Here is a 56444-nt window from a genome sequence, read left to right as displayed (position 1 = left end):
TCAGCACCAGCGGCCCCGCCGCGGCCCTGACGTCGCTGTTCGGCACGGCCTCCGCCGTGAACGAGAAGGCGATCGGCGCCCTGTTCGGCGATTTCGGAGCGATCCCCAGCCTGGTCAACCTGATCCCGACGATCATCGGCGGCATCGCCGGTTCCGAGTGGGCGAACGCCGGCCCGTTCACCCTGCCCACGGGGAACAAGGTCACCTTCGCGCCCGCCTCGGCGTCGACACTCGCCGCCTCGCCGACGGCGCTGCCGGACTTCGGGGCGATCGGCGGGATCTGGACCGACACGCTCACCCGGATCGCCACCAACCTCGCCGGCCCGGACGGCCTGCAGCGGATCTTCAGCACCCTGCTCACCGGAGTGCCGAGTGGGGAGTGGTCGCAGTCCTACGAGGTCATCCACGGCATCCTCGCCGCGCCGCTGCTGGAGCTCGGCGGCGCCGTGCTCCAGACCGGTGACCTGATCAACCCGTTCCTCGGCCCGCTCGGCAAGGGCCTCGACGGTGCCGCGGAGCCGCTGCTGTACCTGACGCTCGGGCTCTACAACGCGACGCGGATGGTGCCGTCGGCCGCGCTCGCCGGCGTCGAGAACGTGGTGAAGGCGCTCGCGACCGGCGATCCGGTCGCGGCGATCAACGCCGCGGTGGCGGGCCTCGGTGCCACGCTGACCGAGGGCAACAACGCGCTGTTCTCGGACAACCCGTTCACCATCGGTCTGCTGCCGGGCCTGCTCGGTGTCGGGACCGGCTTCGTCGACGGCCTGCTCGGCAAGACCGCCGAGACCGTGACCGCCACGACGCTCGCGGATGCGCCGGCGAAGACCGCCGCCCCGGCCGCCCACGACGCCGACGACGCCTCGGGAACGTCGGGCGGAACGGCGGAGTCCTCGTCGCCGACGGTGCCCGCTGAGGCCTCGGAGTCTCCCGCCACCGGTGCGCCGGAGTCGAGTGCTCCGGCCGAGGAGCCGACCGTCGGGACCCCGGTCGCCGAAGCGCCCGACGCCGGGACCCCTGTCGTCGAGACGCCGGAGTCGTCCGAGGCGGAGGCGCCCGCGGCGGAGACCCCGGCTGCCGAGTCCCCGGCTGCTGAGGTCCCGGTCGAGGAGGGTTCCACGGATTCCTCGTCGAGCGGCTCGACGTCGGAGTCCGCGGATTCGTCGGATTCCTCCGTGGATGCGGCCGCCGCGGCCTGACCGCACCCGTTCCACCCGAGCGCACCCGGCACGCCGGGTGCGCTCGGTCGTTGCGGGTGCGAGGAGCCCCGTCGGGCGCACTCCCCTGGTATTTTCCAATAGTGAAGGGTGGATTGGGTGTCACTGGTCGAGTGCTGGTCACGCTGCTCGGATGTGCGGTCATCGCGCTGGCCAATGGGCTGCTCACGAATGCGCTGTACGGCGCGCCCAAGGGTGTCTACCTGTTCGTCGGCAAGACCTATGCAGCCGACGGCGTCAGCGGCCAGACATTGCGGGCGCTCCGGGGGCGCTCCGCCGCGAACGTCACGCAGACCGGGTACGCCTCTATGGAACCGTGCAACAACGAAGGCACTCACCTGTGCGTCATCGTTGATCTGACGATCGAAGGCGTATCGCTCGCCGCCTTCGACTTCGATCAGAAGTCGCTCGCGATCGAGATCGACGGACGGACCTTCGGCGCGGGCGACGAGATATCGAGGGCAGGGCTTCCGGACTCGATGATCGACGGACCGGTCCGACTGAAGAAGGGGCAGTCCGTTCAGACGTCCGCACGGGTCGCGCTTCCTCGCGCGGCCGACGGGGTCAAGCGGCCGGCGACGATCCTGATCCGTGGTCTGGACTCGGGTGTCTCGTGGCGGTACGACCTCCCCACGTGGTGATCGCCGGGTGGCGGAAACCTGTCAGCCGTCCCGGCTAGGCTGGACGGGAGATGAGTAACCCAGCACCGCAGCAGTCCGGACTCCGCCAGCGCCAGCCCTTCTCCCGCGAGAAAGCGCAGGTGGAGAGGCAGGAACGTGGCCAGGAACTGCTCGACGGGCTGAACCCGCAGCAGCGCGCCGCGGTGCTGCACGAGGGCTCGCCGCTCCTCATCGTCGCGGGTGCGGGCTCGGGCAAGACGGCGGTGCTCACCCGGCGCATCGCCTACCTGCTGGCCGCCCGCAACACGCACCCCGGCCAGATCCTCGCGATCACCTTCACCAACAAGGCCGCCGCCGAGATGCGCGAGCGCGTCGCGGCCCTCATCGGCCCCCGCGCGAAGATCATGTGGGTCTCCACGTTCCACTCCACCTGCGTGCGCATCCTCCGCGCCCAGGCCGGCCTGCTGCCGGGCATGAACTCCAACTTCTCCATCTACGACGCGGACGATTCGCGCCGGCTGCTCACCATGATCGTCAAGGAGATGGGGCTGGACGCGAAGAAGTTCGCGCCGCGGGCACTCGCCACCCACATCAGCAACCTCAAGAACGAGCTGATCGATCCGGAGCAGGCCTCGGCCGACGCGGCGAAGACGGGGGAGCCGTTCGCGGTCACCGTCGCCGAGGTGTACGGCACCTACCAGGCTCGCCTGCGCGGGGCGAACGCCTTCGACTTCGACGACCTCATCGGGGAGACGGTGGCGCTGCTGCAGTCGCACCCCAACGTCGCGCAGTACTACCGGCGCCGCTTCCGGCACGTGATGGTCGACGAGTACCAGGACACCAACCACGCGCAGTACGTGCTGGTGCGTGAGCTGGTGGGCCTGGAGACCGACGCGGACGGCGTCGAGCCCAGCGAGCTGTGCGTGGTGGGCGACGCGGACCAGTCCATCTACGCCTTCCGCGGCGCCACGATCCGCAACATCGAGGAGTTCGAGCGGGACTTCCCGAACGCGGAGACCATCCTGCTGGAGCAGAACTACCGCTCCACCCAGACCATCCTCTCGGCGGCCAACGCGGTCATCTCCCGCAACGCCGGCCGCCGCGAGAAGAAACTCTGGACCGACCAGGGCGACGGTGACCTCATCACCGGCTACGTCGCCGACAATGAGCACGACGAGGCGAGCTTCGTGGTCTCGGAGATCGACGCGCTGGCGGACCGGGGCGTCAAGTACAGCGACGTCGCGGTCTTCTACCGCACCAACACCGCCGCGCGCGTGCTCGAAGAGGTCTTCATCCGCCACGGCGTGCCCTACAAGGTGGTCGGCGGCGTCCGCTTCTACGAGCGCAAGGAGGTCCGCGACCTCGTCGCGTACCTGCGCGCCATCGACAATCCGAACGACACCGTCAGCCTGCAGCGCATCATCAACACCCCGCGCCGTGGCATCGGTGATCGCGCCCAGGCCTGCCTGACGGTGCACGCCGAGAACCGTGGTGGCACGTTCAGCACCGCTATCGAGGACGCGGTCGACGGCACCGTCGCGATGCTGAACCCGCGCTCGCGCAACGCGATCGCCGCGTTCGCGGGACTCATGGCCGATCTGCGCCGCATCGCCGCGGACGAGGACCAGGACCTCGGTGACCTGCTCGAGGCCGTCGTCGAGAAGACGGGGTACCGGGCCGAGTTGGAGGGCTCGTCGGACCCGCAGGACGGCGCGCGCCTCGAGAACATCGAGGAGTTGATCAGCGTCGCGCGGGAGTTCTCCGCGCAGGACTTCACGGACGTCGTCGTCGAGGAAGGTGCGCCCGAGCCCGGCTCCCTGGCCGCCTTCCTGGAGCGGGTCTCGCTGGTGGCGGACGCCGACCAGGTGCCCGACAGCGAGGCGGGCGTGGTCACGATGATGACCCTGCACACCGCCAAGGGCCTGGAGTTCCCCGTGGTCTTCGTGACCGGCTGGGAGGACGGGCAGTTCCCGCACATGCGCGCCCTGGGCGACGAGTCCGAGCTCGCCGAGGAGCGGCGCCTCGCCTACGTGGGCATCACCCGCGCCCGCGAGCGCCTCTACCTCTCCCGCGCGATGATCCGCGCGACGTGGGGCGATCCGATGCAGAACCCCGAGTCGCGGTTCCTGGCGGAGATCCCGCAGCACCTCATCGACTGGCGCCGCCTGGAGCCGAAGCGCAGCCAGTTCGGCGGCGGCTCCCGCGGCGTCTTCGGCCAGGACCGCCCGTCGTGGGGCGGGGGCGGCGGCTACGGCGGTCGGGACCGGTCCTCGGGCTCCGACGGTGGCTGGACCCCCAAGCGGGCGCCCAAGCCCTCGCGCCGGGCGAACAAGCTGACGCTCGCCGTCGGTGACCGGGTCTCGCACGACTCGTTCGGCCTCGGCACCGTCACCGCGATCACCGGCGCGGGCCCGATGGAGCGCGCCACCTTCGACTTCGGCTCGTCGGGCACCGTCACCCTGATGACCTTCGGCGGCCTGCCGATGGAGAAGCTCTAGCCCGCACCCCGATCGCCCCGCGGCGCGCGGCACCAGCCGCCGTAACCCTGGTCCGACTTTGATCCGGTTCCGTCGGTTTGGTGTCGATTGCACTGTCCCGGTGTCACTATCAGGTGACGGCGACGGACGGGGGACGGATGTCGGATGTACTGGTCGGCGTGACGGCGATGGTGGTGCCGCTCGTCTGCGTGCTCGTTCTGGGGTGCGCCTTCGTACTGCCGGCACGGCTCATCGCGTTCGGGAATCCGTCGCGGATCAAGATCACGCGAGCCGCGCGGTGGGGCGTTCTGGCGGTACTCGCCGGCGCGATGCTCGCGGAACTGGTCGGACGATTCGGCTTCGGCTACTCCGGGGCCTCGGCATCGACATTGGGGGTCGGGCTCACCGCGGGGGCCGTCACCGCCCTCGTTCTCCCGGTGGTGCGAGGACGAGATCGCCGGGGCGGGCAGCGGGGCTGGCGATCCGCGATCCTTCCGGTCGCTGTGGGAACGGCTCTCGCATGGGGCGTTCTCGCGGTGGTCACTGCGGAAGTGCGTGCACTGAACACCTTCGGAACGAGAACGGACGACGGGCAGTTCACCCTGCAGATCCCGTCGGGCGGGGCGTACACGGCCAGTAACATGCCGGACGTGGCGGACTGTGTGCTGGCCGCCGTTCTGATCGCGATCCTTGCGGTCGCGACGACGTATTTCCTGGCGCACTGCTCGGGCCCGTACGCGGAGAACCAGAGGTACTACGCTGGCCTGCTCAGCGCGTCGGCGACGGCGACGATCGTCGGTGAGCTCGCGTCGGATGCGCACCGGATCGCGGCGGAGGGGTACAGCATGAGGTTCACCGCAGCCGATGGCTTCCCCGGCATCGATGGGCTGAACGACAGTCTCGACAATCTCAGCACGTTATCGATGTTCGGCGGCATCGGCCTGCTGCTCGCGGTCGTCGTGTCGTGGTCACGCGGCGCCGATGGCGTGATCGCACCCCGTCCGGCCGTGCGCGGCGCGGGCGTCGAACGGGATTAGCCGCCACCAGGCCCGCGAGGCCCGGGCACGCAGGGGCCTGAACGGGCGAAAGCCCCCTGAACATGCGAAAGGCGCCCCGGTGATCCGGGGCGCCTTTCGTGGAGTTCGGGTGCTTAGACGCGGATGCCGCGCTCGGCCAGCCAGGCCTGCGGGTCCAGCTTCGCGCCGCCGACGCCGTGCACCTCGAAGTGCAGGTGCGGGCCGGTGGAGTAGCCGTTGTTGCCGACCCAGCTGATGAGGTCGCCCGCCTTGACGGTCTGACCGGCCTGGACGTTCACGTTGTACATGTGGCCGTAGACCAGCACGGTGCCGTCGGAGAGGCGGATCTTGATCCAGATGCCGAAGCCCGAGGCGGGGCCGGCGTCGGTGACCACGCCGTCGGCGGCCGCGAACAGCGGGGTGCCGAGCGGGGCGGCCAGGTCGAGGCCGCCGTGCATGGCGCCCCAGCGGGTGCCGAAGTTGGAGGTGAGGGTGGCGCCGTTGACGGGGGCGGTCACCTTCGGGCGCATCGAGTCGATGATGCGCTTGTCGTCGGCGTCCTTGCGGGCCTTGCCACCGGCGAGGCCGGCCGCGAACTGCTCGGTGTCCTGCGCGGCGGGCAGCGGCGCCTGACGAGCGGCGTTGGCCTCGGGGCCGGCGGGCGGGACGATCGGCTGCTGCGAGGTCGACGGGCCCTCGTTGCCGGTGGAGCCGGCCACAGCGGCACCGGCGACGGTGGCGCCCGCGGCGAGGGCGAGCAGGGCGGCGCGACCCTTGAGCGAGTGCGGCGCAGCGGGAACGCGGTGCTTGCCGCCCTTGCGGACGGGCGCGGGGAGGAGCTCGGGAGCGACCTCGGGCGCGTCGAGGAGTGCGGTCTCCTCGAGCGGCTCCTGCGTCTCGATCTCGGTGTCCCCGGTGAACAGCACCTCGGGGATCATGAGGTCCTGCGTGACCTCGGAGCTGGAGGGGCGGTAGACCAGGCCGGTGTCGTCCGGCGCATCGGTCCAGGTGTCGCTGTAGGCGGCTTCCAGTCGGCTCTCGAGCTCATCCAGCGGGATGATCGCGGTGATCGACTCATCATCGAGGACCTGCGTGCCGCCTTGCCAGCGCACGTGGTTCTCGCGACTCCGTGTCATATCTCGCCTACTCCAACCGTAAAACCGCACTTCGGACCACGTGGTGATCCGACGATGTCCTCATCGTGACCGCTTCGTGATCCGCGTCCCGTCGACGATAACGAAATGATTGCGACGAGACAACCTCTCGGGGGGCGGTTCGGCCGATTGTGCTGTTGGTCACAATGCGATCACAAAGGGTCGAATGACGATGGTGTCATTCCCGGTGGAGGCGGATCCGCTCGTCGTCGGCGTCGTAATCGTAGAGCTCGGCGTACCGGCCCCAGTCGATCGCCAGCCGCATCTGGCGCTCCGCGTCCTCCGGCCCGAAGCCCCGCCGCAGCAGGTCGACGAAGAAGCCGAGCCGGGCGGTGCCGTCCTTGGCCGCCCGCAGCGTGCGCAGGACGGTGCGCACCAGCGGCGCGCGGGTCGCCGCCTGCCGGGCGAAGACCTCCTTCGCCTCGGTGAGCGGCACCGTCACGAATCGGCGCCCCACCTCGGTGACGACGATGGTGTTGCCGTCGACCTCGACGAAGCCCAGCATCGCGGCCGCGTCGACCAGCGGCAGGATGTCGTCGATCTCGAAGGTCAGCTCGGCCGCGAGGTCGGGCAGATCGGCACGGCCCTCGTGCGCGTGCACCAGTTCGACCAGCCCGGCGAGCCCGCCGACCCCCGCATCGGGCAGCGGCCGGCTCACGGGCGTCGCGTCGCCCGGGTCGGGGGCGTGCTCGATCTCGACGGTGCGCCCCGTCAGCGCCCCGTACAGCTCGTCGACGATGGCCTCGAACTCCGGCGCGGTGCGGTCGCGCGGCCTGGCGAGGGGGATCGACGTCTCGTGCACGATCCGGCCCGGCTTGGAGCCGAGCACCACGACGCGGTCGGCGAGCAGCACCGCCTCCTCGATGTTGTGCGTGACGATGCAGACGCTGCGCGTCGGGAAGTCGTCCTGGCCCCACAGCTCGGCGAGCTCGCCGCGCAGGTTCTCGGCGGTGAGCACGTCGAGCGCGGAGAAGGGCTCGTCCATCAGCAGCAGGTCGGGCTCGAGCACGAGCGCCCGCGCGAAGCCGACGCGCTGGCGCATCCCGCCGGACAGCTCGCGCGGATACGCCGACTCGAAGCCGTCGAGGCCGATCGTGTCGATCGCCGCCCGCGCCCGGGTGCGCCGGTGCTCGGCGGACACGTTCCGCGCGAGCAGCCCCAGCTCGACGTTGCCCTGCACCGTCAGCCAGGGCATGAGCGCGAAGGACTGGAAGATCATCGCCGTCCCCGGATTGGGGCCGGTGAGGGCGGCGCCGTCGGCCTCGACGGTGCCGGACGTGGCGGGGATGAGCCCCGCGATGATCCGCAGCAGCGTCGACTTGCCCGAGCCGGAGCGGCCGAGCAGCGCGACGATCTCGCCCGGCGCGATGCTCAGGTCGATGTCGTCGAGCACGGTGAGGGTCTCTCCGGTGGCGCCCTCGAAGCTCTTGGTCAGGCCCTCGAGGTGGATCAGTGGGCGGTCGCCGGGGCGGGTGATCGTGGTCATGGGAGTGCTCCTTATATAGAGGTGTGGCTCAGAGGGAGTAGCGGCGCTCGGCCAGTCGGTAGAGGCGGCGCCACAGGGCGGCGTTGGTGCCCACCACGAACAGGCACATCACGACGATGCCCAGCAGCAGGTGCGCGGTGTGCTCGACGCCGGTGGCGGCGGTGGCCCGCGCGATGTAGTCGCCGAGGCCGTAGGCGTGGTACTCCTGCCCGTCGTAGGAGACGACCTCGGCCACGATCGAGGCGTTCCATGCGCCGCCGGCGGCGGTGATGCCGCCCGTGACGTACCCCGCGAAGACGCCCGGGAGCAGGACGTGGCGCCACGTCATCAGGCGCGGGAGCCGCATGTCGGCCGCGGCCTCGAGCAGATCGCCGGGGATCGCGCTGGCCGCGGCGATCACGTTGAACAGGATGTACCACTGCGTGCCCAGCGCCATGAGCACGACGCCGCCGACGTCGAGCGGGATGTTCCCCGCGACGAAGACGGCCGTGACGAGGGGGAACAGGAAGTTCGCCGGAAAGCTCGCGCAGACCTGGATGAGCGGCTGCAGCGCGCGGCTCAGCGCGGGGTTGAGCCCGATGATCACGCCGATCGGCACCCACACGACGGTCGCCACCAGCATCACCACGGCGACCCGCGCCATCGTCGCCAGGCCCAGCAGCAGGACGTGGCCGACCTCGCCGAGCCCCGCGTCGCGCGCGATCACCTCGCCGCAGCGGTAGAGGCCGTAGCCCAGGACCGCGAGGACCACCGCGGCGAAGAGCAGGTCGCCCAGGCGTCGGCGGGCGGGTGTGCCGACGGTGCCGGTCCCCGTCCGCCCGCCGAGCGTCCCGAAGACCCGGTCGCCGACGGTGACCACGGGCGCGAGTACGCGCCCGGCCGCGGCGCCGATGTGCGAGCGGCGCAGCAGGGTCAGCACCGTCGAACGCGGCTCGCGCCCGGTCGCCGAGTCCTCCAGCCGGAAGCGCTCGGCCCAGGCCGTGAGCGGGCTCCAGAACAGCAGGTTCACGCCCACGATCACGACGATCATCGCGAGGATCGCCCACCCGACGCGGCCGAGGTCACCGTCGGCGGAGGCCGACGCGACGTACGCGCCGATCCCGGGGAGTGCGTACTCGCGGCCCGCCACCGACACCGCCTCGGAGGCCGTGAGGAAGAACCAGCCGCCGCCGAAACTCATCATCGCGTTCCAGACCAGCGGGATCATCCCGCTCGGCACGTCGAGGCGCCAGAAGCACTGCCAGCGTGAGAGTCCCAGGTCCTGTGCGGCCTCGCCCAGGTCACGCGGCTGGCTGATCAGGCTCTGGTAGAAGGCGAAGGTCATGTTCCAGGCCTGCGAGGTGAAGATCGCGAAGATCGCGGCGCACTCGAGGCCGAGGGTGGATCCGGGGAACAGGGCGATGAACAGCGTCACGGTCACGGACAGGAAGCCGAGGATCGGCACCGACTGCAGGACGTCGAGCAGCGGCAGGAGCACCGCCCGGGCGCGCCGGCTGCGCGCGGCGAGCACCGCGTAGGCGAAGGTGAACACCAGCGACGCCGCGAGCGCGAGGAACATGCGCAGCAGGGATCGCAGCGCGTAGTAGGGCAGGTTCGACGGGTCGGTGTCGACGCGGGCGGTGCTGTGCGCCAGGTCCATCGGCGCGCCCATGCCCTGCCCGACGCGGATCGTCAGCCAGATCAGGGCGGCGGCGCCGAGGACGACGAGCACGTCGGCGGCGATCCCGGCGCCGCGCTCGCGCCGGCCGGCCCTCCCGCGGGCCGCGAGCGGTGCGGTGGAGGTGGTGCTCACAGGTCCGCCTCCTCGCGCTCGCTCAGCACGTTCCAGCGCACCGCGGTCACCGACGGCTCCATGCTCAGTTGGCTGATGGCCGACTCGAGCGCACGGTCGTCGCGCCCGTCCGCCGCCAACGTCGCGCGGACCTCGACGAGGCCCCCGTCGGCGTTGCTGCTGCTGATCGACTGCAGGTGGAAGACGGTGCGGCTCAAGGCCTGCACGAGCATCACCCGGACGTGCGCCTCGTTCTCGTCGCGGGTGACGGCGACGAACTCGTAGCGGCTGGGGGCCTCCTTGCCGGTGTCGGGCGCCTTGTCGACGACGTGTCCGACGGAGCGCAGCGCGGTGTTCACCGCGATGACGACGGCGGTGCCGAGGGCCGCCGCGGCGTACAGGCCCGATCCGGCGAGGGCGCCGACCGCGGCGGAGCACCACAGCGTGGCGGCGGTGTTGAGGCCGCGGACCGTCAGGCCGTCGCGCAGGATCACGCCGCCGCCGAGGAAGCCGATGCCGGAGACGATCTGCGCCGCGACCCGGGTGGGGTCGCCGCCCTCGAAACCGAAGGCGGACAACACCACGAACAGGGCGGAGCCGACGGAGACCAGCGCGTTGGTGCGCAGTCCCGCCATCCGGGCGCGGTACTGCCGTTCGAGGCCGATCAGGGTGCCGAAGCCGACGCCCGCGGCGATGCGCAGGGCGATGTCGAGCAGGGTGACGTTCGCGGTGACGTGCATGGGATTCTCCCTCGTCGGGACACGCGTGAGCGCGCCGCGACGATGGGTCACGGCGGAGAGCGATGCGTGTGATGAGCGCTGTTCACGGGCAGCGCGCGACGGCCGACGGATCGTCGTCGGCGGGCACGCGGGTTACCCGAACGGGTTGAGGCTCAGCGCTTTCCCTGCGGTGATGCGGAAGCGCCGAGCGGGCGACTATGACTGTCGTCGGGCATTGCATCACCTCCACCGGTGGGACGGCCGCGCGCCGATGGAGGGAAGTGAGACTTCAACGCCCCTCCACGTCAGACCTTCAGCACTTCGCGGCGTGAACCCGTACGCGCAGTACGGGAGCCAATCGGGGCGCACCCTTAATCCGGATGCACCTGTCCTGACCCGGGGCGTCTCTCGACGTTCGGGGTCGCTGGCCTGTTTCCGCGAAGGAGCCTCAGCGAACGAATGGCGCCTTACGGCAACAAGCATGACACGGGCTCCGAAGCGGGGCAAGCCGAGTAGTGTGGCCCGCCATGGAGGTACCCACGAGGGGGAGCGCCGGCACGGACGCGGAGGCCGGCACCGCGCGCGAACGCGCCAAGGCGGCACGCCGTCGCGAACTGCTCGCCGCCGCGGCTGCACTCATGGCCGAGCGCGGCTTCGCGGGAGTGCGCCTCGAGGACATCGGCGCCGCGGCCGGCGTCTCGGGTCCCGCGATGTACCGCCACTTCTCGGGTAAGCAGGACGTGCTCGCCGCCCTCCTGGTGGAGATCTCGGAGTACCTCTACGACGGTGGCCGCCGGGTCGCCCAGGAGCGCGCCGACGATCCGCGGCAGGCCCTGCACGACCTCGTCGACTTCCATGTGGACTTCGCGGCGTCCGAGCCGGACTTGATCCGCGTGCAGTACCGCGATCTCTGGTCGCTCGCGCCGGAGTCGGCGCGGCGGGTGCGCCGGCTGCAGCGCCAGTACGTGGAGATCTGGACGGATGCGCTCACCGCGCTCGGCGGCGACCCCGTCGACAACCGGGCCGTGGTGCACGCCGTCTTCGGCCTGATCAACGCCGCCCCGAGCCTGCCCGCGCTCCCGCAGCCGCGGCTGCGCGCCCTGCTGCGCGACAAGGCCCTCGCCGCTCTCGGCGTCTAGAACGCCTGCCCTCGGCGTGTTGCGCGCCGCGGTGGCACGCCGTCATGTCGTGGTCCGGCGGCTGGACCGGGCGGAACGGGTGCAGACTCGCATCCGCACCCTCGGCGCCCCGTCGCACCCCGCATGCCGGGTGCGTCCGGGCGGAACGGGTGCGAACGGCCTTCCGCACCCGAATCGCCAGCGCGGAAGCTACCGCCGGGTAAGACTGGACAGCGTGGCCGGGCTCACATAGTCTCGTTTCAGTTAATGGTGACTAACTCACGAGGAGCGGGTGTGACATTCCGCGAGGAACACGAGCAGAACGTCGCTGACCTGCGCACACGGCTCGACCGGGTGGCGCAGGGCGGCGGTGAGCGGGCGCGCGCCCGGCATGAGGGCCGCGGCAAGCTGATGGTCCGCGAGCGGATCCGCAGGCTGCTGGACACGGGCAGCCCCTTCCTCGAGGTGGCGCCCCTGGCCGCCGAGGACATGTACGACGGCAAGGCCCCGTCGGCGGGCGCCGTCGCCGGCATCGGCACCGTCTCCGGTCGGCAGGTGATGATCGTCGCCAACGACGCGACGGTCTCGGGCGGCACGTACTACCCGATCACCGTCAAGAAGCACCTGCGCGCGCAGGAGATCGCGATGCAGAACCGGCTGCCCTGCGTCTACCTCGTGGACTCGGGCGGCGCGATGCTGCTCAACCAGGACGAGGTCTTCCCCGACCGGGAGCACTTCGGCCGCATCTTCTACAACCAGGCCAACATGAGCGCCGCCGGCATCCCGCAGATCGCCGCGGTGCTCGGCAGCTCCACCGCGGGCGGCGCGTACGTGCCGGCCATGAGCGACGAGACGATCATCGTCCGCGATCAGGGCACCATCTTCCTCGCGGGCCCGCCCCTGGTGAAGGCCGCGACGGGCGAGGACGTGACCGCCGAGGATCTCGGTGGCGGCCTCATGCACTCCACCAAGTCGGGCGTGACGGACCACCTCGTCGATTCCGACGACGAGGCGCTGGAGAAGGTCCGGCAGATCATCGGGCGCCTCGGCCCCGTCGGCGAGGTGCAGTGGGACGTGCGCCCCGCGCTGCCCCCGGCCCGCCCGCAGACCGACCTCTACGACGTGGTGCCCACCGATCCGAAGATCGGCTACGACGTGCGCAAGGTCATCGAGATCATCGCCGACGGCGGCGAATTCGACGAGTTCAAGGAGCTCTTCGGCACCACCCTGGTCACCGCGTTCGCGCGGATCCACGGCCACCCGGTGGGCATCATCGGCAACAACGGCGTCCTCTTCGCCGAGGCCGCGCAGAAGGGCGCCCACTTCATCGAGCTGTGCGACAAGCGCCGGATCCCGCTGCTGTTCCTGCAGAACATCACCGGGTTCATGGTGGGCCGCCAGTACGAGGAGGGCGGCATCGCCAAGCACGGCGCCAAGATGGTGACCGCGGTCGCGTGCGCCCGCGTCCCCAAGTTCACCGTGATCGTGGGCGGCTCCTTCGGCGCCGGCAACTACTCCATGTGCGGCCGCGCCTACTCGCCGCGGTTCCTGTGGATGTGGCCCAACGCGCGGATCTCCGTGATGGGCGGCCCGCAGGCCGCCGACACCCTCGGCTCCGTCCGCCGCGAGCAGGAGGGCATGGAGGAGTTCAAGCAGGGCGTGCGCGACCAGTTCGAGCGGCAGTCGCAGGCCTACTACTCCACGGCCCGGCTCTGGGACGACGGCGTGATCGACCCCGCCGACACCCGCACCGTCCTCGGCCTCGCACTGGAGGCGGCGTCCCGCACGCCGCTGCCCGAGGTCTCCTACGGCGTCTTCCGGATGTGATGAGAGATATGAGCAAGATCGAGAAGGTCCTGATCGCCAACCGCGGCGAGATCGCTTGCCGCGTCATCGACACCCTGCGCGCCCTGGGCATCGCCAGCGTCGCGGTGTACTCCGACGCGGACGCCGACGCCCGGCACGTGCGGCTGGCCGACGAGGCCGTGCGCCTCGGCCCGGCGGCCGCCACCGAGAGCTACCTGCGCATCGACAAGGTCGTCGAGGCGGCTCGCGCCACCGGCGCCGACGCGGTGCACCCCGGCTACGGCTTCCTGTCCGAGAACGCCGCCTTCGCGCGGGCGCTGTCGGAGGCCGGCATCGAATTCCTCGGCCCGCCCGTTGAATCCATCGAGACCATGGGCGACAAGATCACCGCGCGCGCCGCGGTGATCGAGCGCGACGTGCCCGTGGTCCCCGGCATCAGCCGCCCCGGCCTCACGGACGCCGATCTCATCGATGCGGCCGAGGGCATCGGCTTCCCCGTGCTGATCAAGCCCAGCGCGGGCGGCGGCGGCAAGGGCATGCACCGGGTGGAGAACCCGGCGGAGCTGCCGGCCGCGGTCGCCGCCGCGCGCCGCGAGGCGGCCGCCGCCTTCGGCGACGACACGCTGTTCATGGAACACTTCGTCGATACCCCGCGCCACATCGAGGTGCAGGTACTGGCGGACAAGCACGGCAACGTGATCCACCTCGGCGAGCGCGAGTGCTCGCTGCAGCGCCGCCACCAGAAGGTGATCGAGGAGGCCCCGTCGGCCCTGCTCGACGAGGCCACGCGCGCCGAGATCGGCCGCGCCGCCTGCGATGCCGCGCGGTCGGTCGGCTACACCGGCGTCGGCACCGTCGAGTTCATCGTCTCGGCCAAGCGTCCCGAGCAGTTCTTCTTCATGGAGATGAACACCCGTCTGCAGGTCGAGCACCCCGTCACCGAGCTGGTGACCGGAGTCGACCTGGTGGAGCAGCAGATCCGCGTCGCCAACGGCGAGGAGCTCTCGCTGTCCCAGGACGACATCGTGCTCACCGGCCACGCCGTCGAGGCCCGCGTCTACGCCGAGGACCCCGCCGCGGGCTTCCTGCCCACCGGCGGCACCGTCACCGCGCTGCGCTACCCGCGCAGCGACCGCCGCGGACCCGTCCGCGTGGACACCGGCATCGAGACCGGCAGCGTGGTCGGCAGCGACTACGACCCCATGCTCGCCAAGGTGATCGTGCACGCCGACGACCGCGAGCAGGCGCTGCGCCGGCTCGACGAGGCCCTCGCCGGCACCCAGCTCACGGGCCTGCGCACCAACGTCGACTTCTGCCGGTTCGTCCTCGCCGACGACGACGTCGTCGCCGGAACGCTCGACACCGAACTGCTCGATCGCCTGGCGCCCACCTACACCCGCCCCGAGCCGACGGTGCGCGCATACGCCGCCGCTGCGGTCCGCGCGGTCGCCGCTTCCCGCGGCGAGGGGCCGTGGGGCACCGAGACCGGGTGGCGCATCGGGGGAGCGCAGCCGACGCTCGTGCGGTTCGACGGTGTCGACGCCACGGTTCTCGGCGACGCGGTGACGGTCCGAAGCACGGGCGAGGAGCCCCGGCTGGATTGGTCCGGGACCGCGCGGATCGTCGGGGAGCGGCTGGTGGTGGACGGCTTCTCCACGCCGGTCACGGTCGCGCTGGATCGCGGAACGTACTGGGTCAGTGGCGAGGACGGCACCTACGAGCTGCGGCTCGCGAAGTCCACGTCGAAGGATCGCGACGGAGCGCACGGCGGCGACGTCGTGAGCCCCATGCCGGGAGCCGTCGTCGCGGTGCCCGTGGAGGACGGCCAGACGGTGACCAAGGGCGAGACCCTGGTGATCATCGAGGCGATGAAGATGGAGCAGCCGCTGGCCGCGCCGCACGACGGTGTGGTGTCGATCGCGGTGCGCGCAGGAGACAAGGTGACCGCGGCCCAGGTGCTCGCGAGCGTCACGGCCACGGAAACGGAAGAGAGCTGACATGGAACTGACCCAGGACTACGCCGACCTGCGGGACACGGTGCGCGACTTCGCGGACCGGGTGGTCGCGCCCGTCTCGGCCAAGCACGACGAGGAGCACTCCTTCCCGTACGAGGTCGTGGGGCAGATGGGCCAGATGGGCCTGTTCGGCCTGCCCTTCTCCGAGGAGTACGGCGGCATGGGCGGCGACTACTTCGCCCTCGCCCTCGCGCTGGAGGAGCTCGGCCGCGTCGACCAGTCGGTCGCCATGACGGTGGAGGCCGGCGTCGGTCTCGGCGCCATGCCGATCTACAAGTTCGGCACCGAGGAGCAGAAGCAGAAGTACCTGCCCGCCCTCGCCGCCGGCGAGAGCCTGGCCGGCTTCGGCCTCACCGAGCCCGGCTGCGGCTCGGACGCCTCCGGCACCCAGACCACCGCCAAGCTCGACGGTGACGAATGGGTCATCAACGGCTCCAAGCAGTTCATCACCAACTCGGGCACCGACATCACCAGCCTGGTGACGGTGACCGCGGTGACCGGCACCAAGCCGGACGGCCGCAAGCAGATCTCCACGATCATCGTGCCCAGCGGCACGCCCGGCTTCACCGTCGAGCCCGCGTACAACAAGGTGGGCTGGAACGCCTCCGACACGCACCCGCTGAGCTTCTCCGACGTGCGCGTGCCGAAGGAGAACCTGCTCGGCGAGGAGGGCCGCGGCTACGCGAACTTCCTGTCCATCCTCGACGAGGGTCGTATCGCCATCGCGGCCGTCGCCACCGGCGCGGCGCAGGGCTGCGTCGACGAGTCGGTGAAGTACGCCAAGGAGCGCAACGCCTTCGGCAAGCCGATCGGCGAGTTCCAGTCCATCGCCTTCGCGATCGCGCGGATGGAGGCGCGGGCGCACACCTCGCGCGTCGCCTACTACGAGGCGGCCCGGCTCATGCTGGCCGGCAAGCCCTTCAAGAAGGAGGCCGCCATCGCGAAGATGATCTCCTCCGAGGCGGCGATGGACAATGCGCGCATGGCCACGCAGATCCACGGCGGCTACGGCTTCATGAACGAGTACCCCGTGGCGAGGCACTACCGCGACTCGAAGATCCTCGAGATCGGCGAGGGCACCACCGAGGTGCAGCTCATGCTGATCGCGCGCTCGCTGGGGTTGAACTCGTGAGCGAGCAGGAGCCCGTCCGGCGGGTCACCCAGCGCGGCCTGTGGTTCGACGAGTTCGAGGACGGTGTGCTCTACGAGCACCGGCCCGGCGTCACCGTCACCGAGGCCGACAACATGCTGTTCACCAAGCTGACCATGAACACCCAGGCGCTGCACCTCGACGCCCACTGGTCGGCGCAGCAGCCCGGATTCGGCGGCCAGCGCCTGGTGAACTCGATGTACACGCTCTCCACCCTGGTGGGCCTGTCCGTCGCGCAGCTCACCCAGGGCACGCTGGTGGCGAACCTCGGCTTCTCCGAGATCGCCTTCCCGGCACCGGTCTTCGCCGGCGACACCCTGTACGCGGAGACCCTGTGCACGGGCAAGCGGGAGTCGAAGTCCCGGCCCGGCGAGGGCATCGTCAACCTGCGGCACGTCGCCCGCAACCAGGACGGCGCGGTCGTCGCCGTCGCCGAGCGCTCCACCCTGGTGCGCCGGGCACCGTCGGGGGAGGAGGCCTGATGCCGCATCCGTTCGCGCACCACGACGACCTCACTGCACCGGCGTGGCAGCCGCCCGGCCCCGCGATCCTGTTCTGCCCCGCCGACCGCCCCGAGCGGTACGCCAAGGCGGCCGAGCGCGCCGACGCGGTGATCCTCGACCTCGAGGACGCCGTGACCGCCGACGCGCGGCCCGCGGCGCGCGAAGCGCTCATCGACAACGATCTGGACCCGGCGACGACGATCGTGCGGGTGAACGCCTTCGGCACCTACGACTTCGCCGAAGACATCGAGGCGTTGCGCCGCACGGCCTATCGTGTGGTCATGCTCGCCAAGACCGAATCCGCGCACCAGCTGGATCGGCTGGCGCAGGTCGACGGCTTGCAGGTGATCGCCCTCATCGAGACGCCGCTGGGAGCCGTCAACGTGAACGAGATCGCCGCCCATCCGCGGTGCATTGGCCTCATGTGGGGCGCCGAGGACCTGGTGGCGGCCATGGGCGGGCGATCCAGCCGCTTCGCCGACCAGACCTACCGCGACGTCCCGCGGCACGTGCGCTCCGCGACGCGGCTCGCGGCCGCCGCGCACGGCAAGTTCGCCCTCGACGCGGTGCACATCGACATCGCCGACACCGAGGGCCTGGCCGCGGAGGCCGAGGACGCCGTCGCTCTCGGCTTCGCCGCCACCGTCTGCATCCACCCCTCGCAGGCGGCCGTCATCCGCGCCGCCTACCGGCCCACGGACGACGAGATCGCCTGGGCCCGCGAGGTGCTCGAGGCGGAGGCCGGCAACAACGGTGTCTACCAGGTGCGGGGTCAGATGATCGACGCGCCGCTGCTCGCCCAGGCCCGCGCGATCGTCGCCCGGGCCGACTGAACGAATCAGTAGGAGTGAAGAGATGACCACCCCGTCCTACGATCGCGGCGAGGCCGAGCCCGCCCTGCTCACCGCCACGATCGGCGCCCAGCTCGAGATGACGGCCGACCGGTTCGGCGAGCGCACCGCGCTGGTCGACGTGCCGTCGGGCCGCCGCTGGACCTACGCCGAGCTGCTCGCCGATTCCCGCGCGTTCGCGGCGGGCCTGCTGCGCAGCGGCATTCGCCGCGGCGACCGTGTGGGCGTGTGGGCGCCCAACACGCCGGAGTGGGTGATCGTGCAGTTCGGCACGGCGCTGGCCGGCGTCATCCTGGTCAACCTCAACCCCTCCTACCGGCAGCGCGAGCTCGAGTACGCGCTCGATCAGTCGGGGATCGTCGCCGTGTACACGATGACGAGCTTCAAGACCTCCGAGTACGCGGCGATGCTCGAAGCCGCGCGGCCCGAGACACCCGCGTTGCGCGACGTGGTGACCTTCGGCTCCCCGGAGTGGGAGGCGTACCTGGCAGCACCGTCGGAGGCGGAGCTCGGCGCCCTCGCCGACCTCGGCGACGAGCTGCGGGCCGACGACCCGATCAACATCCAGTACACATCGGGCACCACGGGATTCCCCAAGGGCGCCACGCTGACCCACTCCAACATCCTCAACAACGGCTACCTCGTGGGCGAGCTGCTCAACTACACAGAGCAGGACTCGATCTGCATCCCGGTGCCCTTCTACCACTGCTTCGGCATGGTGATGGGCAACCTCGCGGCCATCACGCACGGCTCCGCGATGGTGATCCCCGGGCCGGCCTTCGTCCCGCAGGACGCGCTGGCCGCCGTCGTCGCCGAGAAGTGCACCAGCCTCTACGGCGTGCCGACGATGTTCATCGCGGAGCTCGCCCTCGCCGACTTCGACTCCTACGACCTGTCCAGCCTGCGCACCGGCATCATGGCCGGCTCGCCGTGCCCGGAGGAGGTCATGCGCAAGGTGGTCGACCGGATGGGGATGTCCGAGGTGTCCATCTGTTACGGCATGACGGAGACCTCGCCCGTCTCCACCCAGACCCGCGTCGACGATGCGCTGGAGCTGCGCGTCGGCACCGTCGGGCGGGTGGGACCGCACCTCGAGATCCAGGTGGTCGACCCGATCGACGGCACCGTGATGCCGCGCGGCGACGTCGGGGAGCTCTGCACCCGTGGTTATTCCGTGATGAAGGGTTACTGGAACAACAAGGAGAAGACGGCGGAGGCGATCGATGCCGACGGCTGGATGCACACCGGCGATCTCGCGACGATGGATGAGAACGGGTACGTGCGGATCACCGGGCGGATCAAGGACATGGTGATCCGCGGCGGCGAGAACATCTACCCGCGTGAGATCGAGGAGTTCCTCTACACGCACCCGGACATCCTCGACGCGCAGGTGATCGGTGTACCCGACGAGAAGTACGGCGAGGAGCTCATGGCCTGGATCCAGCTCCGCGACGGCGTCGCGTCGTTCACCGTCGAGGACCTGAACGCGTTCGCGGAGGGCAAGATCGCGCGGCACAAGATCCCGCGGTACGTGCACGTGGTGACGGCGTTCCCGATGACGGTGTCGGGAAAGATCCGCAAAGTGCAGATGCGGGAAGAGTCCGTGACGCTGCTCGGTCTGGAAGGCTGACGGGGTGCATTCGATCGATCGCTTCGCAGAGACCGTCGGCCTCCCCACGGGGGACTACGACGCGGTGTACGACTGGTCCGTGTCCGAGCCCGAGCAGTTCTGGGGCGCGGTCTGGGACTTCTTCGAGCTGGGCCAGCGGACCGGTCCGGTGCTCGCGGCGCGCGAGATGCCCGGCGCCCAGTGGTTCCCCGAGGTGGAGCTGAACTACGTCGACCGGGTACTGCGCTTCGCCTCGCTGCCCGGCAACGCCATCGTCGGGCTCTCGGACGACGGTGCGCGGGTGGAGATCCCCTGGTCGGAGCTGCCCGGCCGGGTGTCCGCCGTCGCCGAACTGCTGCGCTCATTGGGCGTGGGCGTCGGCGACACCGTCGCGGCGTACCTGCCCGACGAGCCCTTCACGGTGCTCGCGTTCCTGGCGACCGCGTCGATCGGCGCCGTCTGGTCCGGCTGCGGCCAGGACTACGCCCCCGAGGGCGCGGCCGGCCGCATGGCCCAGCTGGAGCCGAAGGTGCTCTTCGCGCGCGACGGCTACACCTTCGGCGACAAGTACGTCGACAAGCGCGCCGACACCGCCGAACTGGCGGGGCTGCTGGGAGTTCCGGCCTCGCACGTGATCACCGAGCTGCCCGATCCCGGCCCCGACACCCCGGAACTGAAGCCCGTGCAGGTGCCCTTCGACCACCCGCTGTGGGTGCTGTTCTCCTCGGGCACCACCGGCAAGCCGAAGGGCATCGTGCAGGGCCACGGCGGCATTCTGGTCGAGCACGTGAAGGTGCTCGGGCTGCACAACGAGCTGGGCCCGGGTGATGTCTTCTTCTGGCACACCGCGCTGTCCTGGATGATGTGGAACTACCAGACCGCGGGCCTGCTCGTGGGCTCGACGATCGTCACCTTCTCCGGGCATCCCCTGGCTCCCACCGCGGACCGCCTGTGGCAGGTGTGCGAGGACGAGAAGGTCACCGTCTTCGGCACCAGCCCCGGCCAGTTGCAGGCCTCCCGGAAGGCCGGCCTGCGGCCGGGCACCGATCACCGTCTGGCCCTGCGCAGCGTGGGCAGCACTGGCTCCCCGCTGGCCCCGGACCTGTTCGTCTGGATCGACGAGAACGTCGGCGCGGGAATGCCGGTCAACTCCACCAGCGGCGGCACCGACGTGTGCAGCGCCTTCTGCGGCGGAACCGCCTCGGTACCGCACGTCCCGGGCGAGCTGACGGTGCGCTACCTCGGCTGTGCCCTCGAGGCGTGGGGGCCGGACCGCACCCCGCTCATCGGTGAGGTCGGCGAGATGGTGATCACGCAGCCGATGCCGTCGATGCCCACGCACTTCTGGAACGACCCGGGCGACGTGAAGTACCGGGCCGCGTACTTCGAGCACCAGTGGACGGACGGGATCGCGCCGAACGTCTGGCGGCACGGAGACTGGGTGGAGCTGACCGACCGCGGTTCGGTGACCATCCACGGCCGCAGCGATGCGACGCTGAACCGCAACGGCATCCGCATGGGCTCGGCCGACATCTACGAGGTGGTCGAGGCCATCGACGAGATCGCCGAGGCGATGGTCGTCGGTGTCGACGGTCCGGACGCGAAGTACTGGATGCCGATGTTCCTGACACTCGTGTCCGGCGCGGAGCTGACGGACGAACTGGTGCAGCGCATCCGGACCGACGTGCGTACCCGGCTCTCGCCGCGGCACGTGCCCGACGAGGTCGTCCTCGCCCCCGGCATTCCGCACACCAAGACGGGCAAGAAGCTGGAGATCCCCGTGACCGGCATGCTCGCCGGCCGCGAGGTGAACGTCGATCCCCGCTCCGTGGACGTCCCCGAGCTGCTCGGCTGGTACGAGGAGCAGGGGCGCGCTCACGCCTGGTGATGAGCTGAGCAGACCAACGTGCGAGCGGTTCGTCCGGGAGGGGCGACCCCGGCGTACCCGGTGGTCGAGCCACCCGTCTGGGCAGGGATACGAGCGACGCCATGGTAGGAAAAAGGCATGGGGGATGACGAGCGGCGAATAGCCGGCTACCTGGTGGTACGTGAGATCGGGAGCGGGGGCATGGGGGAGGTGTATCTGGTTGAGCACCCTCGCCTGCCCCGGCGTGACGCGTTGAAGCTCCTCGACTCGGACGTGAGTGGCATCGGTGACTTCAAGGCGCGATTCATCCGTGAGTCGGAAGTCCTCGCGGGTCTCAAGCATCCGAACATCATTCAGATCTATGACCGGGGTGAGGTCGACGGCCGGCTCTGGCTGACGATGGAGTACGTAGACGGCACCGATGTCGCGCACTTGATCCGCTCCTCGGGGCCCATGCCGGTGCCGCTGGCATTGGACGTCGTACAGTCGGTGGCGTCCGCGCTGGACTACGCCTGGCGGTCCAGGAGCCTGACTCATCGCGACGTCAAACCCGCGAACATTCTCATCGCATTCGGTGAGTTCGGCCGCATCTCGGAGGTCAAGCTCGCCGATTTCGGGATCGCGAAGTCCGTCGGTGAATCGACGTCGCTGTCGGCGGCGGGGTCAACGGTGGGAACGATGCAGTTCATGTCGCCCGAGGCGATCAGTGGCTCGAACCTGGACAGCCGTTCGGACCAGTACTCACTCGCATGTACGGCGTACCAGATGATCACTGGTGCGGTGCCGTTCTCCGGTACCGCATCCGAGATCGTGTCGGGGCACCTCACTCGCTCGGTCCCGAGTCTGAGTCCCGGCGGATCGCGACTCGACCCCGTATTCGCACGTGCGCTGGCGAAACGGCCGTCGGACCGCTACCCGAGTTGTGAGTCGTTCGTGCAGGACCTTCGCACCGCCTGGTCCGACACTTCAGGTTTCGCACCAACGGCCCCCCAACTCGGCGTCGTGGGCATCTCGGATCGCGCGCCCTCGACTTCGACGCGGCGCGCACCCAGGCGCGTACTACCAGGCCTCGTGGCGGCGCTGGTGTTGATGATCGTTGTGGGCGCCGGCGCAGTGGCGTTTCGTGCCGGTCCCGCAGCTACCATCGCCGGCCAGGCGGTTCCAGCCTCGCCGTCAGCGCCGACGTCCACGCCTGCATCAGAGCCCGTTCTCGCAGTGTCGGCGGCGCAACTCCTCCCCTCGGACCAGGACGTGCGGGACCTCACCTCGAACGACCCCGGTTTCTGGACGATTGATCGGACCGATTCGGTGGAGGAGCAGGGCGGCACTGTGAGTCCGGCGGAGTGCACCTGGGTGGCAAGCGGATCGTCGTCTCCCACCGAGGTGTCGCGGGCCACCGCCCGATACCGCCACCCGACGCCGAATGGTCGCCTGACATTCGGCATGTCCGTCTCGACCGGTGCGGTCGTGTATCGGACGGTGAGCGATGCCGAAACTGTCTTCGCGCGGTTGGTGCGAGATTTCACGAACTGCACGAAGTCACCGATCCAGATCACTTCGCCGACGGGCAGCGTCATGCGACTCGTGACCGCAGTGACGGGAACACCGTCGGATTGGCAGCTGTGGAGCACGTTGATCTACCAAGATGTCGGCTACTTCTGCACGTCCAGTGAATCCCGGGTGCGCAATTCGATCGTCTCGGTGACCCGGTGTCTCGATCAGGTCGATCAATCGAATGTTCCAGCGCGCTTGACCGCGAAGTCGGTCAATCTCGCCCGAACCCTGTGATGAGTTCGGTCGGGCCCGTCGAGCTGAGGAGCGTCAGCGGAACGCGGCGCGCAGCGCCTCCCACGCAGGCTTGGGTGCGTACGACGAGTCGAGGAGGTTGGCGCTGCCGTAGCCGGAGAAGGTCTCCGGGTAGTCGGTGATCCAGGATCGACGATCGGTGAAGCCCCACACCGTCATCCCGGTGCAACGACTCGACTCCAGGCACAGCCCGGCCATCGTCGAATACACCTGCGCCTGCCGCTGCAGGTCGGACTGCGTCGCCGTGCCCTTGTCCGTGGGGATGCGCACGTCGAGCTCGGTGAATCGGATATCGAGACCGAGGTCGGTGAAGCGCCGCAGGTTCTTCCGCATGTCCTCGGTGCTCGGCTGCTGGTCGGCGCCGCCGAGCATGTGGGCCTGGAACCCCACGCCGTCGAGGAGCGGCCGCCGCTCGGTCCGGCCGTCGACTGTGACCTCCACGGTCTCGGCGCGCAGCCGTTTCGCCAGCTCGTACAGTGCGGTCGACTTGTCGCTCACGGTCTCGGCGCTGTGCTCGTTGAGGTACAGCTTCATCGACGGTGCGGCCCGACGGGCGGCGCGGAAGGCGTCGGCGATGTATTGATCGCCGGATGTGGTGCGCCACCATGCGTTGCGCTGCAGCACACCGCGCTGATCGAACGGCTCGTTGACCACCGTCACCGCGGCGGCCCGGCCCGCGTATCGCTCCACGACCTTCGTGACCAGGTCGGTCATGAACCGGTGCCGCTCCGGATCGGAGAGCTTCTGCACGTACGCGGGGACGATGCCCCACCCCTGCTGGTCGAGAGGATCCCAGATCAGCGAATGGATCTGGAAGTCCTGACCCCGCCGCTGTGCGAGATCGGCGACGGCGTCCGCCTCACGGAAGTCGAACCGGCCCGGTTCCGGCGCGACCGTGTTGGTCATGGTGCCGATCTCGGTGGTCAACGAACCGAACTCCCGGCCGGCGATCTCCTCGTAGCAGGGATCGTTCGCGGCGAACGTCGATCGGTACGCCGTGCCGATCGTCTTCTCGTGACCCGCCACCAGCTCGCGCAGTGGCGGTGAGGGCAGGGGACAGGACTCGGCTGGGGTGAACGGCGCGTTCGGCGAGCTGAGCGGGGTGCCGCACGCGGCGAGGAATGCCCCGGTGAGCACCGGAATCGTGGACCGCCGAATCAGTCTCATCTCGCCGAGGGTACCGCCGCAGGACGCCGGAGTGGGCCGGGCGGCTTCAGTACGTGGGGATGTAGGGCTTGAGCGGTAGCTGTGGACGGGGCTGCTCGGCGGAGACCGGATCGGCGCCGATAGCCGGCCGCTCGACGGCGCCGCGATCGACGACGGGCCGTTCCGCTGTCTCTGTGTACGGATCGAACAGTGACTCAGAGGGATTCACGAAGAGCTCCTTCACCTACGGGAAGTACACGACGGGGTACGGCGATTCCGACGACAGGCAACGCACTTGGGTCGATCTGTCGCTGGTATAACGACAATCGAAGTCGTAGATCTTACTGGTGTCGTTGTCGATGATGTTCCGGTACGTCTTCGGAAGCTCGTTCTTGTACAGCACCAGAGCCACTTTCAGTGCCAGACGGCACGTGTCCACCTGATCGGTGTACGCCTGAGAACCTGAGCACTGTGTTGTGCCCGCGGGCATGGTCGTGGGTGTTCGAACGACAGCGGTCGTTTCCGGCGGAGACGTGTAACCGGAGGACCTCGTCGAGATTTTCTGGTCCCAGACGTACGCGGATACCACGGCCAGGACCAGTACCGCAGCGACGATCACTCCCACCGCTTTCGTGCCCCCGCCCATGGGGACCTTGACCGGATCAGGGCGTACGGGCCGGGCGAGCTGCGGCGGACCGGCGAATGTGGCCGGCGCACCCGGCCACTGCACCGGCGGTGCGGGCGTCGATGGTCGGACCGGAACGCCGTTCGGAACCGGCACCGTCGGAGGGAGATTCCGGCGGACGGGGTGCGAGGGCACCGGCTGAGCGACGACTGCAGGGGAAGGGGCCTTCGCGAGGCCTGGCGGCGGCGTGCGATCGGCAACGGCGGCGGCGCTCACCGACTTCGGGGCCCACTCCGACGGAGCCGGCCGGGAGGCGGGATCGCCCGAAAGTGATCGCGTGATGAGTCCGACGATCTCGGGCGCGGTTCCGGGTGGGAGCCGACGCGGATCCTTCAGGTCCTGATCCCCGGCGAGGAGTCGCAGTGCCATGAGCCCGAGCTTGTACCGGTCGCTGTACTGCGTGGCGGCCTCCTCACCCGACGGCACCTCCCATCCGGGGCTCTCCACCTGACGGGCGACGCTGTCGCCGCTCACCCGCATCGCGTCGGCGTCGATGAAGTACACGGCGGCGTCGGGGCGCAGCGCGAACATCATGTTCTTCGGGGACATGTCGCCCACCACGATCCCCAGTGAGTGCAGGAAGTCGAGAGCGGTGGCGAGCGCACCGACCAGGCGATACCGATCACCGGAGGTGATCGCGATTCCGCGCTGCGCCAAGTACTCCGGCGAGTTCAACAGATGCTGGAATTCCGCGGCCTTGCGCTGCACGCCGCGCACCGTGGTCATGTCCACGAAGAAGCGTTCGGGAATGCGGGGCATGACGAAACCGACGGTGGCGGCACCGTCACGCACTGTGGCGCACGGCCAGGCGCAGATCGTGACCAGTCGCAGGGAGACGGCACCGGAACGGTGGAGGAGCAGCTCAGGCATCGCGGCCAGGTGCCGCACGTTCACGTGCGGGAGGACGTCCGCCCGGTACTCCTTGTAGACGGCGGCATCGGCGAACCCCAATTGCACCCCCGGGGCGTTGTAGGTCACGCCCTGGCCGCCTCCCGCGATGCGCGTGAGGTCGCCGAGACGGGAGCGCTCGAGCACGGGAGCGCTGGTCCGCGGATCGCTCATGCCGATTTTCTCCGTTTCCCCCGACGGACGCCCCTGAGCACGTTTGCGGTGTCACAATACGACAGGCGCGGGCGGGGTCCGCGCGAACGGACGCATTGGGGCGCGTCCACACATCTGTCACTGGAGGGGGAACAGATCAATGATGGAACCGAGGGGCGCGCTGCTCCCGATGTACTTCGTAGCGGACGAGTCGGGATCGATGGCTCCGCACATCCACGAGCTCAACGAGGGCCTCGTCTCGCTGCAGGACGCGATGCAGGTCGAGTCCTTCGCGGCGGCCAAGATCCGGTTCTCGGTCATCGGCTTCGCCGACGATGCGGTGACCTACCTCGAACCCGCGGATCTGCGCACACTCCCGCAGATGCCGATGTTCCAGCCGCGCGGTCTCACGTCGTACCAGTCGGCCTTCGACCAGATCGGCTACCGCATCTCGATCGATGTGCCGCGGCTGAAGTCGGAGGGGTATCAGGTGCACCGGCCCGCGGTCTTCTTCCTGACCGACGGTGTCCCCAATCCGCATGAGGACTGGCGCGCCGCGCGGACGTACATGCTGGCGCAGCCGGCTGCGCCGAACGTGTTGGCCTTCGGGATCGGCGAGGCCGATGCAGCGACCATCGTGGAAGTCGCCACCCAGCCGCACTTCGCGTTCATCCGTTCGCAGGGAGTCGACACCGGCGCGGCGATCAGCGAGTTCATGACGCAGTTGACGCAATCCGTGATCGCTTCGGGGAACGCGCTCGCGGGTGGGGCCGGTGAGCTCCAACTCGAGCGGCCGGAGGGCTTCAGCCTCGCCGTCGACTACGTCTGATCGTGGCGGGAGACGGAGGAATGGTGCGCCGTTGGTTCGGTGAGCGCCGCGAGGACGCGATGTCCGCGGAGATCGCGACGGCGATCACCGGGGAGATCCATCGGGCCGAGCCGCCGTGGGAGGAGGCCGGCCCGTTGCCGGGGGTGACGACGTTCGTGGAGCCGCCACCGATTCCGGAGGCGACACCGGTGTCGGGCACCGTCGACATCGAACAGGTCGTGGTGGGCGATCCCGGGCCGCAGGTCGAACCCCGTCCGACGGCGGAGCGGTACCGCTCGGTTCCCTTCCGCCCGGACACGGTGGTCGACGGGTGGAGCACCCGCGCCGTCACCGTCCGCGCCGCCTCGCTGCGCGGTCACCTGCACCGCTACGACGGTGCGCCGCGCCAGGACGAGATCGCGGTGCACACGGCACCGTCGGGTCGCGTGATCGGCGTCGTCGCGGATGGGGTCTCGGCCGCCGTGCACTCGCACGTCGGGGCCAACACCGCCGTCACCGTGGCTGTGCAGTGGTTGATGGCGGAGGCTCCCGAGGTGGGCGCGCCGGTGGCGTGGGACGAACTGGTGCGTGCGATCAGCTGGCAGATGGCCGAGCGCGGACGCGGGGTGCTGGGCCTCGACGAGATCGATCCTCAGCAGGTCGAGCAGAACTTCGCGACGACGCTGATCGCCGCCATCGTCGACCCCGGCCCGGACGGGTCGCTCGCCGTGGAGGCGATCGGTGTCGGTGATTCGACCGCCTGGGTGCTGCGGAACGGGGACTTCCTGCCCGTCCTCGGCGGCAAGTCCGACGGTGCCGGGGGCATCGCCTCCTCGGCGGTCGCCGGCCTGCCGCGCGTGCCTGCGATCATCGAATCCGTGACGGAGACGGTGCTTCCCGGCGAGGTGCTGCTCCTGGGGTCCGACGGCATCGGCGATCCGCTCGGCGGCGGACAGGGCGGCGTGGGCGAACTGCTGCGGTCGGTCCTCACACCGGCGGCGCCGTCGCCGACCGAATTCGCCCACATGCTCGACTTCTCCCGCGAGACCTTCGACGATGATCGCTCACTGATCGCGGTGTGGCCGAGGGCGTGACCGCCCCGTCGTCCGCAGTCGGCTCCGTGCCGACTGCGGACGCCGCCGTCACAGGTGACCCGACGTGCACACCCAGACCTTGATGAACCCGCCGCCGGCGAGGGAGGTGGCGCTGCGCTGCGCGGCGTAGAGCGAGCGGCCGGTGCCGCCCTGGAAGCTGGTACGGGTCTCGGCCACGGCGCCGCAGCCGTTCGCGAACGAGGCGAGCACGCGGCAGCTGCCCCAGCCGCAGGAGTTGAGCGCGGCGCGCTCGGCGGCGGAGCGGGACGGGTAGTCCCACGAGCGGCCCGTCGCGCCGTTACTGGCGACGGCGATGGCGCCGAAGTTGTACGCGGCGGCGCCGGCGGTGGGCGCCGCGGCGATCTGGATGCCTCCGGCCACGCTCGCGGTGGCGACGGCGGCGACGACCGCCTTCTTGGTGAACGTCATCATGATGGGACTGCCTTTCGGGGGATGTGCTGGGGGAGTGGCCGGATCAGCGGGGGAGCGATTCGCCGGCCTCGGGCTTGTCGGTGGCCTCGATCGGGGTCACGTCCGGCTTGGTGACGGTGACCTTCTGCCCCCACTTCGAGAAGGTGAGGGTCACGGTCCCGTCGTCGGACGGCTTGACCTGGATCCGCACGACCTGCTGCTCACCGGACGACTGCACCCAGACGGTGGTCGGGACGGGAACGCTCTTGTCGGGGTCGACGCGCGAGCCGGAGATCGCGGCGATCTCGGTGGCGGGCGCGGTGCCGGTGATCTTCGTGGTCTCCTGGCCGTCGATCGTCTCGCTGCCGGCGGCCTTCGCGCCGGTGACCTTGGTCAGGATGTTCGGGAGGCCCTTCTTCTCGTCGAAGAGGGCGGAGACGTCGTAGATGGAGGCGCCGTCGCCGTAGTCGACGTACTTGTCGCCCATCAGCGCGGCGTACATGTGGCCGTCGGTGTAGGTGAACTTCCCCTCGGACGTGCCACCGATGTCGACGGTGGCGGTACCGGTCGCCCGGGTGACGGGCTTGACCTGGAGGTCACCGTCGACCTTGGTGATGGGGAGGTTGGGAACCGTGCCGGCCACCTCCACGACGAAGTGGGCGCTGGTGACCTTCTTCGACGCCTCGGCGGCGGAGCGGAGCAGGGCCGAGGCATCCGTGTCGGCCGCGACCGCGGACGCGGTGGTGTCGGAGGCGGCGGACGAGCCGCCCTTGTCCGAGCAGCCGGTGAGGGCGAGCGTGAACGCGAGCGCCGTCGAGGCCGCGACGAGGGCGGGGCGGGATGTGCGCGTCATGGGTGGTGTTCTCCTTCATCTCGAGTGAGATGAGGTTCGGCCACAGTGCTTAACCCGTGCTTACGGTCCCCTGAATCCGTTGGCGCGGCGGCGATGCCCTGCGCGGATCCCAAAACTTACTGGTCGGTAGGTTGCGGATGCTGATAATCGCAGGTCAAGTGAGATACGTCATTCGGCCAGGGTCGCCGCCCGAGCCGATCGGAGGAGGCATAGAGTCGACTCCGGACCCGTGAAGAATGCGGGTGGACCGAGTAACCAGACAGATGGTGAGCTGATGGATCTCTTCGAATACCAAGCGAAGGAACTGTTCGTCAAGCACGGCGTGCCTACCTCGGCCGGCCGCGTGACGGACAACGTCGCTGACGCCCGTGCGATCGCCGAAGAAGTCGGCAAGCCGGTGATGGTCAAGGCGCAGGTGAAGGTGGGCGGCCGCGGCAAGGCCGGTGGCGTGAAGTACGCCGCGACGCCGGACGACGCGGAGCGCTACGCGAACGACATCCTGGGCCTGGACATCAAGGGGCACGTCGTCGGCAAGCTGCTGGTGGCCGAGGCGAGCGACATCGCCGAGGAGTACTACATCTCCTTCCTGCTCGATCGCGCGAACCGCACCTACCTGGCCATGTGCTCGGTCGAGGGCGGCGTGGAGATCGAGGTCACCGCGGAGGAGAACCCGGACGCGCTGGCGAAGATCGCCGTGGACGCCACCAAGGGTGTCGACCTGGCCTTCGCGCGTGAGATCGCCGAGAAGGGCAAGCTGCCCGCCGAGGTGCTCGACGCCGCGGCCGTGACCATCCAGAAGCTGTGGGAGGTCTTCGTCGCCGAGGACGCCACCCTGGTCGAGGTCAACCCGCTCGTCCGCACCCCGGACGATCAGATCCTCGCGCTCGACGGCAAGGTCTCGCTCGACGAGAACGCCGACTTCCGCCACAAGGACCACGAGGCCTTCGCCGACGCCGGCTCGACCGATCCGCTCGAGCTCAAGGCCAAGGAGAACGACCTCAACTACGTCAAGCTCGACGGTCAGGTCGGCGTCATCGGTAACGGTGCGGGCCTGGTCATGTCGACCCTCGACGTGGTCGCCTACGCCGGCGAGAACCACGGCGGCGTCAAGCCCGCCAACTTCCTCGACATCGGCGGCGGCGCCTCGGCCGAGGTCATGGCCGCCGGCCTCGACGTCATCCTCGGCGACGAGCAGGTCAAGAGCGTGTTCGTCAACGTCTTCGGTGGCATCACCGCGTGCGACGCCGTGGCCAACGGCATCGTCGGCGCCCTGAACACCCTGGGCGACACGGCCTCCAAGCCGCTCGTCGTCCGCCTCGACGGCAACAAGGTCGAGGAGGGCCGGGCGATCCTGGCCGCCGCGAACCACCCGCTGGTGACGCTCGCGCAGACCATGGACGAAGGCGCCGACAAGGCCGCCGAGCTGGCGAACAAGTAAGGGAGACAACAGAAAAATGGCTATCTTCCTGACCAAGGACAACAAGGTCATCGTCCAGGGCATCACCGGCGGCGAGGGCACCAAGCACACCGCGCTGATGCTCAAGGCGGGCACCAACGTGGTCGGCGGCGTGAACGCGCGCAAGGCCGGCACGACGGTCAAGCACACCGACAAGGACGGCAACGAGATCGAGCTCCCCGTCTTCGGCTCCGTCGCCGAGGCGATGGAGAAGACCGGCGCCGACACCTCGATCGCCTTCGTGCCGCCGGCGTTCTCCAAGGACGCCATCGTCGAGGCCATCGACGCCGAGATCCCGCTCCTGGTGGTCATCACCGAGGGCATCCCCGTGCAGGACTCCGCGTACGCGTGGGCCTACAACGTGGACAAGGGCGGCAAGACCCGCATCATCGGCCCGAACTGCCCCGGCATCATCACCCCGGGCGAGGCCCTCGTCGGCATCACCCCGGCCAACATCACCGGCACCGGCCCCGTCGGCCTGGTGTCGAAGTCGGGCACGCTGACCTACCAGATGATGTACGAGCTGCGCGATTTCGGCTTCTCGACCGCCATCGGCATCGGCGGCGACCCGGTGATCGGCACCACCCACATCGACGCCATCGAGGCGTTCGAGAAGGACCCGAACACCAAGCTCATCGTCATGATCGGCGAGATCGGCGGCGACGCCGAGGAGCGCGCCGCGGCGTACATCAAGGAGAACGTCACCAAGCCCGTCGTGGGCTACGTGGCCGGCTTCACCGCTCCCGAGGGCAAGACCATGGGCCACGCCGGCGCCATCGTCTCCGGCTCGTCGGGCACGGCCACCGCGAAGAAGGAGGCCCTCGAGGCCGCCGGCGTCAAGGTGGGCAAGACCCCCTCCGAGACCGCCGCTCTCGCCCGCGAGATCCTGCAGTCGCTGTAACAGCAGCACATTCGGTCCACGGCCCCGTCTCCCTTCCGGGAGGCGGGGCCGTCCCGTTTCCGGGGCCGACGGTGCGGGGCTGTGTCGACGGTGCGGGGCGCTAGGCCGACGGTGCGCGCTCGACGCCGCGGAAGAGCAGGTAGAGCACGAGCGCCGCGGCCGCGAGGCCCGCGCCGAGCAGGCACGCCCCGGTCCAGCCGGCGAGCGGCCAGAGCGCGGCGGTCGCCGCGGAGCCCAGGGTGCCGCCGAGGAAGAAGGTGCCCATGAACACCGCGTTGATCCGGCCACGCGCCTGCGGTCGCAGCGAGAAGACCACCGCCTGAGACGAATTCAGCGCTGCCTGCTGCCCGATGCCCATCAGTGCCAGACCGATGATCAGCGCGGGCAGGCCGATCGCGCCGCCCGCGGGGATCATCAGCAGCCAGGCCGCGGACTGCAGCCCCAGCCCGCCCGCGGTGAGCACCGCGCCGTGGCCGCGGTCGACGAACTTCCCGATCGTCGGACCGGAGAGCGCCCCCACCGCGCCGAGCAGCCCGATTGCGCCGATCGCCGTCGGCGTCCAGCCGAACCGCGGCCCCGCGAGCAGGAACGTGACCGCGGCCCCCTGCACCATGAACGAGCCGAGCGCGAGCCCGATCAGCACCGACCGCAGCCGCAGCACCGGCAACTCGCGCACCAGCCCGGCCATCGAGGCCAGCAGTTCCCGGTAGCCCGACGGGGTAAGCCCCGGCCGACCCGGATCGTGGCGGGGCAGCGCGCGGGCGAGCGCCGCGGTGATCGCCACCAGCAGCGCCGCGAGCACGAGGTACGGGGCGCGCCAGCCGGCGAGATCCGACAGGACACCGGAGAGGAACCGGCTGACCACGGTGCCCAGCACGAGGCCGCTCATCACGATGCCGACGGCGCGGGCCTGGTGCTCCGGGCCGGCCAGCTCCGCCGCGTACGGCACGATCACCTGCGCGCCGACCGAGGTGATCGCCGCGATCGTCGCCGCGACCAGCAGCACCCCGCCCGACGGCGCCGCACCCGCCGCCACCAGCGCCGCCGCCGTGATCAGCAGCAGCGTCAGCGCGAGCGGGCGTCGGCGCACGGCGTCGGCCATCGGCACCAGCAGGAGCAGGCCGACGGCGTAGCCCGCCTGCGCCGCGGTGACCAGCATCCCGGCCGCGGTCTCGGACATGCCCAGCCGCTCCTGCAGCAGCCCCAGGATCGGGTGCGCCAGGTAGTTGCCCGCGACGGACAGGCCCGTCGCCAGGGCCATCAGGCGGAGCAGGCCGGGCGCGGCCGTCGCGGTGCGCGTCGCTGTGGTGGTCATGGTCTCCAGTCTGGGCCGCGCATGATCATGCGTCCAACGTATGATTTCGATGGAATGATCTCTGAGGGAGATGATCGATGGAGCTGCAGCAACTGCGCTACGTGATCGCGGTGTCGGAGACGCTGAACTTCACCCGCGCCGCCGAGCGCTGCCACGTCGTGCAGTCCGCGCTCAGTCATCGCATCGCCGCGCTGGAGAAGGAGCTGGGCGCCCGGCTGTTCGACCGCACCAACCGCTCCGTCCGGCTCACTCGCGCCGGCGAGGCCTTCCTGCCGCAGGCGCGCGCCGCGCTCGCCGCGACCGAACGCGCCGCCGACGAGGTGGCCGCGACCCTCGGCGGGGTCCGCGGCACCGTCACCGTCGGCATGATCCCCACCTTCACGGTCTTCGACGTGGTCGACGTCCTGCGCGCCTACCGCGCCGCCTACCCCGAGGCGACCGTCCGGCTGCGCAGCGGCGCCAGCGAGAACCTCATCGAGGACGTGCGGACCGGCACCGTCGATCTCGCGCTGCTCGGTGTCCCCGACGGCTTCTCCACCGCGGGGGTCGTCGCGCACCGGCTCGCCGTCGACCACCTGGTCCTCGTGGTTCCCGAGGCCGAGCGGGTCGACGGTCCGCTCACCCTCGCCGAGACCGTCGACCGCCCGTTCGTCGACTATCCCGCCGGGGGAGCGGGCCGCGCCGAGACCGACCAGGCCTTCGAGCGCGCGGGCGTCCGGCGCACCGTCGCCTTCGAGGTGGACCGGTCCGAGACCATCCTGGAACTGATCGCCGCGGGGCTGTGCGTCGGGACGGCCGCGCGGGAGACCGTTCCCGCCGGTGCCGGGCTCGCCGTCGTGCCCCTCGTCGACGGTCCGACCCGCTCCCAGCTGCTGGTGCACTCGAAGCTGCTGAGCCCCGCGGCCCGCGCCCTACTGGCCCTCATGGACCACCACGTTCCGTGAGCGCAATCCCATTGCGGGCGGTCACCGTGTATAGGGTGGTGGCGTACTGGCTCCGCGCGGAGCCGCGTCGATAGTCGGGGAGAAGAACATGACCTACTCAGGTGGAGGGTACGGACAGCAGCCGGGCCAGGGGGGCTACGGGCAGCCGGACTACTCGCAGCAGGGCTACGGCCAGCAGGGCTTCGGCCAGCCGGGGCAGCAGGGCTACGGCCAGCAGGGTTACGGCCAGCCCGGTCAGCAGCCCGCGCAGCAGGGCGGTTACGGCCAGCCCGCGCAGCAGGGCGGCGGCTACGGCCAGCAGCCCGACTACTCGCAGCAGGGCTACGGCCAGCAGGGCTACGGCCAGGGCTACCCGCAGCAGGGCTACGGCCAGCAGGGCGGCTACGGCGGCTACCAGCAGGCGCCGGCCGCGCCGTCGAAGCCGCTCGACCTGGCGCTGGTGCTCTCCATCGCGACCGCCGCGCTCGGCGTCATCACGTTCCTGCTCGGCTTCCTCAACTTCGCTGAGGCCACCAACCCGCTCACCGGCCGCACGCTGGGTGCCAGCGGTTTCGACCACCAGGGCCTGATCTCGCTCGCGCTGGTGCTGGCCGCCGGCGTTGCCGCGGGGCTGAGCCTGATCGCGAAGGGCAACACCGGGCGCACCCCGGCCGCCGCGCTCGCCGTGTCCGGCTTCATCACGCTGCTCTTCGGCAGCTTCTCGTGGGAGTCGATCGCCGTCGGCTTCTGGATCGCGCTGGTCTTCTCGCTGTTCACCGCGGTCGCCGCGGTGATGCTGGTGCTCGTCGACGCGGGCATCATGAAGAACCCGGCCGCCGAGGCCGCCGCCCAGACGGCGTCCGCCGATGCGACCGCCACGGCCGCCGCGACCGCGACCACCGCCACTGAGGCGCCGTCGAGCCCGTCCGTCCCGTCCGCCGCACCGGTCCAGCAGGAGCAGCAGGCGCCGCAGTCGCAGGCCCAGTCGCAGTGGCCCTCCTACGGCGGCTACCAGTCGCCGGCCTCGTCGGGCTACCAGGCCTCCACGCCCTCGACCCCGTCGACCCCGGCTCCGGCCACCACGGGCTTCCCGGCGCCGAGCGCACCGTCGAACCCGGGCGCCTCGGCCTCCGGCGACGAGGTGACCACGGCGTTCGGCCAGGCCTCGGCCTCGGGCACGCCGTCCTACGGCACCCCGTCGACCCCGCAGTACGGCTCGCACTCGGCCGACGACGAGAACAAGCCGCAGGGTCAGTAGCGCCCGCGTGCGGCGCGCCTGAGCCATCGGCGACCACTGCGATGTCACAGTGGGAACGATGAATGATTCAGCGCGCGCCGCCGGGCCGGGCCCGAGCGAGACCCGGCCGCTGTTCGTCATGGCCTTCGGGCCCTCGCTCGTGACGCTCGCGTCCACCCTCGTGGTGGGCGCGATCGTGCTTCTCTCCACGTCGACGGGCTTCGGGGCGATCGTCCCGACCGTCGCCGGCCTGTGGCTGGCCGTGCACCAGGTGCCGGTCACCATCAGTGACATCACCCTCGGCGTGCTGCCCCTGGTCCCCACGATCGCGCTGGTCGTGGGCGTGGCCCGGGCCGCGCGCCGCGCCGGCGGCGAGGGCCGCCCCCTCGCGGACCTGCGCTCGGTGCTGCTGTGCGCCATCGCCGGGCCCGCCCTCTTCACCGCCATCGCGCTGGCCGTGGTCAACGACGCCGCCGGGCGGTACACCATCGGCACGCCGCCCCCGCTGACGGCCTTCGTGGCCACCGTCGCCGTGCACCTCGGCGCCGCCCTGATCGGCCTCGCCCCCGCCTACTGGCGCGACGCCGCCCGCTTCCTGCGCATCCCCGGCTGGGTGGACGACTGCGCCCGCCTCGCCGGCCGGGCGCTGCTCGCCTTCGGCGCGGTCGGCCTCGCCCTGGTCGTGGTGCGGCTGCTGATCCGCTGGGAGACCGTCTTCGAGCTGGTCCGCTCCGGCAACGACGCCGTGGGCATGATCTCGCTGGTGCTGCTCTCGCTGCTGTATCTGCCCAACGTGGTGATCGCGGGGGCGGCGCTGCCCCTGGGGGCGACCGTCGACCTGGGCCCGATCTCGATGAGCCTGTTCTCCGCCGTCCCCGGCCGGGCGCCCGGCGTGCCGATCCTCGCGGTCCTGCCGCAGGGCCCGTCGCCCTGGTACCTGCTGCCGCTGCTCGCCGTCCCCGCGTTCGTGGCGGTCCAGGTGGGCCGACGGTGCGCGGCCCGCTCCCTCGACCTGGGGCCGACGGTGACCGCGGTCGCCAGCACGGCCCTGATCGCCGCGGTCGGCTTCGGCGCCGCGGCCTTCCTCGCCGGCGGCGAGTTGGGCGGCTTCGGGTACGCCGGCGCCGACCTCGCGCAGGTGTTCCTGTTCACCCTCGGCTGGATCGGCCTCGTCGGTGTGCTGGCGGCCCTCGTGCTGCAGCAGGCGGGGGAGTCGCGCGCCGTACGCGCGGCGCGCCGGGCGGAGGAGCAGGCACCGTCGGGCTACACCACCTACGCCGACGAGGCGGACGTGATCGACGACGGCGTCACCGTCGAGATCGAGCCCGCCGACCGCGCGGAGCACGACGCGGAGACCGCGGAGCAGTCGGAGCAGGAGGTCGATCCGGCGGACACCGGCGACTTCGACGCCGTCGCCGAGCAGCCCACCGAGGAGGTCGCGCCCGTCTCCCGGCAGGCCGTCGGACCTGCGGCGACGAAGCGCGAGCGCGACATCGCGGACATCGAGGAACTCGACAGCTACACCTTCGGGCAGTAGCCCGCAGGCGCGGCGCTAGGCTGATGGCGCATCGCCCCCTCGGAAAAGAGTGCATCCTGACCACGCCCAGCCCCACGGTCGTGCCGCCGTGCGCGCCCGCCCGGATCGTCGTTCTGGCCTCCGGCACCGGTTCGCTGCTCGAGGCGCTCCTCGCGGCGGCGGGTGAGCCCGGCTACCCCGGGTCCGTGGTCGGCGTCGTCGCGGACCGCACCTGCCGGGCGCTGGACGTCGCCGCGCAGGCCGGCGTGGAGAGCGCCGAGGTGCCGCTGCGGGCCTACGACGGCCGCGCCGACTGGGACGCCGCGCTGACGGCCACCGTCGAGGAGATGGAGCCGCACCTGGTGGTCGCGGCCGGATTCATGAAGATCCTCGGCCCCGCCTTCCTCGCCGCGTTCGGCGGGCGCGTCGTCAACGCGCACCCCGCGCTGCTGCCCGCCTTCCCGGGCGCCCACGCCGTTCCCGCCGCCCTCGAGCACGGAGTCAAGCTCACCGGCTCCACCGTGCATCTCGTCGACGCGGGGCTCGACACCGGACCGATCCTCGCGCAGGAGGCGGTCGCGGTGCAGCCGGGGGACACCGAGGAGACCCTGCACGAACGGATCAAGGTCGTCGAGCGCCGGCTTCTCACCGAGGTCGTCGCGGCAATCGCCCGCCAGGGCTACAGCGTGGATGGACGAAAGGTCACCATTTAAATGAGCAGCAACATCCCGATCAAGCGCGCGCTCATCAGCGTGTACGACAAGTCGGGCCTGGTGGAGCTGGCCACCGGCCTGGCGCAGGCGGGCGTCGAGATCGTCTCGACCGGCTCGACCGCGCGCACCATCGCCGACGCGGGCGTCGCCGTGACCCGCGTCGAGGACGTCACCGAGTTCCCCGAGTGCCTGGACGGCCGGGTCAAGACCCTGCACCCGAAGATCCACGCCGGCATCCTCGCCGACACCCGCCTGCCCGAGCACCTCGAGCAGCTGCGCGAGCTGGACGTGAAGAAGTTCGAGCTCGTCGTGGTGAACCTCTACCCGTTCACCGACACCGTCGCCTCCGGCGCCTCCGAGGACGAGTGCATCGAGCAGATCGACATCGGCGGACCGTCGATGGTGCGCGCCGCGGCCAAGAACCACCCGTCGGTGACCGTCGTGGTCTCGCCCGACGACTACGGCGACGTGATCGACAGCGCCCGCCTCGGCTTCTCGCTGGAGCAGCGCAAGGCGTTCGCCGCGAAGGCCTTCCGGCACACCGCTGACTACGACGTGGCCGTGGCCTCGTACATGACCTCGGTCGTCGCGCCCGAGCCGGATCAGAAGTTCCCGGCGTGGATGGGCGGCACCTGGACCCGCGAGGCCGTGCTCCGTTACGGCGAGAACCCGCACCAGGGCGCGGCGCTGTACGTCGACGGCGCGAAGACCGGGCTGGCGCAGGCGCAGCAGCTGCACGGCAAGGAGATGAGCTACAACAACTACACCGACGGTGACGCCGCCTGGCGGGCCGCCTACGACTTCAACGAGCCGGCCGTCGCGATCATCAAGCACGCCAACCCGTGCGGCATCGCCATCGGCAAGGACGTGGCGCAGGCGCACCGCAAGGCGCACGCGTGCGACCCGGTCTCGGCGTACGGCGGCGTCATCGCCGCCAACCGCGAGGTCAGCCTGGAGATGGCCGAGCAGGTCTCGGAGATCTTCACCGAGGTCATCATCGCGCCCTCGTACGCCGACGGCGCCGTCGCGGTCCTGCAGCGCAAGAAGAACATCCGCGTGCTGCTCGCCGAGCCGCCCGTGCTCGGCACCGAGATCAAGCAGATCACCGGCGGCCTGCTGGTGCAGCAGTCCGACGCCATCGACGCCGCGGGCGACTCGCCCGAGGAGTGGACGCTGGCCGCGGGTGAGCCCGCCGACGAGGCGACCCTCGCCGACCTCGAATTCGCCTGGCGCGCCTGCCGCGCGGTGAAGTCGAACGCGATCCTGCTGGCCTCCCGCGGTGCGTCCGTGGGCGTGGGCATGGGGCAGGTCAACCGCGTCGACTCCGCGCAACTGGCCGTGACCCGCGCGGGCGACCGCGTGCTCGGCTCGGTCGCCGCGTCCGACGCCTTCTTCCCGTTCCCCGACGGCCCGCAGATCCTCATCGACGCGGGCGTGAAGGCGATCGTCCAGCCCGGTGGCTCCATCCGCGATAAGGAGGTCATCGAGGCCGCCGCCGAGGCGGGCGTCACGATGTACTTCACCGGCACGCGCCACTTCTTCCACTGATCCGCGCGCAGCGAACGCCTCCGGGGTGAATCATTGTCCCGGGGGCGTTCGCCGTTTCCGCCCCTTCGTCGTGCCCGCGACGATCGCACGGAGGAGATGTCGATGCAGGTGCCGCCCGAAGTCCTACCGCTGCTCGAGGCCGCCGTCGGGCCGATGCCCGAGGATGCGGAGATGCCGCTGCCGCCGATGGGGCTCTCGGTCGAGGACGAGCGCGAGCAGCGCAAGCGGGATCTGGCCGTGGCCTTCCGGGTCTTCGGCCGGCTGGGCTTCTCCGAGGGCGTCGCCGGGCACATCACCGCCCGCGACCCCGAGGACTCCGGGCTGTTCTGGGTGAACCCGTTCGGCATGAGCTTCAACCAGATCCGCGTCTCCGACCTGATCTGTGTGGACCACGAGGGCGTCGTCGTGCACGGGCGGCGCCCCGTGAACCGTGCCGCGTTCGTGATCCACGCGCAGGTGCACGACGCCCGGCCCGACGCCGTGGCCGCCGCGCACGCGCACTCGGTGCACGGGAAGGCGTTCTCGTCCTTGGGGATTCCGCTGGCACCGCTCACGCAGGACGCCTGCGCCTTCTACGAGGACCACGGCATCTACGACGACTACGCCGGCGTGGTGAACGAGACCGTCGAGGGTAAGCGGGTGGCCGCGGCGATCGGCGATCACAAGGCCGCGATCCTCAAGAACCACGGGCTCATCACCGTCGGCGGCTCCGTCTCCTCGGCCGCCTGGTGGTTCGTGACGATGGAGCGCTCGTGCCAGGCGCAGCTGCTCGCCATGGCCGCCGGCCGGCCGCAGGAGATCGACCACGAGACGGCCCTGCTCACCCGCTCCCAGGTCGGCAGCGACCTCGCCGGCTGGTTCCAGTTCCGCCCGCTCTGGGAGCAGACCGTCGCGAGCTCGCCCGACGTCTTCGACTAGCCCCGGCCGCCGACAGGGCGCGTACCGAACGTCGGGTTCTGCGGGGCTCCGCCACCGAATTCGGTGCCGGATCGCCGCAGAACCCGACTTTCACGACGCGTCGGCCGCGGGTCAGCGGCTGAGGTCGTCGAGGAGGGACACCGCGGCGCGGGCGTACTCGCCGATCCAGCGGTCGTGGATGCGCTTGATGGGCACCGGCGCCAGCGTGAGGTGCCGCTCGCGGCCGACCTTGCGCCCGATCACCAGCTCCGCCCGCTCGAGGACGCGCAGGTGCTGCAGCACCGTGGTGCGGTCCAGGTCGGGGAAGTGATCGCACAGGTCGCCGGTGGTCCGGGGCGCCTCCTTGAGCACGTCGAGCATGCGGCGACGGGTGCCGTTGGCGAGCGCCTTGAAGACCAGGTCGTCGGCATCGTCGTCCGGCGCCTGCGTGGACGTCGCCCCGATCGCCGGCGCAACCCCCGCCGGCAGCGCGCTCGCCGCACCGGCCGCCGACGCCGGCGCCGGCGCCTGCGTCGCGTCGATGCCTGTGCGTTCGCTCTTGCGGCCTCCCGATGACATGTTGTAGTTTTATCACATGTCCGAACTCAAGGAACTCACCTTCACCGTCTCCGGCTACGTGGCGCGCCCCACGGCCCAGGTCTACGAGGCCGTCGCCGACCCGGAGCAGCTCTCGAAGTACTTCACCACCGGCGGCGCCCGCGGCCGGCTGGAGCCGAACACCGAGGTCACCTGGGACTTCGCCGACTTCCCCGGAGCGTTCCCCGTGCAGGTGCTCGAGGCGGACCCGCACTCGAAGATCGTGATCCGCTGGGAGGCGGAGAACGCCGTCGCCGGCGACGGTCACACCACCACGACCTTCGAGTTCGCCCCCGTCGACGACGACACCCGCACGCTGGTCACCATCACCGAATCCGCGTGGACCCTCACCGAGGACGGCGCGAAGGGCGCCTTCGGCAACTGCATGGGCTGGACCGGCATGCTCGCCGCCATGAAGGCCTGGGTGGAGCACGGCATCAACCTGCGCGAGGGCTTCTACAAGTAACCCACCGTCGACAGCGGGCGCCCGCCCTGACAGGGTGAAGGCATGTCGGAGACCGCCGCCCTCGCCCGTCGCGCCTACGAGACCGTCGAGCCCTTCCACGTCGTCGCCTACTTCAACCCCGGAATCCGGGATGCGTGCAGCGACCTCGGGATCGACCAGCACGCCTTCTACGTCGGCGCCCGGGCCGCACCGATGGGCGAGGCGCACGCCTCGGTGGTGACGGCGGCGTTCTACAACTTCTCGCCCACCGTCATCGAGAACGGGTGGACGCAGGCTCTGCAGGCGGGGCTCGCCGAGATCGACGACCGCCGCTACGCGATGCTCGCCGAGCAGTACGGCACGATCCTCGCCGGCATCGACCCCGCCGAGATCGAGGCCCTCGCCCAGGGATTCGGCGCCGTCGCCGACGGGCTGCCGCTGGGCGGCCGCGCGCTGGCGTCCGCGTGGGCCGCGTCGCCCGTCCCCGACGCGCCGGCGCTCGCGCTCTGGCGACACGTCTCCGTGCTGCGCGAGTGGCGCGGCGACAACCACCTGGCCGAACTCATCCGCCACGGCCTCACGGGCCTCGAGGCCGGCGTCTTCCACGAGGCCGACCTCCCCGATCCCGAGATCCGCCGCCGGGTCATGGGCCGTCGGTTCTTCCGCATCACCCGCGGCTGGAGCGAGGAGCAGTGGAACGGCGCCGTCGCCCGGCTCACCGAGCGCGGCCTCGTCGAGGGCGAGCCGGAGGCGCACCGTCTGACCCCGGAGGGCATGGCCCTGTACGACGAGATCGAGGCGGGCACCGACGCCGTCAGCGGCGCCGCGTTCGCCGACGCCACGGAGGGCCTCATCGACCGGATGCGCCCGGTCAGCAAGGCCGTGATCGACGCCGGCGTGCTCCCCGGAAGCACGAAGAAGTAGCGCCCGGGGTATTCCCGGTTTCGCTGCGGGCGTACTCGCTGGGGCGGAACCGGCGGATCGGCGTAGCGTGGCTTCCGTGAGCACCGCACGCCCCGACACGCTGCCCGCTGATCGCCCCGCCACCCTCGGCGAACTCAAGGCCTCCGGCCACGTCTACCGCGGGATCAAGGACGAACTCCGCAACAACCTGCTCGCCGCCCTGCGCGCCGACACGAACCCCTGGGACGGCATCCAGGGCTTCGACGACACCGTCGTCCCGCAGCTCGAACGCGCCCTCCTGGCCGGCCACGACGTCGTCCTGCTCGGCGAGCGCGGGCAGGGCAAGACCCGCCTGATCCGCACCATCGTCGGCCTGCTCGACGAGTGGACCCCCGTGATCGACGGTGCCGAGCTCGGCGAGCACCCGTACCACCCGATCACCCCCGCCTCGATCCGCCGCGCGGCCGAGCTCGGCGACGAGCTGCCCGTCGCCTGGAGGCACCGCGACGAGCGCTACTCGGAGAAGCTGGCCACGCCGGACACCTCCGTCGGCGACCTGGTCGGCGACGTCGACCCCGTCAAGGTGGCGCAGGGCCGCAGCCTCGGCGACCCCGAGACCATCCACTTCGGCCTCATCCCGCGGGCGCACCGCGGCATCGTCGCCGTCAACGAGCTCCCGGACCTCGCCGAGCGCATCCAGGTCGCCATGCTCAACGTGATGGAGGAGCGCGACATCCAGGTGCGCGGCTACACGCTGCGCCTGCCGCTCGACGTGCTGTTGCTGGCCAGCGCGAACCCCGAGGATTACACGAACCGCGGGCGCATCATCACCCCGCTCAAGGACCGCTTCGGCGCCGAGATCCGCACCCACTACCCGCTGGACCTCGAGGACGAGGTCGCGGTCATCGAGCAGGAGGCCGACGTGGTCGCCTCCGTGCCGCAGTACCTCACCGAGGTGCTGGCCCGGTTCACCCGCGAGCTGCGCGAATCGCCCGCCGTCGACCAGCGCTCCGGCGTCTCCGCCCGGTTCGCCATCGCGGCGCAGGAGACCATCGCCGCGGCGGCCCTGCACCGCGCGGCCGTGGGCGGCGAGGAGCTGCCCGTCGCGCGCCCCGTCGACCTGATGACGGTGCCCGACGTGCTGCGCGGCAAGGTCGAGTTCGAGGCCGGCGAGGAGGGCCGCGAGATCGCGACGCTCGTGCACCTATTGCGGCGCGCGACGGCCGAGACCATCGCCGAGTACCTACTGGGCGTCGACCTGGGGCCGCTCGTGGAGGCCATCGAGGCCGGCGGGCCCATCGTCACCGGCGACGACGTGACCGCCGCCGAGCTGCTGGAGAACCTGCCCGAGGTGCCCGTGCTGGCCGAGGTCTACCGCCGGCTCGAGGCCGAGACCCCGGGGGAGCGGGCCGCGGCCGCCGAGTTCGCGCTGGAGGGCCTGTACCTCGCCCGGCGGATCGGCAAGGAGTCCGACGACGAGGGCCAGACCGTCTATGGCTGATCGGTCCCGGCGCGGGAAGAGCACGCGGCGGGGGCATCTGGCCCGGTACCGCCGCTACACCGGCGGGCCCGATCCGCTGGCCCCGCCGGTGGACCTGCGCGACGCGCTCGACGAGATCGGCCGCGACGTCATGAGCGGCGTCTCCCCGCGCCGCGCCCTGCAGGAGTACCTGCGCCGCGGGAGCGAGAACCGCCGCGGCCTGGACAAGCTCGCCGAGCTGGCGAACCGTCGCCGGCAGGAGCTGTTGCAGCGCAACAACCTCGGTAAGACCTTCGACGACGTGCAGAAGCTGCTCGACGAGGCCGTGCTCGCGGAGCGCAAGGAGCTCGCGCGGGCGCTCGACGACGACGCGCGGTTCCAGGAGATGCGGATCTCGAACCTGCCGCCGTCGGCGGCGCAGGCCGTCCGCGAGCTGGGCGACTACTCCTGGCGCTCGCCGGAGGCCGCGCAGAAGTACGAGGAGATCCGCGACCTGCTCGGCCGCGAGCTGCTCGATCAGCAGTTCGCCGGCATCAAGCAGGCCCTCGAGGGCGCCACCGACGAGGACCGCGAGCAGATCCAGAAGATGCTCGACGACCTGAACACGCTGCTGGACAAGCACAACGCCGGCACCGCGACGCAGGACGACTTCGAGGAGTTCATGGCCGAGCACGGTCAGTACTTCCCGGAGAACCCGCGGAACATCGACGAGCTGATCGACGCGCTGGCCCAGCGGTCCGCCGCGGCGCAGCGGCTCTACAACAGCCTGACTCCCGAGCAGCGGGCCGAGCTGGAGGAGCTCTCGCAGGCCGCCTTCGGTTCGCCGCAGCTCTCCCAGGCGCTGAGCGATCTGACCGGCAAGCTCATGGATGCCCGGCCCGGCGAGGACTGGACCGGCAGCCAGGAGTTCGAGGGCGATTCCGGGATGGGGTTGGGGGATGCGACGCAGGCCATGCAGGACATCGCCGACCTGGAATCGCTCGCCGAGCAACTCAGCCAGCAGCACAACGGCGCCTCGCTCGACGACATCGACCTCGAGGCGCTGCAGCGGCAGCTCGGCGAGGAGGCCGTCGCCGACGCGCGCACGCTCGCCGAGCTGGAGAAGGCGCTGAAGGACCAGGGCTACTTCTCCCGCGATCCCGACGGGGCGCTGCGCCTGTCTCCCAAGGCGATCCGGCAGCTCGGCCAGTCGATCCTGCGGGACGTCGCGCACCGTCTGACCGCGCGTGGGGGCGAGCGCAACACCGCCCGCGCCGGCGCCACCGGCGAGGCGACCGGCGCGAGCCGGGAGTGGCGCTTCGGCGACACCGAGCCGTGGGACGCCACCCGCACGGTGCTCAACGGCGTGCTGCGGCAGGCCGCCTCGGGGGAGACGGGGCCGGTGACGCTGGACGCCAAGGACATCGAGGTCACCGAGACCGAGGCGCGCAGCCGCGCGGCCGTCGCGCTGCTCGTGGACACCAGCTTCTCCATGGTCATGGAGGGGCGCTGGCTGCCGATGAAGCGCACGGCGCTGGCTCTGCACCAGCTGATCTCGACGCGCTTCCGCGGGGATGACCTGGCGCTCATCGGTTTCGGGCGGTACGCCCGCACCCTCAGCGTCGGCGAGCTCACCGGGCTGGACGGGGCGTACGAGCAGGGCACCAACCTGCACCACGCACTCGCTCTGGCGCAGCAGCACTTCCGCTCGCACCCGAACGCGCAGCCGGTGCTGCTCGTCGTCACCGACGGTGAGCCGACGGCCCACCTCGAGCGGAACGGCGAGCCCTTCTTCGACTACCCGCCGCACCCCCGCACCGTCGCGATGACGGTGCGCGGGCTCGACGCCGTCGCCGCGCAGGGCGCGCAGATCACCGTCTTCCAGCTGGGCGACGATCCCGGGCTCACCCGCTTCCTCACGGCGGTGGTGCGCCGCGTGGGCGGGCGGCTGGTCTCCCCGGACCTGGACGGGCTCGGCGCCGCCGTCGTCGGCGACTACCTGGGCAACCGCACCCGACGCTAGATCGTCGCCGGGCGGCGCCGCAGGGGACCGGTGGAGCGCCTACTTGATCTGGACCTCGACGCCGCCCCAGAAGGCGAAGCCCTTCACCACGATCCGGGGACCGGTGGGATCGCCGGTCTGCGGGTTCTTGTGCTCGAAGGCGCCCATCACGCCCACACCCTCCACGTGCACGTTGGCGCCGCGCGGCAGGACGATCTTGATGCCGCCCATCACGGCGTAGGCGTTGAGCACCACGTCGCCCACGAGGAACGTGGCCTCGCGCAGGTCCAGCGTCACGCCGCCCCAGAACGCCGTCGCGGTGTGCTCCGGCCCGACCGCGACGGGGCCGCGCACCTTGGTCTCCGACATCACGGCCCACTTGGTGTCGCCCATGCGCGGCACCCCGGCCGGTGCCGTCGTCGGTGGGCGGTACGCGGGCGTCGCAGCGGCCGGGAGGTTCTGCACGGCGGGCAGGTCGACGACGAGGCGATCGAGATCGGCGAAGGTGCGCGCGGCCACCGCCTCCTGTGAGCGCTCCTCGTACTCGTGCAGATCGATCTGGCCGAGGCCCAGCGCCTCGGAGAGCATCTCGACGACGCGGTTGCGGTCGTGATCCGATGCCCGCAGGACGTCGCGGCGGAGGGGTTCGAGCTCGTCGGACATACCCCCGACTCTAGGGGATCGGGTCGGCCGTGCGCCTCCGAAAACCGGTCGATACCGCCCCGGAACGCGATCGTCCCCCGGTCCGAGGAACCGGGGGACGATCGGGTCGCCGCTGGGCGGCGGTGGTGGGGCGCTCGCGTCAGAGCAGGCGGCCGACCACCGGGAGGCGCTTGAGCAGCAGCGCGATGCCCGAGGGCTGGCCCTTCTTCGGGGCCGCCTTCTGCTCGGCCTTCGCGACATCCTTCGACGGAGCCTTCGCGTCCGCGTTCGCCTTCGGCGCGGCCTTCGCGTCCGACGTGGCGGCCGGCTTCTTCGCGTCGATCGAAGCGGGCGCCCTGCCCTTCGAGGCGGCGTCCTTCTGTGCGGCGATCGGGGTGATCTTGGCCTCCGACGCCTTGACCGGCGCCTTCTTCGCGGCGGCCGGCTTGGCGGCGGGCTTGGTCGCGGCCGGCTTCGCGGCGGCGGGCTTCGCGGCGGCGGGCTTCGCGGCCGTGGTCTTGGCGGCGGGCTTGGCGGCGGGCTTGGCGGCGGACTTCGCCGGCGCCTTCTTCGCGGGGGCCTTCTTGGCGGGTGCGGCCTTCTTCGCGGCCGGGGTGGTCTTGCCGGCGGTCGACTTCTTCGCCGGGGCGGCCTTCGTGGCGGCGGGCTTCTCGGCGGCGGGCTTGGCAGCCGCGGGCTTTGCGGCAGCGTCCTTCGCGGCGGGCGACGCGGCACCGTCGAGGCCGAGCACGGCCCAGGCGTCCTCCCACGCGGCCACGGCGTCGGCGGTCACGGCGAGGTTGGTGTTGGCGGTCAGCGCCTTGCCGGGGTTCTTGCCCTCCCACGCGGCGGCGAGCTTCGCCACGTGCGCGGCGTAGTCGGCGGCCGGGGCGAGCGCGATCGGCGCACCGTCGGACAGATCGACCAGGGCCCAGGCCGTGACGGGGGCCTTCGCGGTGGCCTCGCTCTTGCGGGCCTGCCACGAATCACCGGTGGTGGCCTTGACGCGGAGCGTCTCGGTGCGGCCGTCGGTCGCGGTCACGGTGACGAGCGTGGTGTTGCCCTTCGTGGTCACCTCTGCCTTGCCCCCGCGGGCCTCAACGGCAGAGACGAACACCTCGACGGCGCGCTGTGCGGCGGTCTGAGCCATGGGTCTCTCCTGGGTTCGGTTCGCTGCGCGCCGTACAGCGCGCAGCTCGTGGCTTCATTAACCCATGAGTAGTTTCGCGAACCCAAGCCGAAACGGGCGTCACACGCGTAATGTGACCGGGTCGTGCGTCACATTCGTCAGGTGAGAAGGAACGCGATCAGCATGATCGCCGGGATCGAGAGCACCGTTGTGATAAGGCCGGAATCTCGCGCGAGGATCACGCCGCGGTTGTACCGCAGGCCGTAGACCAGCACGTTCTGTGCCGTGGGGAGGGCGGCGGTCACCGTCTGCGCGAACAGCGCATGGCCGGATTGGCCGAACAGGAAGCGCGCCATCGCCCAGGCCAGCACCGGCATTGCGATCATCTTGAGCACGGTGGCCAGCGCGATGTCCCGACGCGGGGCCTCGCCCTTCTGCAGCACCCGCACGCCGCCGAGCGAGAGCCCGAAGACGATCAGCGCCATCGGGACGGAGGCGTCGCCGAGGAGCTTGACGGGGCTCATCACCCAGTCCGGCGGGTGCCAGCGGGTCAGCGAGATCGCGAGCCCGATCAGCGCGCCCACGACGATCGGGTTGAGCAGCGGCGTGGCCACGGTCCGCCACAGCGGCAGCTTCGGGCCGGTCCGCTCGCGCGCCTCGGCGATGTCGAGCATCGTCAGCGCGATCGTCGAGAAGACGAGGATCTGGAACAGCAGCAGCGGCGCGACGTACGAGGTGTCGTGCAGCACGAAGACCGCGATCGGGATGCCGAGGTTCGACGAGTTCACATAGCTGGAGGCCAGTGCACCGATGGTCGCGTCGCCCATCCTGCGGCGCCAGAAGACCCGGACGATCACGTAGTACACCGCGGCGATCGCCAGTGCGGACCCGGCGCTGACCCACAACCGCGAGCTGAACAGCACCGTGACATCCGTGGTGGCCAGTGCATGCAGGAGTAGGGCGGGCGTGAGCAGGTAGAAGACCAGCAGCGACAGCTGCTTCTCCGGCTGCTCGCCCAGCACCTCGAGCCGGCCGAGCAGCCAGCCCGCCGCGATGATGATCGCGATCACGGCGAAGCCGGCCAGTACGGAGGTCATGGGCCGAAAGGTTACGCGACCGAAGTATCGCCGCCGAGAGCTGCTGCGGGTTGCACGTGACGAAACCGGGCTGATTTCGAGTCAGAACGGCGTATGCCCATTCTGGCCCGAAAACAGCCCGGTTTCGTCACGCGGCTACTTCTTGGAGGAGTACGGGAGCAGCGCCATCTCGCGCGCGTTCTTCACCGCGTGCGCCAGCTTCCGCTGATCCTGCGGCGAGAGCCGGGTCACCGCGCGGGAGCGCAGCTTGCCCCGCTCGTTGAGGAAGGTGCGCAGGTAGGTGACGTTTTTGTAGTCGAGAGCGCCTTCAGGGACGCGGACGAGGCCGCGCCGGGAGGCCGCGATGCGGACCGGTTTACGCGCCATCACCAGCTCGACTTCCGGACGCCGGGCAGCTGACCGTCGTGCGCCATCTGCCGCACCCGCACGCGGGAGAGGCCGAACTTGCGCAGGTGCCCGCGCGGGCGGCCGTCGGCGGCATCGCGGTTGCGCACCCGGGTGGCCGAGCCGTCGCGCGGCAGCTTCGCCAGCGTGCGCACGGCGTCGGCCCGCTCGTCGGGGTCGGTCGACGGGTGTGCGATGAGCCGCTTGAGCTCGGCGCGACGTTCCGCGTGCCGCGCCACCAGGGCCTTGCGCCGCTCGTTGGCGGCGATCTTCGCCTTGGTCGCCATCAGCGCTCCTCGCGGAAGTCGACGTGCTGCCGGATCACCGGATCGAACTTGCGCAGCACCATGCGGTCGGGGTCGTTGCGACGGTTCTTGCGGGTCACGTACGTGTACCCGGTGCCGGCGGTGGACTTGAGCTTGATGATCGGTCGGATCTCGTTGCGGGCCATTTACAGCTTCTCCCCTCGGGACAGGATCTCGGCGACGACCGCGTCGATGCCGCGGCGGTCGATGGTCTTGATGCCCTTCGTGGACACCCGCAGCACGACGGTGCGTCCGAGCGAGGGCACGTAGTAGCGGCGGCGTTGGATGTTCGGGTCCCAGCGGCGGTTCGTGCGCACGTGGCTGTGCGAGACCCGCTTGCCGAAGCCGGGTGCGCGACCCGTGACCTGGCAGTGTGCGGACATGGTTCTCCTTCTTGCGAACGGTTGTCGATAAGGTAACGTACTAGAAATGGGAATCATTTCCAATAGAACTCCGGTCCTGCTCCTGACCGGGTTCGGCGAGCAGGAGCGCGCGCTCGAGCTGGCCGAACCCGGCACCGTCGTCGTGCACCACGACCTCTCCGGCCTGCGCGAGGGACTCGTCGTGCGGTCGGAGACCACGTTCCGGCCCGACCTGGTCGCCGAGGAGCGCGTCGCCGTGCTCGAACTCGCGCACGGCTGCGTCTCGTGCACGCTGCGCGAGGACCTGCTGCCGCTGCTGCGCACGCTGCACCGCCGCGCCGGCGTGCGCCGGATCGTCGTGCGGCTGGACCCGATCCTCGAGGCCGAGGCGGTGCGGCACGCGATCGAGCACGTGGTGGTGGAGATGGTCGGCGCGGTGCCCGGCCCGGCCGCGCGCGACGTCGAGGTGGTCGGCGTGATCGGCTTCGTCGACGGACCGACCTGGCTCGCCGACGCACTCGGCGAGGAGGACCTGGGGGAGCGTTACGGCGTTCCCGACGACGACGAGCGCACCGTCGCGCAACTGGCCGTCGGGCACGTGCAGAGCGCCGGGCTGCTGGTCGTGACCGGCGACAGCCCCGACCCCGCCCGCCTGCGCGCCGTACTGCGCCGCCTCGCGCCCGGCGCGCCGATCGCCCGCGAGCGCGTGCCCCTGGAGAAGCTGCTGCCGCGCGTGGCCGCGCCGCGCCCGGCGATCGAGCCCTTCGGCCCGCTGTTGCCCGGCTGCCCGCCGCTCGAGCCCGACGGTGACGTCGCCCTGGTCGAGTTCAGCGCCCGCCGCCCGCTGCACCCCGGCCGGTTCCACGAGGCCATCGACGTGCTGCTCGACGGTGTCGTCCACGCCCGTGGGCACATCTGGCTCGCCACCCGGCCCGACGAGGCCTTCTGGCTCGAGTCCGCTGGGGCGGGGCTGCGCGTCGGCGCGGCCGGACGGTGGCTCGCCGCCGGGGGAGAGGGTTCGCCCGAGCGTTGGGCGATCGCGTCGGCGGCGTGGGACGAGACGCACGGGGACCGTCGGACCGACCTGGTGGTGCTCGCCGCCGGGGCCGACCCCGCGCAGATCGCCGACACGCTGCGCTGGGCCGAGCTGACCCCGCAGGAGCTGGCGGCCGGCCCCGCCGAGTGGGCCGGCTGGCACGACCCGTTCGGCGAGATGCACGCCGACCCGTGTGAGGACCTCGCCGCGCCCGCGGCCGAGACCGAGATCGATGAGGAGATGTCATGAAGCAGGGAGTCCATCCCGAGTACCGTCCGGTCGCGTTCCAGGATTCGTCGACGGGAAAGGTCTTCCTCACGCGCAGCACCGCGACGTCGGAGCGGACCGTCGAGGTCGACGGGGTCACGTATCCGCTGATCGTGGTGGACGTGACCAGCGACTCGCACCCGCTGTGGACGGGTAAGCAGCGCGTGATGGACACCGCCGGCCGCGTGCAGAAGTTCCAGGAGAAGTACGCGCGTTTTGGCGGGCGGGCCGCGGGACGGTAGACTTCAGTGCTTGTGACGTTGGAAGCCTCCTGGGCTCGCGTCGAGAGCTTTTTTCGTCAAGACCGATAGGAAGAATCATGGCTGTACCGAAGCGCCGTATGTCGCGGGCGAACACGCATGCTCGTCGCTCGCAGTGGAAGGCGAACAACCCCGAGCTGCAGGCCGTGCAGGTCGGCGGCCGCACCCACCTGGTTCCGCGTCGCCTCGTGCGCGCCGCGAAGCTGGGCCTGGTCGATCTCGATCGCCGCTAAGCTCCACTGATCTTTCCCCGAGAGCGGGTCGGCCCTGTGCCGGCCCGCTCTTGAGGTGTATCTGAAGGAGCCGTCGTGTTGCTCGCGGTGCTGAACTACGCAGGCATCGCGGTTTTCGCTGCCTCCGGTGCGTTGATCGGCGTCCGCAAGCGGCTCGACCTCTTCGGGGTGTGGACCCTCGCGGCGCTCACCGGCGTGGGCGGTGGCGTCGCGCGCGACGTGCTGCTGGGCATCCACCCGCCCGCCTCGTTCCAGGGCTGGGAGAACATCACCGTCGCCTCGATCGCGGCGGCCTTCGTGTTCGTCTTCCACCCGCAGTTCGGCCGGCTCCGCAACTCGGTGCTCGTCCTCGACGCCGTCGGCATGGGCGTCTTCTCCGCGACCGGCGCGCTCACGGCGCTGCATCACGACGCGTCGCCCTTCGCCGCCGCGCTGATCGGCATCACCACCGCGCTCGGCGGCGGCGTGCTGCGCGACATCCTGGTCAACGAGGTACCGCTGCTCATCCAGGAGCGCGACCTCTACGCCATCCCCGCCCTGACCGGCGCCGTCGCCACCGTCGTGGCCGCGCAATGGGGCGCGACCGATGCGCGCTCCCTGCTGGTGGGCGCCGTGCTCGCCTCGGGGTTCCGGCTGCTGGCGCTGTGGCAGGGCTGGCGCGTGCCCGTCGCGCCCGAGGACGTGCTCGGCCGGGCCCTGCGCGCCTGCAAGCGCTTCCTCCGTCCCTGACGGGACGAGGCCGACGCTCGGGGCCGGGTGAGGACACCGCGGGGCCGGGTGAGGACGCCGCGGGGCTCGGGTGAGGTCGACGCGGGGCTGGGTGAGGTCGACGCGGGGTCGAGGCCGCTCGGCGGCTGCGCGGGGCTCAGGCCACCCGGCTGCCGTGGGCTCGCTTGGCCTCGTACATTGCGCGGTCGGCCTCCTCGAGCAGCGAGCCGAGCATGGAGGCACCGTCGGCGATGCCCCGGGCGAGGCCGACGCTGGCGCGCACGGGCGTCTCGGACGGGTCGAAGAGCCGCTCGCCGAGATCGGCGGGGAGCCGCTCGGCGACGACGGCGAACTCGTCGCCGCCGAGGCGCGCGACGAGCGCGTCGGGTCCGGCGGCGGCCTGCAGCCCGCGAGCCACCCGGCGCAGCAGTTCGTCGCCCGCGGCGTGCCCCTGCGTGTCGTTGAGCTGCTTGAACCCGTCCAAGTCGACGACGGCGACCGTCATCGCGCCGGACCAGCGCCGGCAGTCCTGGGTGAGACCGCGGCGGTTGAGCAGGCCCGTGAGCTCGTCGAGCCGGGCGAGCTGGGCGGCGGAGGCGGCGTGCAGGGCGAACTGCTTCTTGCCCGCGTACACCACCCAGCCGGTGATGAGCAGGGCCAGCACCAGGGTGGCGGCGCCGGTGACGAGCACGCCGGTGCTCACGTCGCCGCGGAGCGCGCCGCCGGTCACGGCGATCGCCAGGGCCAGCGTCATCACGGCGCCCTGGACCGACATGGCGACCCGCCCGTGATAGACGCAGACGTAGCTGGCGGTGGCCACGAGCCAGGCGAGTTTGAGGAAGGCGACGCCCGTGGTGGTGACCACGAACAGGCCGGTGGTGATCACCACATCGCAGTACAGGACGTAGCCGAGCGACTCGACGTAGCTCACCGGGCGCCGCATCAGGTAGCGCACACCCCACGCGAAGCCCGGCAGCGAGAGCGAGAGGCACAGCAGCGGGATCGTCGACATGCCCTCGAAGGCGAGTGCGATGGCGGCCGCGGCGATGAGCGTGACGCTGCCCGCCGTGACGTACGCGACGGGCCGCCGCAGCCCCACCCGTGCCAGCAGTTCGACGTTGTCGGCGTAGACCCGAGCGCCGTCAGCAAAGGTACGCTTGACAAAGGAGGTCGTCGTGATCACGCACGGACTGTAATCGTTTCAAGAATGTGTGGCGAACAGCGCATGCCTGTTCGCTCTCGGCCAAGCACCCCTTAAGCCAATTCACACCCGAGTTCGGTAAGACTGTGGACTATGCGAATTCTGGTGGTCGACGACGATCGTGCGGTACGGGAGTCCCTGCGTCGCTCGCTGACCTTCAACGGGTACCAGGTGGACACCGCCGTCGACGGGCAGGACGCCCTCGATCACATCGCGAGCAACCGCCCCGATGCGCTGGTGCTGGACCTGAACATGCCCCGGATCGACGGCCTCGAGGTGTGCCGCCGCCTGCGCAGCGCGGGCGACGACCTGCCGATCCTCGTGCTCACGGCCCGCGACGCGGTGAGCGACCGCGTCAGCGGCCTCGACGCGGGCGCCGACGACTACCTGCCCAAGCCCTTCGCGCTGGAGGAGCTGCTGGCCCGGATGCGCGCGCTGCTGCGCCGCGCCGCGCCCGACACGGGCGCCGACAACGAGGTGCTCCGCTTCGAGGACCTCAGCCTCGACCCGGCCACCCGCGAGGTGGTGCGCGGCGAGCGGAACATCAGCCTCACCCGCACCGAGTTCAGCCTGCTCGAGATGCTCATGAGCAACCCGCGCCGCGTGCTCACCCGCAGCCGCATCCTCGAGGAGGTGTGGGGCTACGACTTCCCGACCTCGGGCAACGCGCTGGAGGTGTACGTCGGCTACCTGCGGCGCAAGACCGAGGCGGACGGCGAGAGCCGCCTGATCCACACCGTGCGGGGCGTCGGCTACGTCCTGCGCGAGACCCCGCCGTGATGCGATGACGGCGCCCAGGCACGCACGGCCGGAGGCCAGGGACAGGCAGGTCCGGGACCGGCGCGCCGCGTCCGACCCGGGCGTGCGGCGCCCCATGCGCGATCCCAACCCGATCACCCGCAACGTGAGCTTCCGCTGGCGCGTCACGCTGCTGGCCGCGGCCGTCGTGGGCATCACCGTGGCGCTCATGGCGGCGTCGGCGTTCTTCGTGGTCAAGCGCGCCATGTACGCGGACGTCGACAACCGGCTGCAGCAGCAGGTGGACTCGGTCGCGCCGGCGATGAGCTCGCCCGTCACGCAGTTCACCACCGTGATGATGATGCTGATGTTCCGGCCGGACATGTCCGTCAACCGCACGATGGTCGTCTACCCCGACGGGACGCCGTACCACTCGGGCCCGTCCGGCCAGGTGCCGATCGGCGACGAGGAGCGGCAGGTGATCTCGGGGGAGCGCGCCGAGTCCCGCCGCTCGGTCGGCGACACCCGCGTGATGGCGCGCCGCCTCGACAACGGCGTCACCATCATCGTCGCCGAGGACCTCACCCCGACGAAGAACCTGCTCAGCGAGCTGGGCACGGTGCTGGTGGTGGTCGGTGCCTGCGGCATCGTGCTCGCCGCCATCGCGGGCACCGCCGTCGCGCGCGGCGGCCTGCGACCCGTGCAGCGGCTCACCGAGGCCGCCGAACGGGTGGCTCGCACGGACGATCTCGCGCCGATCCCCGTGGTCGGCCGCGACGAGCTCGCACGCCTGACCACGAGCTTCAACACCATGCTCCGCGCGCTCGCCGACTCCCGCGATCGGCAGGCCCGCCTCGTCGCGGACGCCGGCCACGAGCTGCGCACCCCGCTGACCAGCCTGCGCACCAACGTCGAGCTGCTGGTCGCGGCGAACCAGCCGGGCGCGCCGCCGATCCCCGAGGCCGATATGAAGGAGCTCTCCGACGACGTGCTGGCGCAGGTCGAGGAGCTGACCACGCTGGTCGGCGACCTCGTCGACCTGGCGCGAGAGGATGCACCCGAGGCGGTCAACGAGGAGGTCGACCTCGAGGAGATCCTGCAGAAGGCGGTCGAGCGCGTCGAGCGCCGCCGCCCGACGGTCCGCTTCGACGTCACGAGCGCGCCCTGGTACGTCTACGGCGACAACGGCGGCCTGGGCCGCGCGGTGGTCAACGTGCTCGACAACGCCGCGAAGTTCTCGCCCGACGGCTCGGTCGTCACGGTCGAGCTCGCCGAGATCGGCGTCGCCCGCGCCGCGCTGACCGTCGCCGACAGCGGCCCCGGCATCCCGGAGGAGGACCGCGAGCTGGTCTTCGAGCGCTTCTACCGGTCGATGTCCAGCCGCTCGATGCCCGGCTCGGGCCTGGGCCTGGCGATCGTCAAGCAGGTGGTGGAGCGGCACGGGGGCTCCGTCGCGGTCGGCTCGGCCGACGGTGGCGGCGCGCTGGTGCGCCTGGAGATCCCCGGCAGCCCGGTCGCGGGCGGCCGCGCCCCGCAGGTGGTGCAGCGCGAACCCCGCCTGCGCCTGCTGCGGGGGAAGTGAAGGAGCCGCTGCGGGCACGTGAGGGAAGTCGCTTCCGGGGAAGTGACATTCTGCTCACAGGCACTTCACAGCAGGCGTATGCAGTGTGGGCGGGACGAAGACGAAGGAGGGGGCTCCATGACCGAGGGTCCGCAGTATCCCTATCAGCAGGGACAGCAGCCGGGGCACCAGCCGGCGCCGTCCGGCCAGCAGGGGCAACCGGGGCAGTACCGCCCCACACAGCAGTACCCGTACCCCGGCGGACCGTCGGGCTACCCGGCGCCGGGCGGGCTGCCCACCGTGACCACCACGCCGCCGGCGGCCCGCGGGCCGCGCCTGGGCGCGCTGGTGGCCCTCGGGGTGGCGATCGCGCTGGTCGCCTCGCTGCTCTCGGTCACCGGCGCGTACCTGGTGTGGGGCGGGGAGAACTCGGCGTCGACGGTGACGGTCAGCGGGGGCGACGCGCCGCCGGTGGTCAAGGGGTCGGTGCAGGACGTCGCGCAGGGCGTGCTGCCCGCGGTCGTCTCGATCGACAACCAGGCGGCCACCAGCGAGTCCTCGGGATCGGGCGTGGTGATCACCACGGACGGCAAGATCGTGACGAACAACCACGTGATCGCCGGCAACGGCAAGCTGACGGTCTCCTTCTCCGACGGCAGTGTGAGCCCGGCGGTCGTGGTGGGCGCGGACCCCGTCACCGACCTGGCGGTGATCCAGACCGACAAGCGCGACGTCAAGCCGCTGACCCTCGCCGACAGCAGCAAGCTGACGGTGGGCCAGGAGGTCGTCGCGGTCGGCGCCCCGCTCGGGCTGGCCGGCACGGTCACCAGCGGCATCGTCTCCGCCCTGAACCGTCCGGTGGCCACCAGCGGCAAGGACTCCGATCAGGCCACGGTGGTCAACTCGGTGCAGACGGACGCGGCGATCAACCCCGGCAACTCGGGCGGCGCCCTGGTGGACATGACCGGCCGCCTGGTGGGGATCAACTCGTCGATCGCCACGCTCGGCGGCTCGCGCCTGACGGGACAGCAGAGCGGCAGCATCGGCCTGGGCTTCGCGATCCCCGCGAACCTGGTGCAGCGGATCACCAAGGAGCTGATGGAGTCGGGCAAGGCGGAGCACGCCGCGGCAGGCGTCACCGTGACGATGGACTCCTCGGTGAGCCGGCCCGGCGCCGTGGTCGCGGAGGTCTCGCCGACGGGCGGCTTCGGGCGCGCCGGGATCCCCAAGGGCGCGATCGTGACCAAGGTGGACGATCTGCGGATCACCGACGGCTTCGGATTGATCGGGGCCGTGCGCGCGTATCCGCCGGGGACTACCGTGACCGTTACCTACCTCGATAGCCCGAGTAGTACGAGTCCGGTGACCACGAAGGTGACGCTCGATAAG

The 56444-nt window shown here is 70.8% G+C and carries 53 protein-coding genes and 1 riboswitch (2 of these 54 only partly in view); of the genes, 34 read left to right on the top strand and 19 right to left on the bottom strand.

The features are described from left to right. The 4 genes from BLQ62_RS23540 to BLQ62_RS19355 form a co-directional block, all read left to right on the top strand. On the top strand, positions 1–1196 hold the 3' portion of the coding sequence (locus BLQ62_RS23540; protein WP_139184257.1) for a hypothetical protein. It extends 601 nt beyond the left edge of the window; only the last 1196 of its 1797 coding nucleotides appear in the window; its start codon lies beyond the left edge, outside the window; it ends in the stop codon at positions 1194–1196. A 131-nt stretch (positions 1197–1327) separates the two neighbouring features. Then, complete coding sequence (locus BLQ62_RS19365; protein WP_068564539.1) at positions 1328–1855, top strand: hypothetical protein; 528 nt, start codon at positions 1328–1330, stop codon at positions 1853–1855. Positions 1856–1905: 50 nt separating this feature from the next. Next, on the top strand, positions 1906–4332 hold the full coding sequence (gene pcrA, locus BLQ62_RS19360) for a DNA helicase PcrA (protein ID WP_082756241.1): 2427 nt from the start codon (positions 1906–1908) through the stop codon (positions 4330–4332). Positions 4333–4412: 80 nt separating this feature from the next. Further along, positions 4413–5348, top strand: a complete 936-nt coding sequence (locus BLQ62_RS19355) for a hypothetical protein (RefSeq protein ID WP_160126297.1) — start codon at positions 4413–4415, stop codon at positions 5346–5348. A gap of 113 nt (positions 5349–5461) precedes the next feature. On the opposite strand, the gene BLQ62_RS19350 is transcribed toward BLQ62_RS19355, so the two are convergent. The 4 genes from BLQ62_RS19350 to BLQ62_RS19335 form a co-directional block, all read right to left on the bottom strand. After that, positions 5462–6463, bottom strand: a complete 1002-nt coding sequence (locus tag BLQ62_RS19350; protein WP_068528272.1) for a M23 family metallopeptidase — start codon at positions 6461–6463, stop codon at positions 5462–5464. Positions 6464–6659: 196 nt separating this feature from the next. Then, on the bottom strand, positions 6660–7967 hold the full coding sequence (locus BLQ62_RS19345; protein WP_068564545.1) for an ABC transporter ATP-binding protein: 1308 nt from the start codon (positions 7965–7967) through the stop codon (positions 6660–6662). A 28-nt stretch (positions 7968–7995) separates the two neighbouring features. Continuing rightward, a complete protein-coding gene (locus tag BLQ62_RS19340; protein WP_082756243.1) occupies positions 7996–9759 on the bottom strand; it encodes an ABC transporter permease in 1764 nt (587 codons plus the stop codon). Next, positions 9756–10478 carry an MgtC/SapB family protein gene (locus BLQ62_RS19335; RefSeq protein WP_068564547.1) on the bottom strand — a complete coding sequence of 241 codons (723 nt, stop codon included), beginning with the start codon at positions 10476–10478 and terminating at the stop codon, positions 9756–9758. Before BLQ62_RS19335 ends, BLQ62_RS19340 begins: the two co-directional genes overlap by 4 nt. Positions 10479–10748: 270 nt before the next feature. Beyond that, positions 10749–10924, bottom strand: a riboswitch (M-box (ykoK) riboswitch). Positions 10925–10984: 60 nt separating this feature from the next. Here BLQ62_RS19335 and BLQ62_RS19330 point away from each other — a divergent pair. From BLQ62_RS19330 to BLQ62_RS19290, 9 genes are all read left to right on the top strand, one after another. Beyond that, positions 10985–11596: a TetR/AcrR family transcriptional regulator gene (locus BLQ62_RS19330; RefSeq protein WP_068528283.1), complete on the top strand. Its 612-nt coding sequence runs from the start codon at positions 10985–10987 to the stop codon at positions 11594–11596. Between the two features lie 273 nt (positions 11597–11869). After that, positions 11870–13402 carry a carboxyl transferase domain-containing protein gene (locus BLQ62_RS19325; RefSeq protein WP_244499919.1) on the top strand — a complete coding sequence of 511 codons (1533 nt, stop codon included), beginning with the start codon at positions 11870–11872 and terminating at the stop codon, positions 13400–13402. Next, positions 13402–15378, top strand: a complete 1977-nt coding sequence (locus tag BLQ62_RS19320; RefSeq protein ID WP_082756244.1) for an acetyl/propionyl/methylcrotonyl-CoA carboxylase subunit alpha — start codon at positions 13402–13404, stop codon at positions 15376–15378. The genes BLQ62_RS19325 and BLQ62_RS19320 overlap by 1 nt, the downstream gene beginning before the upstream one ends. A gap of 1 nt (position 15379) precedes the next feature. Continuing rightward, the gene (locus BLQ62_RS19315) at positions 15380–16528 is read left to right on the top strand and encodes an acyl-CoA dehydrogenase family protein (protein ID WP_068528292.1); all 1149 of its coding nucleotides are present in this window, start codon (positions 15380–15382) and stop codon (positions 16526–16528) included. Next, positions 16525–17028: a MaoC family dehydratase gene (locus tag BLQ62_RS19310; protein ID WP_068564550.1), complete on the top strand. Its 504-nt coding sequence runs from the start codon at positions 16525–16527 to the stop codon at positions 17026–17028. Before BLQ62_RS19315 ends, BLQ62_RS19310 begins: the two co-directional genes overlap by 4 nt. Further along, positions 17028–17882, top strand: a complete 855-nt coding sequence (locus tag BLQ62_RS19305; RefSeq protein ID WP_068564552.1) for an HpcH/HpaI aldolase/citrate lyase family protein — start codon at positions 17028–17030, stop codon at positions 17880–17882. The genes BLQ62_RS19310 and BLQ62_RS19305 overlap by 1 nt, the downstream gene beginning before the upstream one ends. Positions 17883–17904: 22 nt before the next feature. After that, complete coding sequence (locus BLQ62_RS19300) at positions 17905–19530, top strand: AMP-binding protein (RefSeq protein ID WP_068564554.1); 1626 nt, start codon at positions 17905–17907, stop codon at positions 19528–19530. Between the two features lie 4 nt (positions 19531–19534). Then, complete coding sequence (locus BLQ62_RS19295) at positions 19535–21397, top strand: acetoacetate--CoA ligase (protein WP_068564557.1); 1863 nt, start codon at positions 19535–19537, stop codon at positions 21395–21397. 117 nt (positions 21398–21514) lie between these two features. Beyond that, on the top strand, positions 21515–23164 hold the full coding sequence (locus BLQ62_RS19290; protein WP_068564559.1) for a protein kinase domain-containing protein: 1650 nt from the start codon (positions 21515–21517) through the stop codon (positions 23162–23164). A gap of 33 nt (positions 23165–23197) precedes the next feature. Here BLQ62_RS19290 and BLQ62_RS19285 read toward each other — a convergent pair whose 3' ends face one another. Genes BLQ62_RS19285 through BLQ62_RS19280 form a run of 3 tightly spaced genes read right to left on the bottom strand, consistent with a single transcriptional unit; the run spans position 23198 to position 26075 of the window. Continuing rightward, the gene (locus tag BLQ62_RS19285; RefSeq protein WP_082756246.1) at positions 23198–24349 is read right to left on the bottom strand and encodes an endo-1,4-beta-xylanase; all 1152 of its coding nucleotides are present in this window, start codon (positions 24347–24349) and stop codon (positions 23198–23200) included. Positions 24350–24395: 46 nt separating this feature from the next. Further along, entirely contained in the window at positions 24396–24557 is a 162-nt protein-coding gene (locus BLQ62_RS23915) for a hypothetical protein (RefSeq protein ID WP_156483177.1), read from the bottom strand. A gap of 15 nt (positions 24558–24572) precedes the next feature. Continuing rightward, a complete protein-coding gene (locus tag BLQ62_RS19280) occupies positions 24573–26075 on the bottom strand; it encodes a serine/threonine-protein kinase (protein ID WP_068564561.1) in 1503 nt (500 codons plus the stop codon). 139 nt (positions 26076–26214) lie between these two features. Between BLQ62_RS19280 and BLQ62_RS19275 the strand changes: the two genes are divergently transcribed. Continuing rightward, positions 26215–26883, top strand: coding sequence for a vWA domain-containing protein (locus BLQ62_RS19275; RefSeq protein ID WP_068564563.1), 669 nt, complete (start codon positions 26215–26217; stop codon positions 26881–26883). Positions 26884–26903: 20 nt separating this feature from the next. After that, the gene (locus BLQ62_RS19270; protein WP_068564565.1) at positions 26904–27956 is read left to right on the top strand and encodes a protein phosphatase 2C domain-containing protein; all 1053 of its coding nucleotides are present in this window, start codon (positions 26904–26906) and stop codon (positions 27954–27956) included. Positions 27957–28004: 48 nt separating this feature from the next. Here BLQ62_RS19270 and BLQ62_RS19265 read toward each other — a convergent pair whose 3' ends face one another. After that, the gene (locus tag BLQ62_RS19265) at positions 28005–28388 is read right to left on the bottom strand and encodes a DUF4189 domain-containing protein (protein WP_068564567.1); all 384 of its coding nucleotides are present in this window, start codon (positions 28386–28388) and stop codon (positions 28005–28007) included. 43 nt (positions 28389–28431) lie between these two features. Continuing rightward, positions 28432–29220 carry an LppX_LprAFG lipoprotein gene (locus tag BLQ62_RS19260; RefSeq protein ID WP_068564568.1) on the bottom strand — a complete coding sequence of 263 codons (789 nt, stop codon included), beginning with the start codon at positions 29218–29220 and terminating at the stop codon, positions 28432–28434. A gap of 274 nt (positions 29221–29494) precedes the next feature. On the opposite strand from BLQ62_RS19260, the gene sucC reads away from it, so the two are divergent. Beyond that, complete coding sequence (sucC, locus tag BLQ62_RS19255) at positions 29495–30658, top strand: ADP-forming succinate--CoA ligase subunit beta (protein WP_068528323.1); 1164 nt, start codon at positions 29495–29497, stop codon at positions 30656–30658. Between the two features lie 16 nt (positions 30659–30674). Next, entirely contained in the window at positions 30675–31577 is a 903-nt protein-coding gene (sucD, locus tag BLQ62_RS19250; RefSeq protein ID WP_068564570.1) for a succinate--CoA ligase subunit alpha, read from the top strand. A gap of 100 nt (positions 31578–31677) precedes the next feature. On the opposite strand, the gene BLQ62_RS19245 is transcribed toward sucD, so the two are convergent. Beyond that, the gene (locus BLQ62_RS19245; protein ID WP_068528329.1) at positions 31678–32892 is read right to left on the bottom strand and encodes an MFS transporter; all 1215 of its coding nucleotides are present in this window, start codon (positions 32890–32892) and stop codon (positions 31678–31680) included. A gap of 77 nt (positions 32893–32969) precedes the next feature. Between BLQ62_RS19245 and BLQ62_RS19240 the strand changes: the two genes are divergently transcribed. The 6 genes from BLQ62_RS19240 (at position 32970) to BLQ62_RS19215 (ending at position 39747) form a co-directional block, all read left to right on the top strand. Then, positions 32970–33836 (top strand): LysR family transcriptional regulator, encoded by an 867-nt coding sequence (locus tag BLQ62_RS19240; RefSeq protein WP_068564573.1) that lies wholly within the window; start codon positions 32970–32972, stop codon positions 33834–33836. A gap of 88 nt (positions 33837–33924) precedes the next feature. Further along, positions 33925–35073, top strand: coding sequence for a DUF5336 domain-containing protein (locus tag BLQ62_RS23910; protein ID WP_068564575.1), 1149 nt, complete (start codon positions 33925–33927; stop codon positions 35071–35073). A gap of 58 nt (positions 35074–35131) precedes the next feature. Continuing rightward, entirely contained in the window at positions 35132–36589 is a 1458-nt protein-coding gene (locus BLQ62_RS19230; RefSeq protein ID WP_068564576.1) for a cell division protein PerM, read from the top strand. Positions 36590–36612: 23 nt separating this feature from the next. Beyond that, entirely contained in the window at positions 36613–37281 is a 669-nt protein-coding gene (gene purN, locus BLQ62_RS19225) for a phosphoribosylglycinamide formyltransferase (RefSeq protein WP_082756247.1), read from the top strand. Then, positions 37282–38829: a bifunctional phosphoribosylaminoimidazolecarboxamide formyltransferase/IMP cyclohydrolase gene (gene purH / locus BLQ62_RS19220; protein WP_068564580.1), complete on the top strand. Its 1548-nt coding sequence runs from the start codon at positions 37282–37284 to the stop codon at positions 38827–38829. It abuts the gene before it with no gap. A 153-nt stretch (positions 38830–38982) separates the two neighbouring features. Beyond that, entirely contained in the window at positions 38983–39747 is a 765-nt protein-coding gene (locus BLQ62_RS19215; RefSeq protein WP_231857550.1) for a class II aldolase/adducin family protein, read from the top strand. A gap of 111 nt (positions 39748–39858) precedes the next feature. Here BLQ62_RS19215 and BLQ62_RS19210 read toward each other — a convergent pair whose 3' ends face one another. After that, complete coding sequence (locus tag BLQ62_RS19210) at positions 39859–40305, bottom strand: ArsR/SmtB family transcription factor (protein ID WP_231857544.1); 447 nt, start codon at positions 40303–40305, stop codon at positions 39859–39861. 16 nt (positions 40306–40321) lie between these two features. On the opposite strand from BLQ62_RS19210, the gene BLQ62_RS19205 reads away from it, so the two are divergent. The 4 genes from BLQ62_RS19205 (at position 40322) to BLQ62_RS19190 (ending at position 45153) form a co-directional block, all read left to right on the top strand. Further along, positions 40322–40789 (top strand): SRPBCC domain-containing protein, encoded by a 468-nt coding sequence (locus BLQ62_RS19205; protein ID WP_068528350.1) that lies wholly within the window; start codon positions 40322–40324, stop codon positions 40787–40789. Between the two features lie 42 nt (positions 40790–40831). After that, positions 40832–41692, top strand: a complete 861-nt coding sequence (locus tag BLQ62_RS19200; RefSeq protein ID WP_068564583.1) for an SCO6745 family protein — start codon at positions 40832–40834, stop codon at positions 41690–41692. Between the two features lie 76 nt (positions 41693–41768). Beyond that, positions 41769–43172: a sigma 54-interacting transcriptional regulator gene (locus BLQ62_RS19195; RefSeq protein WP_068564585.1), complete on the top strand. Its 1404-nt coding sequence runs from the start codon at positions 41769–41771 to the stop codon at positions 43170–43172. Continuing rightward, positions 43165–45153: a vWA domain-containing protein gene (locus BLQ62_RS19190; RefSeq protein ID WP_068564587.1), complete on the top strand. Its 1989-nt coding sequence runs from the start codon at positions 43165–43167 to the stop codon at positions 45151–45153. Before BLQ62_RS19195 ends, BLQ62_RS19190 begins: the two co-directional genes overlap by 8 nt. Positions 45154–45192: 39 nt before the next feature. Here BLQ62_RS19190 and BLQ62_RS19185 read toward each other — a convergent pair whose 3' ends face one another. The 7 genes from BLQ62_RS19185 to rpmB all read right to left on the bottom strand — a co-directional run bounded on the left by BLQ62_RS19185 (position 45193) and on the right by rpmB (position 49072). Then, positions 45193–45795 carry a DUF1707 SHOCT-like domain-containing protein gene (locus BLQ62_RS19185; protein WP_068528366.1) on the bottom strand — a complete coding sequence of 201 codons (603 nt, stop codon included), beginning with the start codon at positions 45793–45795 and terminating at the stop codon, positions 45193–45195. A 139-nt stretch (positions 45796–45934) separates the two neighbouring features. Continuing rightward, on the bottom strand, positions 45935–46924 hold the full coding sequence (locus BLQ62_RS24030; RefSeq protein WP_068564588.1) for a hypothetical protein: 990 nt from the start codon (positions 46922–46924) through the stop codon (positions 45935–45937). Between the two features lie 137 nt (positions 46925–47061). Further along, entirely contained in the window at positions 47062–48000 is a 939-nt protein-coding gene (locus BLQ62_RS19175; RefSeq protein WP_068564590.1) for an AEC family transporter, read from the bottom strand. Between the two features lie 135 nt (positions 48001–48135). Beyond that, a complete protein-coding gene (gene rpsR, locus BLQ62_RS19170; protein ID WP_068528377.1) occupies positions 48136–48366 on the bottom strand; it encodes a 30S ribosomal protein S18 in 231 nt (76 codons plus the stop codon). Further along, positions 48366–48671 carry a 30S ribosomal protein S14 gene (gene rpsN / locus BLQ62_RS19165; protein ID WP_068528380.1) on the bottom strand — a complete coding sequence of 102 codons (306 nt, stop codon included), beginning with the start codon at positions 48669–48671 and terminating at the stop codon, positions 48366–48368. Before rpsN ends, rpsR begins: the two co-directional genes overlap by 1 nt. Next, complete coding sequence (rpmG, locus tag BLQ62_RS19160; RefSeq protein ID WP_068528382.1) at positions 48671–48835, bottom strand: 50S ribosomal protein L33; 165 nt, start codon at positions 48833–48835, stop codon at positions 48671–48673. The genes rpsN and rpmG overlap by 1 nt, the downstream gene beginning before the upstream one ends. Next, a complete protein-coding gene (gene rpmB, locus BLQ62_RS19155; protein WP_068528384.1) occupies positions 48836–49072 on the bottom strand; it encodes a 50S ribosomal protein L28 in 237 nt (78 codons plus the stop codon). A gap of 46 nt (positions 49073–49118) precedes the next feature. Between rpmB and mrf the strand changes: the two genes are divergently transcribed. The 4 genes from mrf to BLQ62_RS19135 all read left to right on the top strand — a co-directional run bounded on the left by mrf (position 49119) and on the right by BLQ62_RS19135 (position 51576). Next, the gene (gene mrf, locus BLQ62_RS19150; RefSeq protein ID WP_068564592.1) at positions 49119–50336 is read left to right on the top strand and encodes a ribosome hibernation factor-recruiting GTPase MRF; all 1218 of its coding nucleotides are present in this window, start codon (positions 49119–49121) and stop codon (positions 50334–50336) included. After that, complete coding sequence (locus BLQ62_RS19145) at positions 50333–50596, top strand: type B 50S ribosomal protein L31 (protein WP_068564594.1); 264 nt, start codon at positions 50333–50335, stop codon at positions 50594–50596. The genes mrf and BLQ62_RS19145 overlap by 4 nt, the downstream gene beginning before the upstream one ends. A gap of 77 nt (positions 50597–50673) precedes the next feature. Continuing rightward, positions 50674–50847: a 50S ribosomal protein L32 gene (gene rpmF / locus BLQ62_RS19140; protein ID WP_013127873.1), complete on the top strand. Its 174-nt coding sequence runs from the start codon at positions 50674–50676 to the stop codon at positions 50845–50847. Positions 50848–50922: 75 nt separating this feature from the next. Continuing rightward, entirely contained in the window at positions 50923–51576 is a 654-nt protein-coding gene (locus BLQ62_RS19135) for a trimeric intracellular cation channel family protein (RefSeq protein ID WP_068528390.1), read from the top strand. A gap of 136 nt (positions 51577–51712) precedes the next feature. On the opposite strand, the gene BLQ62_RS19130 is transcribed toward BLQ62_RS19135, so the two are convergent. Beyond that, on the bottom strand, positions 51713–52738 hold the full coding sequence (locus tag BLQ62_RS19130; RefSeq protein WP_068528393.1) for a GGDEF domain-containing protein: 1026 nt from the start codon (positions 52736–52738) through the stop codon (positions 51713–51715). Between the two features lie 111 nt (positions 52739–52849). On the opposite strand from BLQ62_RS19130, the gene BLQ62_RS19125 reads away from it, so the two are divergent. From BLQ62_RS19125 to BLQ62_RS19115, 3 genes are all read left to right on the top strand, one after another. Further along, positions 52850–53536 (top strand): response regulator transcription factor, encoded by a 687-nt coding sequence (locus tag BLQ62_RS19125; protein WP_068528395.1) that lies wholly within the window; start codon positions 52850–52852, stop codon positions 53534–53536. A 94-nt stretch (positions 53537–53630) separates the two neighbouring features. After that, positions 53631–55076 (top strand): HAMP domain-containing sensor histidine kinase, encoded by a 1446-nt coding sequence (locus tag BLQ62_RS19120; protein WP_068528398.1) that lies wholly within the window; start codon positions 53631–53633, stop codon positions 55074–55076. Between the two features lie 117 nt (positions 55077–55193). After that, a protein-coding gene (locus tag BLQ62_RS19115) for a S1C family serine protease (RefSeq protein ID WP_068528402.1) crosses the window boundary here: on the top strand, positions 55194–56444 show its 5' portion. The gene runs 12 nt beyond the window's last position; only the first 1251 of its 1263 coding nucleotides appear in the window; its start codon is at positions 55194–55196; its stop codon lies beyond the right edge, outside the window.

This window comes from Tsukamurella pulmonis, assembly GCF_900103175.1.
Taxonomy (GTDB): domain Bacteria; phylum Actinomycetota; class Actinomycetes; order Mycobacteriales; family Mycobacteriaceae; genus Tsukamurella; species Tsukamurella pulmonis.
Note: the sequence above shows the minus strand (reverse complement) of the source record. Positions and strands in the feature narration are given on the sequence as shown.

Bases quoted from the DNA above. Each gene is read 5' to 3' on its own strand.
- pcrA (WP_082756241.1), top strand. From the start codon at position 1,906: ATGAGTAACCCAGCACCGCAGCAGTCCGGACTCCGCCAGCGCCAGCCC.
- BLQ62_RS19350 (WP_068528272.1), bottom strand. From the start codon at position 6,463: ATGACACGGAGTCGCGAGAACCACGTGCGCTGGCAAGGCGGCACGCAG.
- BLQ62_RS19345 (WP_068564545.1), bottom strand. From the start codon at position 7,967: ATGACCACGATCACCCGCCCCGGCGACCGCCCACTGATCCACCTCGAG.
- BLQ62_RS19335 (WP_068564547.1), bottom strand. From the start codon at position 10,478: ATGCACGTCACCGCGAACGTCACCCTGCTCGACATCGCCCTGCGCATC.
- BLQ62_RS19330 (WP_068528283.1), top strand. From the start codon at position 10,985: ATGGAGGTACCCACGAGGGGGAGCGCCGGCACGGACGCGGAGGCCGGC.
- BLQ62_RS19320 (WP_082756244.1), top strand. From the start codon at position 13,402: ATGAGAGATATGAGCAAGATCGAGAAGGTCCTGATCGCCAACCGCGGC.
- BLQ62_RS19315 (WP_068528292.1), top strand. From the start codon at position 15,380: ATGGAACTGACCCAGGACTACGCCGACCTGCGGGACACGGTGCGCGAC.
- BLQ62_RS19305 (WP_068564552.1), top strand. From the start codon at position 17,028: ATGCCGCATCCGTTCGCGCACCACGACGACCTCACTGCACCGGCGTGG.
- BLQ62_RS19300 (WP_068564554.1), top strand. From the start codon at position 17,905: ATGACCACCCCGTCCTACGATCGCGGCGAGGCCGAGCCCGCCCTGCTC.
- BLQ62_RS19290 (WP_068564559.1), top strand. From the start codon at position 21,515: ATGGGGGATGACGAGCGGCGAATAGCCGGCTACCTGGTGGTACGTGAG.
- BLQ62_RS19285 (WP_082756246.1), bottom strand. From the start codon at position 24,349: ATGAGACTGATTCGGCGGTCCACGATTCCGGTGCTCACCGGGGCATTC.
- BLQ62_RS19280 (WP_068564561.1), bottom strand. From the start codon at position 26,075: ATGAGCGATCCGCGGACCAGCGCTCCCGTGCTCGAGCGCTCCCGTCTC.
- BLQ62_RS19275 (WP_068564563.1), top strand. From the start codon at position 26,215: ATGATGGAACCGAGGGGCGCGCTGCTCCCGATGTACTTCGTAGCGGAC.
- BLQ62_RS19270 (WP_068564565.1), top strand. From the start codon at position 26,904: ATGGTGCGCCGTTGGTTCGGTGAGCGCCGCGAGGACGCGATGTCCGCG.
- BLQ62_RS19265 (WP_068564567.1), bottom strand. From the start codon at position 28,388: ATGATGACGTTCACCAAGAAGGCGGTCGTCGCCGCCGTCGCCACCGCG.
- BLQ62_RS19260 (WP_068564568.1), bottom strand. From the start codon at position 29,220: ATGACGCGCACATCCCGCCCCGCCCTCGTCGCGGCCTCGACGGCGCTC.
- sucC (WP_068528323.1), top strand. From the start codon at position 29,495: ATGGATCTCTTCGAATACCAAGCGAAGGAACTGTTCGTCAAGCACGGC.
- sucD (WP_068564570.1), top strand. From the start codon at position 30,675: ATGGCTATCTTCCTGACCAAGGACAACAAGGTCATCGTCCAGGGCATC.
- BLQ62_RS19245 (WP_068528329.1), bottom strand. From the start codon at position 32,892: ATGACCACCACAGCGACGCGCACCGCGACGGCCGCGCCCGGCCTGCTC.
- BLQ62_RS19240 (WP_068564573.1), top strand. From the start codon at position 32,970: ATGGAGCTGCAGCAACTGCGCTACGTGATCGCGGTGTCGGAGACGCTG.
- BLQ62_RS23910 (WP_068564575.1), top strand. From the start codon at position 33,925: ATGACCTACTCAGGTGGAGGGTACGGACAGCAGCCGGGCCAGGGGGGC.
- BLQ62_RS19230 (WP_068564576.1), top strand. From the start codon at position 35,132: ATGAATGATTCAGCGCGCGCCGCCGGGCCGGGCCCGAGCGAGACCCGG.
- purN (WP_082756247.1), top strand. From the start codon at position 36,613: ATGGCGCATCGCCCCCTCGGAAAAGAGTGCATCCTGACCACGCCCAGC.
- purH (WP_068564580.1), top strand. From the start codon at position 37,282: ATGAGCAGCAACATCCCGATCAAGCGCGCGCTCATCAGCGTGTACGAC.
- BLQ62_RS19215 (WP_231857550.1), top strand. From the start codon at position 38,983: ATGCCCGAGGATGCGGAGATGCCGCTGCCGCCGATGGGGCTCTCGGTC.
- BLQ62_RS19210 (WP_231857544.1), bottom strand. From the start codon at position 40,305: ATGTCATCGGGAGGCCGCAAGAGCGAACGCACAGGCATCGACGCGACG.
- BLQ62_RS19205 (WP_068528350.1), top strand. From the start codon at position 40,322: ATGTCCGAACTCAAGGAACTCACCTTCACCGTCTCCGGCTACGTGGCG.
- BLQ62_RS19200 (WP_068564583.1), top strand. From the start codon at position 40,832: ATGTCGGAGACCGCCGCCCTCGCCCGTCGCGCCTACGAGACCGTCGAG.
- BLQ62_RS19190 (WP_068564587.1), top strand. From the start codon at position 43,165: ATGGCTGATCGGTCCCGGCGCGGGAAGAGCACGCGGCGGGGGCATCTG.
- BLQ62_RS19185 (WP_068528366.1), bottom strand. From the start codon at position 45,795: ATGTCCGACGAGCTCGAACCCCTCCGCCGCGACGTCCTGCGGGCATCG.
- BLQ62_RS24030 (WP_068564588.1), bottom strand. From the start codon at position 46,924: ATGGCTCAGACCGCCGCACAGCGCGCCGTCGAGGTGTTCGTCTCTGCC.
- BLQ62_RS19175 (WP_068564590.1), bottom strand. From the start codon at position 48,000: ATGACCTCCGTACTGGCCGGCTTCGCCGTGATCGCGATCATCATCGCG.
- rpsR (WP_068528377.1), bottom strand. From the start codon at position 48,366: ATGGCGCGTAAACCGGTCCGCATCGCGGCCTCCCGGCGCGGCCTCGTC.
- rpsN (WP_068528380.1), bottom strand. From the start codon at position 48,671: ATGGCGACCAAGGCGAAGATCGCCGCCAACGAGCGGCGCAAGGCCCTG.
- rpmG (WP_068528382.1), bottom strand. From the start codon at position 48,835: ATGGCCCGCAACGAGATCCGACCGATCATCAAGCTCAAGTCCACCGCC.
- rpmB (WP_068528384.1), bottom strand. From the start codon at position 49,072: ATGTCCGCACACTGCCAGGTCACGGGTCGCGCACCCGGCTTCGGCAAG.
- mrf (WP_068564592.1), top strand. From the start codon at position 49,119: ATGGGAATCATTTCCAATAGAACTCCGGTCCTGCTCCTGACCGGGTTC.
- BLQ62_RS19145 (WP_068564594.1), top strand. From the start codon at position 50,333: ATGAAGCAGGGAGTCCATCCCGAGTACCGTCCGGTCGCGTTCCAGGAT.
- rpmF (WP_013127873.1), top strand. From the start codon at position 50,674: ATGGCTGTACCGAAGCGCCGTATGTCGCGGGCGAACACGCATGCTCGT.
- BLQ62_RS19125 (WP_068528395.1), top strand. From the start codon at position 52,850: ATGCGAATTCTGGTGGTCGACGACGATCGTGCGGTACGGGAGTCCCTG.
- BLQ62_RS19120 (WP_068528398.1), top strand. From the start codon at position 53,631: ATGCGCGATCCCAACCCGATCACCCGCAACGTGAGCTTCCGCTGGCGC.